Annotated in this window: 54 protein-coding genes, 1 rRNA gene and 1 pseudogene; 29 read left to right on the top strand and 27 right to left on the bottom strand. The window is 49.5% G+C overall.

The features are described 5' to 3' along the window. On the top strand, positions 1-319 hold a 319-nt coding region (locus BLQ88_RS34990), incomplete at its 5' end, for a transposase (RefSeq protein WP_143016939.1). A gap of 61 nt (positions 320-380) precedes the next feature. Here BLQ88_RS34990 and BLQ88_RS34985 read toward each other — a convergent pair. The 3 genes from BLQ88_RS34985 to BLQ88_RS34975 are packed head-to-tail and all read right to left on the bottom strand — an operon-like array spanning position 381 to position 1,856. Beyond that, positions 381-899 (bottom strand): Ig-like domain-containing protein, encoded by a 519-nt coding sequence (locus tag BLQ88_RS34985; RefSeq protein ID WP_176885197.1) that lies wholly within the window; start codon positions 897-899, stop codon positions 381-383. Next, positions 893-1,363: a hypothetical protein gene (locus BLQ88_RS34980; protein WP_090157667.1), complete on the bottom strand. Its 471-nt coding sequence runs from the start codon at positions 1,361-1,363 to the stop codon at positions 893-895. Before BLQ88_RS34980 ends, BLQ88_RS34985 begins: the two co-directional genes overlap by 7 nt. 34 nt (positions 1,364-1,397) lie before the next feature. Next, the gene (locus tag BLQ88_RS34975; protein ID WP_090157666.1) at positions 1,398-1,856 is read right to left on the bottom strand and encodes a hypothetical protein; all 459 of its coding nucleotides are present in this window, start codon (positions 1,854-1,856) and stop codon (positions 1,398-1,400) included. A 453-nt stretch (positions 1,857-2,309) separates the two neighbouring features. Here BLQ88_RS34975 and BLQ88_RS34970 point away from each other — a divergent pair, with 453 nt between their 5' ends. Continuing rightward, positions 2,310-2,687: a pentapeptide repeat-containing protein gene (locus tag BLQ88_RS34970; protein ID WP_090157673.1), complete on the top strand. Its 378-nt coding sequence runs from the start codon at positions 2,310-2,312 to the stop codon at positions 2,685-2,687. Positions 2,688-2,717: 30 nt separating this feature from the next. Here BLQ88_RS34970 and BLQ88_RS34965 read toward each other — a convergent pair whose 3' ends face one another. Beyond that, positions 2,718-5,957, bottom strand: a complete 3,240-nt coding sequence (locus BLQ88_RS34965) for a T9SS type A sorting domain-containing protein (protein WP_143017004.1) — start codon at positions 5,955-5,957, stop codon at positions 2,718-2,720. Positions 5,958-6,119: 162 nt separating this feature from the next. Further along, the gene (locus BLQ88_RS34960) at positions 6,120-6,695 is read right to left on the bottom strand and encodes a hypothetical protein (protein ID WP_090157664.1); all 576 of its coding nucleotides are present in this window, start codon (positions 6,693-6,695) and stop codon (positions 6,120-6,122) included. 147 nt (positions 6,696-6,842) lie between these two features. Between BLQ88_RS34960 and BLQ88_RS34955 the strand changes: the two genes are divergently transcribed. The 4 genes from BLQ88_RS34955 (at position 6,843) to BLQ88_RS34940 (ending at position 10,162) form a co-directional block, all read left to right on the top strand. Beyond that, complete coding sequence (locus BLQ88_RS34955; protein WP_090157663.1) at positions 6,843-7,448, top strand: Crp/Fnr family transcriptional regulator; 606 nt, start codon at positions 6,843-6,845, stop codon at positions 7,446-7,448. 65 nt (positions 7,449-7,513) lie between these two features. Beyond that, positions 7,514-8,182, top strand: a complete 669-nt coding sequence (locus tag BLQ88_RS34950) for a ferredoxin reductase domain-containing protein (protein ID WP_090157662.1) — start codon at positions 7,514-7,516, stop codon at positions 8,180-8,182. A gap of 11 nt (positions 8,183-8,193) precedes the next feature. Next, positions 8,194-8,769 carry a Crp/Fnr family transcriptional regulator gene (locus BLQ88_RS34945; RefSeq protein WP_090157661.1) on the top strand — a complete coding sequence of 192 codons (576 nt, stop codon included), beginning with the start codon at positions 8,194-8,196 and terminating at the stop codon, positions 8,767-8,769. A 118-nt stretch (positions 8,770-8,887) separates the two neighbouring features. Beyond that, complete coding sequence (locus BLQ88_RS34940; protein WP_090157660.1) at positions 8,888-10,162, top strand: NAD(P)/FAD-dependent oxidoreductase; 1,275 nt, start codon at positions 8,888-8,890, stop codon at positions 10,160-10,162. Positions 10,163-10,253: 91 nt separating this feature from the next. On the opposite strand, the gene BLQ88_RS34935 is transcribed toward BLQ88_RS34940, so the two are convergent. Together BLQ88_RS34935 and BLQ88_RS37290 are read right to left on the bottom strand one after the other, a co-directional pair. Next, positions 10,254-10,913, bottom strand: coding sequence for an ATP-binding cassette domain-containing protein (locus BLQ88_RS34935; protein WP_090157672.1), 660 nt, complete (start codon positions 10,911-10,913; stop codon positions 10,254-10,256). Beyond that, entirely contained in the window at positions 10,910-11,209 is a 300-nt protein-coding gene (locus tag BLQ88_RS37290; RefSeq protein WP_374754787.1) for a hypothetical protein, read from the bottom strand. The genes BLQ88_RS34935 and BLQ88_RS37290 overlap by 4 nt, the downstream gene beginning before the upstream one ends. On the opposite strand from BLQ88_RS37290, the pseudogene BLQ88_RS37650 reads away from it, so the two are divergent. From BLQ88_RS37650 to BLQ88_RS34915, 4 genes and pseudogenes are all read left to right on the top strand, one after another. Further along, positions 11,197-11,250 (top strand): annotated as a pseudogene (locus BLQ88_RS37650) (hypothetical protein); the annotation flags it as partial. The gene BLQ88_RS37290 and the pseudogene BLQ88_RS37650 overlap by 13 nt on opposite strands. Positions 11,251-11,415: 165 nt before the next feature. Beyond that, positions 11,416-12,660, top strand: coding sequence for a hypothetical protein (locus tag BLQ88_RS34925; protein ID WP_143017003.1), 1,245 nt, complete (start codon positions 11,416-11,418; stop codon positions 12,658-12,660). Between the two features lie 97 nt (positions 12,661-12,757). Continuing rightward, on the top strand, positions 12,758-13,126 hold the full coding sequence (locus BLQ88_RS34920; RefSeq protein WP_090157657.1) for a BlaI/MecI/CopY family transcriptional regulator: 369 nt from the start codon (positions 12,758-12,760) through the stop codon (positions 13,124-13,126). Positions 13,127-13,131: 5 nt separating this feature from the next. Next, the gene (locus BLQ88_RS34915; protein ID WP_090157656.1) at positions 13,132-14,403 is read left to right on the top strand and encodes a M56 family metallopeptidase; all 1,272 of its coding nucleotides are present in this window, start codon (positions 13,132-13,134) and stop codon (positions 14,401-14,403) included. A gap of 130 nt (positions 14,404-14,533) precedes the next feature. Here BLQ88_RS34915 and BLQ88_RS34910 read toward each other — a convergent pair whose 3' ends face one another. Next, entirely contained in the window at positions 14,534-15,079 is a 546-nt protein-coding gene (locus BLQ88_RS34910) for a CopD family protein (protein ID WP_090157655.1), read from the bottom strand. A gap of 239 nt (positions 15,080-15,318) precedes the next feature. Between BLQ88_RS34910 and msrA the strand changes: the two genes are divergently transcribed. Both msrA and BLQ88_RS34900 read left to right on the top strand, forming a co-directional pair. Then, positions 15,319-15,912: a peptide-methionine (S)-S-oxide reductase MsrA gene (gene msrA, locus BLQ88_RS34905; RefSeq protein ID WP_090157671.1), complete on the top strand. Its 594-nt coding sequence runs from the start codon at positions 15,319-15,321 to the stop codon at positions 15,910-15,912. Positions 15,913-16,053: 141 nt separating this feature from the next. Continuing rightward, on the top strand, positions 16,054-16,584 hold the full coding sequence (locus BLQ88_RS34900) for a hypothetical protein (RefSeq protein ID WP_090157654.1): 531 nt from the start codon (positions 16,054-16,056) through the stop codon (positions 16,582-16,584). Positions 16,585-16,650: 66 nt separating this feature from the next. Here BLQ88_RS34900 and BLQ88_RS34895 read toward each other — a convergent pair whose 3' ends face one another. From BLQ88_RS34895 to BLQ88_RS34860, 8 genes are all read right to left on the bottom strand, one after another. After that, on the bottom strand, positions 16,651-17,451 hold the full coding sequence (locus BLQ88_RS34895) for a hypothetical protein (protein ID WP_090157653.1): 801 nt from the start codon (positions 17,449-17,451) through the stop codon (positions 16,651-16,653). 57 nt (positions 17,452-17,508) lie between these two features. Beyond that, a complete protein-coding gene (locus BLQ88_RS34890) occupies positions 17,509-18,243 on the bottom strand; it encodes a hypothetical protein (protein ID WP_090157652.1) in 735 nt (244 codons plus the stop codon). Positions 18,244-18,316: 73 nt separating this feature from the next. Further along, positions 18,317-19,039, bottom strand: coding sequence for an RluA family pseudouridine synthase (locus BLQ88_RS34885; protein ID WP_090157651.1), 723 nt, complete (start codon positions 19,037-19,039; stop codon positions 18,317-18,319). A 130-nt stretch (positions 19,040-19,169) separates the two neighbouring features. Then, the gene (locus BLQ88_RS34880; protein WP_090157650.1) at positions 19,170-19,880 is read right to left on the bottom strand and encodes an ABC transporter ATP-binding protein; all 711 of its coding nucleotides are present in this window, start codon (positions 19,878-19,880) and stop codon (positions 19,170-19,172) included. 38 nt (positions 19,881-19,918) lie between these two features. After that, on the bottom strand, positions 19,919-20,374 hold the full coding sequence (locus tag BLQ88_RS34875) for a hypothetical protein (protein WP_090157649.1): 456 nt from the start codon (positions 20,372-20,374) through the stop codon (positions 19,919-19,921). Positions 20,375-20,414: 40 nt separating this feature from the next. Then, the gene (locus BLQ88_RS34870; protein ID WP_090157648.1) at positions 20,415-23,075 is read right to left on the bottom strand and encodes a tetratricopeptide repeat protein; all 2,661 of its coding nucleotides are present in this window, start codon (positions 23,073-23,075) and stop codon (positions 20,415-20,417) included. A gap of 26 nt (positions 23,076-23,101) precedes the next feature. After that, positions 23,102-23,434, bottom strand: a complete 333-nt coding sequence (locus tag BLQ88_RS34865) for a DUF5615 family PIN-like protein (protein ID WP_229212991.1) — start codon at positions 23,432-23,434, stop codon at positions 23,102-23,104. Continuing rightward, entirely contained in the window at positions 23,434-23,667 is a 234-nt protein-coding gene (locus BLQ88_RS34860; protein WP_310590166.1) for a DUF433 domain-containing protein, read from the bottom strand. Before BLQ88_RS34860 ends, BLQ88_RS34865 begins: the two co-directional genes overlap by 1 nt. 266 nt (positions 23,668-23,933) lie before the next feature. On the opposite strand from BLQ88_RS34860, the gene atpD reads away from it, so the two are divergent. The 4 genes from atpD to BLQ88_RS34845 all read left to right on the top strand — a co-directional run bounded on the left by atpD (position 23,934) and on the right by BLQ88_RS34845 (position 26,477). Then, a complete protein-coding gene (atpD, locus tag BLQ88_RS34855) occupies positions 23,934-25,448 on the top strand; it encodes a F0F1 ATP synthase subunit beta (RefSeq protein ID WP_090157646.1) in 1,515 nt (504 codons plus the stop codon). Positions 25,449-25,530: 82 nt separating this feature from the next. Continuing rightward, entirely contained in the window at positions 25,531-25,773 is a 243-nt protein-coding gene (atpC, locus tag BLQ88_RS34850; protein WP_090157645.1) for an ATP synthase F1 subunit epsilon, read from the top strand. A gap of 154 nt (positions 25,774-25,927) precedes the next feature. Then, a complete protein-coding gene (locus BLQ88_RS36955) occupies positions 25,928-26,131 on the top strand; it encodes a hypothetical protein (protein ID WP_176885196.1) in 204 nt (67 codons plus the stop codon). After that, entirely contained in the window at positions 26,106-26,477 is a 372-nt protein-coding gene (locus BLQ88_RS34845; protein WP_229212990.1) for a type II toxin-antitoxin system VapC family toxin, read from the top strand. The genes BLQ88_RS36955 and BLQ88_RS34845 overlap by 26 nt, the downstream gene beginning before the upstream one ends. Here the strand turns inward: BLQ88_RS34845 and BLQ88_RS34840 are convergent. The 4 genes from BLQ88_RS34840 to BLQ88_RS34825 all read right to left on the bottom strand — a co-directional run bounded on the left by BLQ88_RS34840 (position 26,468) and on the right by BLQ88_RS34825 (position 30,006). Further along, entirely contained in the window at positions 26,468-27,175 is a 708-nt protein-coding gene (locus tag BLQ88_RS34840; protein WP_090157643.1) for a pirin family protein, read from the bottom strand. The two genes, BLQ88_RS34845 and BLQ88_RS34840, sit on opposite strands and share 10 nt — an antisense overlap. A gap of 176 nt (positions 27,176-27,351) precedes the next feature. Beyond that, entirely contained in the window at positions 27,352-28,077 is a 726-nt protein-coding gene (locus BLQ88_RS34835; protein WP_090157642.1) for a dioxygenase family protein, read from the bottom strand. A 121-nt stretch (positions 28,078-28,198) separates the two neighbouring features. Beyond that, positions 28,199-28,894 carry a LytR/AlgR family response regulator transcription factor gene (locus tag BLQ88_RS34830; protein WP_090157641.1) on the bottom strand — a complete coding sequence of 232 codons (696 nt, stop codon included), beginning with the start codon at positions 28,892-28,894 and terminating at the stop codon, positions 28,199-28,201. Then, a complete protein-coding gene (locus tag BLQ88_RS34825) occupies positions 28,891-30,006 on the bottom strand; it encodes a sensor histidine kinase (RefSeq protein ID WP_176885195.1) in 1,116 nt (371 codons plus the stop codon). Before BLQ88_RS34825 ends, BLQ88_RS34830 begins: the two co-directional genes overlap by 4 nt. 105 nt (positions 30,007-30,111) lie before the next feature. Here BLQ88_RS34825 and BLQ88_RS34820 point away from each other — a divergent pair, with 105 nt between their 5' ends. The 8 genes from BLQ88_RS34820 to BLQ88_RS34785 all read left to right on the top strand — a co-directional run bounded on the left by BLQ88_RS34820 (position 30,112) and on the right by BLQ88_RS34785 (position 40,108). Beyond that, positions 30,112-31,446, top strand: coding sequence for an APC family permease (locus tag BLQ88_RS34820; RefSeq protein WP_090157639.1), 1,335 nt, complete (start codon positions 30,112-30,114; stop codon positions 31,444-31,446). A gap of 58 nt (positions 31,447-31,504) precedes the next feature. Continuing rightward, positions 31,505-33,937: a TonB-dependent receptor plug domain-containing protein gene (locus BLQ88_RS34815; RefSeq protein WP_090157638.1), complete on the top strand. Its 2,433-nt coding sequence runs from the start codon at positions 31,505-31,507 to the stop codon at positions 33,935-33,937. Between the two features lie 182 nt (positions 33,938-34,119). Further along, a complete protein-coding gene (locus tag BLQ88_RS34810) occupies positions 34,120-35,853 on the top strand; it encodes a tetratricopeptide repeat protein (protein WP_229212989.1) in 1,734 nt (577 codons plus the stop codon). Further along, positions 35,843-36,703, top strand: coding sequence for a lipoprotein insertase outer membrane protein LolB1 (lolB1, locus tag BLQ88_RS34805; protein WP_090157636.1), 861 nt, complete (start codon positions 35,843-35,845; stop codon positions 36,701-36,703). The genes BLQ88_RS34810 and lolB1 overlap by 11 nt, the downstream gene beginning before the upstream one ends. Before the next feature lie 65 nt (positions 36,704-36,768). Further along, positions 36,769-38,109 carry a murein hydrolase activator EnvC family protein gene (locus tag BLQ88_RS34800; RefSeq protein WP_090157635.1) on the top strand — a complete coding sequence of 447 codons (1,341 nt, stop codon included), beginning with the start codon at positions 36,769-36,771 and terminating at the stop codon, positions 38,107-38,109. A 91-nt stretch (positions 38,110-38,200) separates the two neighbouring features. Beyond that, complete coding sequence (panB, locus tag BLQ88_RS34795) at positions 38,201-39,019, top strand: 3-methyl-2-oxobutanoate hydroxymethyltransferase (RefSeq protein ID WP_090157634.1); 819 nt, start codon at positions 38,201-38,203, stop codon at positions 39,017-39,019. Between the two features lie 27 nt (positions 39,020-39,046). Continuing rightward, entirely contained in the window at positions 39,047-39,778 is a 732-nt protein-coding gene (locus BLQ88_RS34790; protein WP_090157633.1) for an RluA family pseudouridine synthase, read from the top strand. Positions 39,779-39,784: 6 nt separating this feature from the next. Continuing rightward, on the top strand, positions 39,785-40,108 hold the full coding sequence (locus BLQ88_RS34785) for a DUF6787 family protein (protein ID WP_090157632.1): 324 nt from the start codon (positions 39,785-39,787) through the stop codon (positions 40,106-40,108). A 40-nt stretch (positions 40,109-40,148) separates the two neighbouring features. Here BLQ88_RS34785 and BLQ88_RS34780 read toward each other — a convergent pair whose 3' ends face one another. From BLQ88_RS34780 to BLQ88_RS34770, 3 genes are read right to left on the bottom strand one after another with little or no spacing between them, the layout of a single operon-like run. Further along, entirely contained in the window at positions 40,149-42,476 is a 2,328-nt protein-coding gene (locus BLQ88_RS34780) for a CehA/McbA family metallohydrolase (protein ID WP_229212988.1), read from the bottom strand. 1 nt (position 42,477) lies between these two features. Beyond that, positions 42,478-43,911, bottom strand: coding sequence for a DUF5723 family protein (locus BLQ88_RS34775; RefSeq protein WP_090157631.1), 1,434 nt, complete (start codon positions 43,909-43,911; stop codon positions 42,478-42,480). Further along, positions 43,908-45,827 (bottom strand): RecQ family ATP-dependent DNA helicase, encoded by a 1,920-nt coding sequence (locus BLQ88_RS34770; RefSeq protein ID WP_090157630.1) that lies wholly within the window; start codon positions 45,825-45,827, stop codon positions 43,908-43,910. The genes BLQ88_RS34775 and BLQ88_RS34770 overlap by 4 nt, the downstream gene beginning before the upstream one ends. Before the next feature lie 111 nt (positions 45,828-45,938). Here BLQ88_RS34770 and dacB point away from each other — a divergent pair, with 111 nt between their 5' ends. Further along, entirely contained in the window at positions 45,939-47,213 is a 1,275-nt protein-coding gene (gene dacB / locus BLQ88_RS34765) for a D-alanyl-D-alanine carboxypeptidase/D-alanyl-D-alanine endopeptidase (protein ID WP_090157629.1), read from the top strand. Here dacB and BLQ88_RS34760 read toward each other — a convergent pair whose 3' ends face one another. Both BLQ88_RS34760 and BLQ88_RS34755 read right to left on the bottom strand, forming a co-directional pair. Next, on the bottom strand, positions 47,214-48,908 hold the full coding sequence (locus BLQ88_RS34760; protein ID WP_090157628.1) for a hypothetical protein: 1,695 nt from the start codon (positions 48,906-48,908) through the stop codon (positions 47,214-47,216). 47 nt (positions 48,909-48,955) lie between these two features. Then, complete coding sequence (locus tag BLQ88_RS34755) at positions 48,956-49,972, bottom strand: toxin-antitoxin system YwqK family antitoxin (protein ID WP_090157627.1); 1,017 nt, start codon at positions 49,970-49,972, stop codon at positions 48,956-48,958. Between the two features lie 93 nt (positions 49,973-50,065). Here BLQ88_RS34755 and fcl point away from each other — a divergent pair, with 93 nt between their 5' ends. Then, complete coding sequence (fcl, locus tag BLQ88_RS34750) at positions 50,066-51,007, top strand: GDP-L-fucose synthase (RefSeq protein WP_090157626.1); 942 nt, start codon at positions 50,066-50,068, stop codon at positions 51,005-51,007. 187 nt (positions 51,008-51,194) lie between these two features. After that, complete coding sequence (locus BLQ88_RS34745) at positions 51,195-51,668, top strand: Lrp/AsnC family transcriptional regulator (protein ID WP_015813234.1); 474 nt, start codon at positions 51,195-51,197, stop codon at positions 51,666-51,668. A gap of 188 nt (positions 51,669-51,856) precedes the next feature. Here the strand turns inward: BLQ88_RS34745 and BLQ88_RS34740 are convergent, their stop codons facing one another. Together BLQ88_RS34740 and BLQ88_RS34735 are read right to left on the bottom strand one after the other, a co-directional pair. Next, entirely contained in the window at positions 51,857-53,353 is a 1,497-nt protein-coding gene (locus tag BLQ88_RS34740) for a DUF4301 family protein (RefSeq protein WP_090157625.1), read from the bottom strand. Positions 53,354-53,441: 88 nt separating this feature from the next. Then, entirely contained in the window at positions 53,442-55,742 is a 2,301-nt protein-coding gene (locus tag BLQ88_RS34735; RefSeq protein WP_090157624.1) for an ATP-dependent helicase, read from the bottom strand. A 190-nt stretch (positions 55,743-55,932) separates the two neighbouring features. On the opposite strand from BLQ88_RS34735, the gene BLQ88_RS34730 reads away from it, so the two are divergent. Continuing rightward, positions 55,933-56,277, top strand: coding sequence for a hypothetical protein (locus BLQ88_RS34730; RefSeq protein WP_090157623.1), 345 nt, complete (start codon positions 55,933-55,935; stop codon positions 56,275-56,277). A gap of 269 nt (positions 56,278-56,546) precedes the next feature. Next, positions 56,547-56,697 (top strand): 16S ribosomal RNA (locus tag BLQ88_RS34725); the annotation flags it as partial.

Genomic DNA, 56,697 nt, shown 5'->3' with positions numbered 1-56,697 from the left:
CTTTCCAGACCTTAAAAAGGCATACGAGCTGGCATTGGAGCTCAGTAACATTTTCACGACTACAAAAGAAAAAATATACGGACTGACCAGGCTGGCTAAGTGGCACGAAAAGGTCAGGCAATCCGGCTTCAAATCATTCAATACCGTTGCCCGCTCGATTGAGAATCACTACAAGACCATTGTTAACTATTTTGATAACAGAAGCACCAATGCATCCGCTGAATCTTTCAATGCGAAGATCAAAGCGTTCAGGGCGCAGTTCAGAGGAGTCAGGAATGTAGAATTCTTCCTTTACCGCCTTACCCAGTTATATGCTTAATCCAAGGTGCTCCACAACATTTGGTCTTGATCCGTTTTCAATCTTCCTGCCGCATTCTTTATCACGTAATCGCCCAGCTTGCGCTCGTCACTCCGGTAATGTTGGCAACAACGTCCTGCCCTTCCCCGGTACAGACGTCGGAATCGACATTAATGCTGCTGACAATTGGCTTACCGACGAGCACCGTTTTGGTTCTTGTGAAGTTGCCGCAAGCGTTGTTCAATGTTGCTGTAATAGTGACCTGCCCATTGGCATTTCCCACGCGGCTGGCGGTTCCGGCCGCATTGATCGTCAACAACGAAGCATTACTGGAAGCCCATGAAACAACCGAAGTAGCAGCTTGCAAATTGGCAACGGAATATGACGATGTGGTACAAACAAACCCACTCCCGGCAATATGTGAGAGGCTTATGCTCGGTGTAGTGGTATTGCCAAATCCGGATGGATTAAGCCAGTTGCTTAACCTTGTGGCATTGGTTCCGAGCCCTGTCCAGGAGTTATCGAAGCGGCCGTAAGCGTCTTTGACCAATGCAGGCGGGGCATTACAATACGATGGCCCGCCGGACAATTGCCCTAACAACTTATTCGATTGGTTGAGAAGCAGGCCGCCTGCTCAGAAGTCATCGGGCCGGCTATTGTACCTCTCGAATTATAGACTACCAATTCTCCCGAATTTGGAATTACAAATGAATCAAAATTTAAGCTCATAGATTTTGCTACGGAAGCCACAATCAGTAGCCGTCCATAGGCAATGCTACCCCTTGTCAACCAATTGGCCGCTTGAAGGAAATCGACATCAACCTTCATTGGAGTAGCAAAGCGATACGTTTTAGATCCCATATCAAGGGAATCCTCCCTAATGAGCTGATCTATTCTTTGTGCCGTCGGAACCTCTGATTGAAATGTACTCGCCAAATGATTAACTATGTAAAACCCTCTTTTCGAATTATACACTGAATTTTTTATATTTTCAATCTTTATCTGACCTAGGGCAGTATTCAAAAGACAAACACAAAGTGCTAAGTAAACAATGATATTTTTCATAAAAATTCTTAATTTAAAGTGAAGGTTCTACGATCTATTTAACTCTGTCAAAAATCAATTCGCCTTCGCCATAATTCAGATACAATTCCTTGTACTTAAAGTTCAGCCCTTTCTTTCTAAGTGAAAATGTATTCACAGATCTAATGTTGTCATCAAAATAATACCCCCAATCACTGTCTCCCCTTTTCGAGTATGGCCAGTAATCGAACTTAATTGAATCAGTATCGGCAGTTACATAATCCCCTACAAATGTGTCGTAAAACAATGTCCCTTCTATCTTCCCATCTTTCAGGAATTCGACTTCTACCTCATACAGCCAATGAGACGGGTCCGGCTTCAAAATCGTATTTCCCTGATGAATCACCTTCACCATCTGCCAGCGCCCGATCAGATTCTTCGGATCAGTATCGATGCTATCTACGCAACTTACCGCCGCAAATGCAAATAGTAACGTGCAGGTCAACAATGCATAATTTGGTTTCATGTTTTTCATAGCCTAATTGGTTTACGATTTCAATTGTGGCGAATGTATAAAACAAAAAATCGTCCTTTTGTAGTAGAAAATCCGGAAATGTCCGAACGGCACTGATCAATTAGTAAGGGACAATTATCCCCTCAAAAATCGAGGTGTTTTGTAGAAGTTGACTTGATATTTTGTTGATCAGACTAATAATGAAACTGTTATTGCATTTACTTAACCCGATCCAATAAGAATTGCATTTATGAATAATACGTAACAACCACAAAGAATTTGGAAGAAATGCACGGTGACAGTGCAGGAATAGCGAACGTCCAGTAAAGTGCTCAATTTGTCCTGTTTACACATCAAATCCGTCGCCAATACCCCTGCTAATTGTGTTACGGCTCAGCTATTTTTACAATGCTCACCAGGTCGATTCCTGGTAAGGGCACCTCGCTTATTTTTATCCTAAACAACACAACCACCATGGAAACCATCAAACAAATCAGCCTGGACAGCGAATGCGTGGTCATTAATGCGCATTGCGTCATGCTCACCAATTCGACATTCAATGATGTGAATATGAGCAATATATCCATTACGGATGCTAACCTGAGTGATATCAAAATCGAAGGGGCGCAGCTGGGTGGGGCGGTGTTTCAGAACATCGGGATGTGCCCGCCGGATCATCCGATGTACGACCCGAATGCGGAACAACGGCCGTTGCTTTTTGAGGATTGTGACCTGCACAAAAGCAAATTTGTGAATTGTGACCTTCGCGGGGTGGAGCTGTCGGCGTGTAATATAGAAGGTCTGACTGTCGACGGGGTGCTGATTTCGGAGTTATTAGCTGGCCGGAGCTGATGTAAGGGGCTCCGGCCGGTTTCATTGAAATCAGCGGGTGTAGGCAATTTTAAATTGCCGCCGTGCTCCATCCAGTTCCACTTGAATGGTGTAAATGCCCTCTTCGAACCTTGATTGCTTTAAATCAATGCCTATTTCGCCCTTTTTGACCGTGAATACATTTCTGAGCAAGGTTTTACCGGACGCGTTGACGAGCGTCAATGTTCCGGTTTTGCCTTCGCAGTCGGGCATCGAGATTTTGAAATAATCCGTAACCGGATTAGGATATACGTATGCAACATTGCTACCGTCGAGCTGAACGCTGATGATCTTGCTGTAAGCATAGCTTCCATCCTGATCGAGCATTTTTAAGCGATAGTAAGTGCCTCCGCCAGCATTCGTGCGTGGTTGGTCGTCGGTAATGGTGTAATTTTCGATACCTTTTTCAAAATTGATTTTAGCCAAATATTCAAACCGCTTCGCATCGGGAGCGCGCTCGATTTCGAAATGGCTGAAATTGACAGCATCGGCAATCTGCCAGTTGAGTTTTACGGTTTTTGCTTCTTGTATTGCACTGAATGCAACCAGACGGACCGGCAGCGGCTCGGTGGTAGTTTGTACCACAAATCCACTGAAACCTTCCGTATCGAATGTTATTTCCCACCGTTTCAAAGCGTCATTCCACACGATATCGTTGTCGGCAGGATTGATGATGTTGGAGAAAATGGAGCCGTAGCTACCAGGAAGCCCGGTGCCATCGTTGCTGGTACCGGAGTACTTGCCAATTCTGAGATTAGCCTTGCCGGATGCATCGTTCGCATTTACAGGTAAATTGAGCGTGCTGCGCGGGGCGGCGTTGAAATCGGTGAATTCCTTCTGGGAAAAATAAAGGGTTATACGGCCGGTGGCTGTGGCTGCATTGTTGTCGGGCGTTATTTCGTAATGGCGCGCAACAAATGGGTCTGATCCGAATTGAGGAACGGCGGTTTCTACCCATACTTTCGCATTTACGGGTCCCGTTACGGGGCTGGCGCCGGAAGAAGTGAGTGAGGCAACAATGCGGCATCCTCCCGCATTCATCATGCTAGCTGACTGCCCATTTGCGATGTTTGCGGCGGCATTATCTGCCGTTTTGCCCAGGTATGGGCCACCATAAGGATAGTAAATCGTAAGCAAATTCTCGTCCGGGCGGGGCACCACCATATAATTATTAATCTGGTTGTAAGCGGCGCTCATCGAGCTCCCGCCATTGAAAACTCCGCCGAATACAGAATTGCAATCATTGAATTCACCCGCTGTGCCGGTCGTACCATTCCCCCAGGTTGCCGACCCTACTCTTGTGCCATTAAGATAGGTTCCGGAATTGAGGATAGTGTAGCTGCCATCGGGCGACGTTCCTATGGTTGCCCTGAAAAAGTCATCATTGGGAACGCCTACCAGTGAATTGGACACATTGATTTCCCCTGCGCTGCCGCCGTTGCCGTTACCCCAGGTCACCGCACCGCCTTTGACATTGGGTGAAAGATAGTTGCCACTTTTAACTACATAATTACCGTTAGGAAGTGGAGTCAGCATATTCAGCACAGAAGTGCCGCCGTATGCATTGGAATAAAGTGAATTCGCTTCCGTCACCACGCCGGAGGCCGGTTTGGTCCCGTCCATCCAGGTAACCGCCCCCGCATTGGCCAATGTGCCGGAATCCCAGTTCCTGCTTCCGATAACGTAGTTCCCGTTTGCCAACGGGAACACACCGTCACTGCCGATAGCATCGCCATTCGCACGGCCGACAATCGCAATGGCATCAGTGATAGTGCCGCTGATGCCCGTCGTACCATTGGCCCAAACCACTGCGCCGAGGTTGTCTCCATTGGCATTCACCCATTTAGGATTGACTATCACATAATTACCATTATTTAACGCCACAACAGTACCCAGTCTTTCCGCCGCCACAGTACCGGTCATCGAATTGGCGGCACTTACTTCTCCCACAGTCGGGCCCGATCCGTTGCACCAGGTAATGGCCCCGACTGTCGGAGTGGTACCATTGCCCCAGCTCCAAGACACCACCAGGATATTACCATTGGAAAGGGGTACCGCTCTCCCTCCCACAAAATCGAACTCGTGCGTACCGACAAGCGAATTGGCAGTACTAACGGCACCTGTAATGCCCGTCGAGCCATTGCCCCAGGTAGCCGCACCCGCCATTTGAACCGCCCCGTTTTTCCAGCTACTGCTGCCCACCATGTAATGCCCATTGGTGAGCGCGGTTACGACAGTACCCACCTGGTCGTTGGCCTGCGTGCCTACGAGCGAGTTGGCGGTACTTACCTCGCCGATCAGTCCGGTAGAACCATTCACCCAAGTGGCTGCTCCCGCAGTTGCCGCAGGGCCATTGCGCCAGTTGGGGCTGGAAACTACAAAATTACCATTGGCCAACGGGGTAACACCTCCGTAACCCACCTGGTCATTGGGGTTAGCCCCTACGAGGGAATTGGCAGTGCTAAGGATGCCGGATGTCCCGGTGGCGCCATTACAAAATGTCACCGCTCCGGCATCGCTGATAGGCCCATTGTCCCAGTTTTTAGTCACAACTACATAATTACCGTTGGTAAGCGGCACAATGCTGCCGGGCACCCCCATCAAATCGCCGCCCCAGGCCCCGAAGAGCGAATTAGCGGTGGATACATGACCGACGCGACCCGTGGTACCGTTACACCAGGTGGCGGCGCCAAGCGAGGTGCCCGTCCCGTTCGTCCAGTTATAGCTGCCCACAACGTAGTTGCCGTTGGCCAGCACGGTTACGCCGCCGATGCCCACCTGATCCATATAAGAGCTGCCCATGAGTGAATTAATCGCGCCTACATTACCTGAAAGCCCTGTCACGCCATTCACCCACGTCACAGCGCCTACCCTGAGCATGTTGCCGGAATTACAATATTCGCTGGACGTCACAAAGTTGCCATTCGGAAGGGCGTACACACGTTGTCCGATCTGGTCATTTTCGCGCTGGCCTGTCAACGTACTGATCAGAGCAAGCGTATTCCCGTTGTAGAGCTGCACAATCCCGCAGTTCTTCCGCCCCGGTTCGCTGTGGTTATAGTTGGAATAAACAAAATTTCCGTTGGTCAACACCGTCACCTGTGAACGCTGGGAGTATTCGTATTTACTAACGGGTAATGCAATATCGACGGTTTGCGCATTAGCTTCCCTCAGAGACACACCTGTGAGCAAAACGCTCAAACAGAACATCCATAATTTCCCCGAAAAGCAGTGTGATAATTGTTTTTTCATAGCGTCATGTGTCAAGCGTGAAACAGGAAGACATGTATTTGTAACTCAAAAATACATGTACGAAGATATGAGAAATCACTAACTAATCTTCCTTCCGCAAAACGATCGGTATGATTGGTAATCTACCGGTAACGCTCAACTTCATTGCAGCAAAAATCATACTCAAAATCGCAAGCTCAATCCCGCATTAAATATCCCTTTATAACCATATCCCACTTCCATAAAACACCCGACATCTTTCCCAAATCGCAAGCCAACCGGCGCCAGGTACATTGTTGGCCCTGCATCGGTGTCTTTCTGTGTTTCATAATAGGATCTTTCCCTGAGATAGAACCCTGCACCTGCGGTGGAATAAAAATCAAATCCCGGTCGCTTGGCCCAGTATAATGTTCCTTCCATGGCCGAGGTCATGGTCCGCTGCCGCCAGCCATCCCTGTTGTAGTGGTCCCATGACTTCGAATTGCCATTGAACCCGGTGGTACCGCCCAGCGCGAATCGCTCGGAAATATGGTATTTGTAGGTTACAAAAACCACCGGCTTGCTAACGTGCTGCTCGTCATGAGTGCCAAACAGGTTATCGAGAAACGCCTGAAAAGCAGCGGTCGCAACATCTTCCACCGCATAAAGTCCAACCGCGGCATTCCATTCGCCTTTTCCTTTGTCCTGCCCGCAACCGGGCGAACGGGCGCAGAAAATCAGCACGCAAATGCCGACGGTTTTTAGTAGAGAGAAGTTCATGGCTAATAGATTTTTATCTTATCCAAATTAACTTCCCAGCCATTATTTTATATCTTGTCGGAAGACATCATTTCCAGTTGTCGTACGACAAGATTTTGCATTGTCGCGCGACAAGTGCCGCCACTCTTTATCATTTCAATTGTACAAATGCAGCTCTCCGAAGAAATAAAACCATTGCACCATTTGCTGGAAGCTTCCAAATTCATGGTTTCGGAGGAAATCAGGACGAAATTTCAGCAGAATCTGAAAAGGTTTATGATCCCGAAAGGACGCGTGCTGGTGGATTTGGGGCAGGTAAGCCCGTCATTGTATTTTATTGAAAAAGGGGTTATGCGTACGTATTACCTGCGCGGGTCCGAGGATATTACCTCGCTGCTCGTTTCGGAAGGGGATATTGTTTGCATTGCGGAAAGTTTCTTATTACAAAAGCTCTCGAATGAGGTTTTGGAAACGTTGGAAGACACGACTGTGTACGCGATTTCCTACGATTCGTACCGGAAACTGGTGGAGGAAGATTCGCATATGGGCAAGCTGGCCGTGCGGCTTTTGGAGCAGCACCTCATCAATTTCACAGATAAGGTGAAGGTTTTCAAATACTTGTCGGTAGAGGAGCGCATCGCGCATTATATCAGCCAGCCGTCGTCCCTATTCCGCCGCATTCCCGACCATTACATTGCCACTTACCTCGGCACAACGCCGGCTACATTCAGTCGCTGCCTGAAAACCTTGCAATTCGACAAGAACCGTCCTTGACAGCGCCGCTGCGAGTACGTATTTTGCATAAAGTTTGTATCCACAACGTCCCCAAACCTACCGCCATGGCCGATTATTCCGTCAAACTGCTCGCGAAAAAGCCTGTTACCCACAATGTAAACGCCTATACCATTGAAAAACCGGCGGGTTTCACGTACACGCCCGGCCAGGCGACGGACTTTTCGATCCTGAAAGACAATTGGGCGACGGAAAAGCGGCCGTTTACATTCACGTCGCTGCCCACGGCAGACACGCTCGAATTCACGATCAAATCCTACACCGACCATGAAGGCGTGACCAATGCGTTGACGCATGTTGAGCCGGGCGACCATTTCGAGATCAGCGACGCCTGGGGTGCTATTGAATACAAGGGTGAAGGCATATTCCTGGCGGGAGGAGCCGGTATTACGCCGTTTCTGGCCATTTTCAGGGATTTGTATTCCAAAGGGCAGGTCGGGGCCAACCGGCTTTTTTTCTCCAACCGCACCACCGCTGATATTATCCTCAAAGACGAACTCGAACAAATTCTCGGCGACCATTTTTTCAACCTTATTTCGGGTGAAAATGCGGAAGGTTACTACCACGGCCGCATCGACAAGGATTTCCTGCAAAAGCACATCACCCATTTCGATCAGCCATTCTACGTCTGCGGTCCGGACGCTTTTACGGAATCGATTTTGAAGGCATTGGAGGAACTGGGTGCGAAGGCAGATGCGTTGGTATTTGAAAAGTAATCCTGCTTCCGATGTATCCCGTACTGCTCCATGAATTACATAAAAAAGTCACGCTCAGTGCGGAGCAGGAAGCGGCGATTGTAAGCCAATTTGTTCCCAAAAAGTTAAAAAAACGCCAGTTCCTGCACCAGGAGGGCGATGTTACCCAGCGAATGAGTTTCGTGGAAAAGGGTGCGGTCTACTCTTATTCCACCGATACGCACGGTGCTCAGCACGTTGTACAGTTTGGTTTTGAAGGCTGGTGGATCGGGGATCTTTACAGTTTTTTTACCCAAAAACCTTCCCGCCTGAATATCGAAGTGCTGGAAAGCTGCGAAGTACTGACGCTTACGCTGGAAAGCCACGAACTGCTGCTTAAAACCATCCCGCCCTATGAAACCTACATGCGCCTTCTCTACCAGAATGCTTATGTGGCGCTGCTCAACAGGGTCGAAAACTCGCTGGGGCTGCCCGCGGAGGAAATTTACAGCCGCTTTATGGAGCAATACCCCTTCATTTTCTCGCGCGTTCCCCTGCACCTCATAGCCTCGTACATGGGTATTACTCCCGTAACGCTCAGCCGCATACGCAAGCAGGCGGCGAGCTGATTTCCTTATCATTTGTTAAGGTTTTTTCCTATCAAATGTTGTGGCACTGCTCGTTTGGGCTGGGTTATCTTTGTATTGTCCTAAAAGACATGATAGCTCACCTAATAGACACAACGTCATGGAAAGTGTAAAATCAGAAGCCGGAAAGAAGAAGATAATCGTCATCGGCGGCGGGTTCGCAGGGCTGAACTTCGCGCAGCAGATGTTTAAAAATAAAGATTACCACGTCACATTGGTTGACAAAAATAACTATAACTATTTCACCCCGCTGCTCTACCAGGTAGCCACAAGCTTCCTCGACCCGTCGAGCATTTCTTATCCGTTCCGCAGGCTGCTCCGCGATAAGCGGATCAATTTCCGGATGGCAGAATTGAAGAAGGTAGACCCGGAAAAGCAGGTCATTTACCTCAGCGACGGCGAAATGGAGTATGACCACCTCGTATTTGCGGCAGGTGCGGAGACCAATTTTTATGGTATCGAGAGCATTAAAAAGAATGCGATTTCCCTGAAAGGCATCGACGACGCCCTTCGAATGCGCAATGCATTGCTTAAAACCCTCGAAAACGCTACCCGCATCACCGACCCGGCTGAGCGGGCCAAAGCGCTCAACATCGTGATCGCCGGTGGCGGGCCTACCGGTGTAGAGATCGCGGGTATGCTGGCGGAATTGAAAAAATATGTGATCGCGAAGGACTATCCCGAACTGGCCCAGACACCGGGCGACATTTACATTGTCGACGGCGCGCCTGTGCTGCTAGCCCCTATGAGTGATCAAACGCACGAGGATACTTACCGAACGCTGTCTGATCTGGGCGTGCACATCAAACTGAATGCACAGGTAACCGACTTTTCAAACGGTACAGTCACATTTGCAAACGGCGACATTATCGAAGCTCCGACGCTGATCTGGGCGGCCGGTGTCATTGCCAATGTATTCGACGGCATTCCTGCCAGCAGCCTTGGCGCCGGACGAAGAATGGCTACCGACGTATACAACCGCGTTGCCGGTGTGAACAACATCTGGGCGATCGGCGATATCAGCATTCAAAACACGGATGAGGCATTTCCGAAAGGTCACCCGCAACAGGCGCAGGTAGCGATTCAGCAAGGCCGCCATTTGGCCAAAAACTTCCTCGCGATCGCGAAAGGCAAAGAGTTGAAGCCATTTAAATACTTCGACAAAGGCGAAATGGCGATTATCGGGCGGAATGAGGCGGTAGTCGATCTTTTCAAACACAGGCTGCATTTCAAGGGAATCCTTGCATTGCTCGTCTGGCTTTACATCCACGTCGTATCGCTGGTGAATGTCCACAACAAAGTGCGCACATTGTACAACTGGGCCGTCGCGTACCTTACCCGCGACCAGTCGTTCAGAATGATCTTCCGCTCCTGACGGTCTGGAAAAGTGTTGATTTGTTTTCGAGTGTTTGATTTTTTGAAGTAGTAGTCAAATGCCGTCTGGAATGTCCAGGCGGCATTTTTTATCAGATATAGCCGAATTCTTCCAGCTCGGCAAGGGTGTTTTTTAGCAAAATGCTCCGCCCCACCGGCACGATCAGGTAAGTTTCATCCGCCAGGCCAAGTACCTGTTCGTAGGCGTGATCGGAAATCAGAATGCCTTTCCGGGCCCTTTGCTCGGTGATTACCTTGCTCATTTGTTCGATATTGATAGGCGAAAGCGCTGCAAACGGCTCATCCAGCAATGTAAATGCGACGGGCATCAGCAGTACCAGCAATGTAGCCACGAGCCGGCGGTTACCGGTCGATAAATCGCCGATCCGGGTACGGCCATACTGTTCGAGGCTTTCGAAGTGGCGGCATAACGCTGCAAAATCGACTTCATATAGTTTACAAACATCATTCACGCGCAGGTTCGGAGGCAAAAAGGCCTGCTGAGGCAGGTAGCTGATCAATCGCGGCTGCTGGTAAGGATACGCAAAATAGTCGCCGCTCACCCTCACCGATTGGCTTTGGCCGCGGAGCGTACCGAAAATCATCTGCATCAGGCTGGACTTCCCGGTTCCGTTCCGGCCCAGCAATCCGGTGATATGGCCGGTTTGTAATTTAATGTAAATGTTTTGCAAGATCTTCCGCCCTTCATATTCCAGCCACATGCTGTCCGCTTCGAGAATGCGACTGTTCATTTGATCCATTCGGATGATAACTGGATAGTACACATTGATAAAAAGAACAGAACAAAATCGATGATGAAAGCCGAGAAGAAAAGCTGTCGTCGGGAAAGATTTGCATTGGCATAAAAGAAAAACAAATGCGCGTACCTGCTGCCGAAAATGTAAATGGTAATGCCTTGGAGGAAGAATTTGAAAAGGATCAAGGCGGGTATCAACACATACAGATCACGGCCCGTTGGACGTCCGAATGCGAACCACACGGCCATGGGAATAGCCCAAAGATAAAACCCGAAAGAGCGGTAAAAGATGGCTAACAGATGCAATCTTGTCTTCATTCAGAGCACCTTAACAATTGATATCCGCTAAAATAGCTACCTGCTTTCCAATTAATTCGGGTTTAAGTTTTTTTAACAGCTTCCCAATGGTAGATTTTTGAAATCACCGGCATTGTCATACAACCATTTGAATGAAAAAATGCCTCTTTAAGCGCTGGCCGAATTCTATTTCTTTCTGCATGAAATACCTTCTACTGCTGTTTTGCATTTCACTGAACGCGCTGACTGTCGCTGCACAGGATACCATCCGCGTGACTTACAGCGAAGAGCCCGACACGCTGATCGTCCGTCAGAAGTTTATCGACCGGTACGATAATGTGTTCATGACGCGGGTGCCTACGCAGAATTTGGTCAAGGCTGGTTACAATTCCTCCGATGTGCGGGGTATCGGAATTGCGCTGGGTTACGAATACAAGATCCTGCCTCAGCTGTCCATCGAAGCAAGTTTTTTCATGAAGACCAATAATACCGGCGATGTCATTTATTCGAATACTTTCGCCAAGGAATGGACGCAGAATTGGTGGGTGGGTATGAAAGCCCGGTGGTACTACAACATGGGAAAACGGATCGAAAAAGGTTTGAATGCCAATAATTTCAGCGGTGCCTATGTAGCCGCTTCCGTAGACAGGCGTGTTGGCAACGTCGACTTTTTTTCGCCAATCAACTCCAACCGGCATACCATCGGCATTGCCACGGGCTTTCAAAGCCGGGTTTTCAATCGTGGACATGTCGACTTTTCGCTCGGCGCTTACTACCTTGACCAGAGCCCAAAGAGCTACATCCCTCATTATTATCAGTCATCCAGAGATCCACGGAACAAAAATTTCATTCTATCTACGCAAATGACGGTTGGCATTGCATTTGGCGATTGGGCACAAAAAGTGCCTACTGAAGCATGTGAAGTGTTGCTTTGCGACGAAGAAATTCAGAACCAATGGAAATTGCGTTTCCCCGAAGCGAGTTTAGGACTCGGTCAGCGCTCGCTGCGGTTGGGCATTGCAAGGGAGGCAAAATTCGGGAAGAGCCCGTTTTCCATCGACATCAGTTCAAATGCGGAGTTCTACGACACGGAACTGGCGCGAATAAAGGGATTTTCCATAAAAACCGCTTTGCAGGGCCGCTACTACCTCTTACAGCCCATTCAGATTCGCCGCGGAAAATCGGGCAACAACCTTTCGGGTTTCTATACGGCACTGGAAATAGCCAATTACATGGCGAAACGGAACACATCGGCATCCTACCCGCTTTTCAATGCAAGGTATTGGGGCGCGTCGTTTTCTGCGGGTTTCCAGCAAAGGCTGTTCAGAAATATTTTCATCGATTCGGCCATCAGCGTCAACGAATTTTCCTCAGCGGTGCCCTACGATTATGGTGTCAACTATCGTAGAGTCACCGCGAGGCTCGCGCTCGGCTTTACATTCTAATCTCCTATCATCTCCCCCTTTTTCAGCTTCTACACACATTTTTGAAATTTAACGAAATATAAGTTTGATAACTAAAATTTAGTTATATCTTTGACACATGGAACCGATTACTCATTCAGAAGAGAACATAATGCGCATTCTCTGGGAGCTTGGAGAAGGTGTTGTGCATGACATTATCGAAAAAATCCCAGAACCGAAGCCGCCTTATACGACCGTTTCGTCGATCGTGCGGCTACTGGAAAAAAAGGGGTTTATCGATCACAAGGCTTACGGCAAAACGTACGTGTATTTCCCGGCGATTACCCGCGAGCAATACGCACGACGCTCATTTACGGATCTGATGAAGCACTACTTCCAGGGCTCGCCAAAAAATATCGTTTCGTTCATGATGGAAGAAAATGCCCTGAAACCCGACGAAATCGACGATTTGAAGCAACTGATCGACTCTTACTATCCTAAATCCTGATCGCTATGGCCGGTACCTATCTGCTGGAAGTGAATTTGTGCCTCGCATTTGCAATCCTGCTTTACAAGGTTGCATTTCAAGGACTTACCTTCTTCGTAGCGAACCGGCTATACCTCATTTTCGCCATCCTATTCAGCATTGTAATTCCCCCGCTCAAACTGCCCGTTTTACCCGGCCAATGGGAGGAATCGTCGGTAGCGGTGGCATATTTTATCCCCGGCTATTCGCTGCCCAAAGCCATTGCAGGACATTCGTCACATTGGTATTCGTTCGATCTTTCGCACGTCCTATGGATCATTTACGGCGGCATTACCGCCTGGCATTTGTACAAGTTGTTTGCAGACCTTTTTGCAGTTGTGCGGCTGATCCGGAAATATCCTTCCAAAAAATTGGGTAAGGTGCATTTAGTATTTGTTGGTGATGAAATACCGGCTTCTTCCTTTTTCAACTACATTTTTATCAACCAAAACCTACAAAATAGCGATTCCTTACGCACCTGCATCGCGCACGAGCTCGTGCATTGCAGGCACGCACACACGGGCGACTCGCTACTTGTCCGGCTACTCAGCGCATGCTGCTGGTTCAATCCGCTGATGCGCTTCTGGCGCGAGGCAATCACCGCCAATCATGAATTTACAGCCGATGCACAGGCCGCCCGCAACGCCGGGAGATTTGCCTACACGCATTTGCTCGTACAGTTGGCCTCTTCTACGCAAATCTCAACCCTGCATTACTTTTCATATTATGGTCAAATCAAATCACGGATTATCATGTTACACCAAACTCCATCCAGGGCCGTCAGTCGGCTCCGCTTCCTGGCCACAGTGCCGGTAGCGGCATTAATGCTCTTCCTCTTCTCCTGCGAAAAACCGACGGGCGAAGCGAGCAGCATTTCACAATACCTCAACAAAGACCTCGTGGGCATGTGGGAAAATATGAACCGCATTACGATCAACGACAATGACGGCAAAACGCCGCGCGATTTTCCGGAGCGCTCGGGCGACGTGAAAGTATGTTTGTCCAAACTCGAACTCCGGGCGGACGGTCATTTCGAAATGCGGGATGCCAGCAATGCGAACAAGCTTACGGGCACCTGGCAAAGCAACAGTGCGGGCAATGCGGTTCAACTTTTCTGCGATAATGAGAAAACCGGAACGTCTGTCATTTCCTTGGAGCTCGAAGGCGACGGAAACCGGAGCATGGCCGCCTGGCAACATTATGCCGCGGACGAAAAGCTCTCGGCCGGTCATGTGTACTACGAGTATCAAAAACTCTAAAATTTTTTAGTTGATATAACTAAATTTTCGTTTCAAAACGAAACACTCGTAATGTAGGGTGAGATGAATGCAACAAAAAAGCCCTCCGGACTACAAATCCGAAGGGCCTCTTCATTTATATATAGCACTACTAAACGCCAGCTTTCTTTTCCCGCATTCTCTTCACGATCCGCACGGCAGTCATGATCACGACGGCAAAGGCCAGCAATCCAAGCACGCCCCACAGCCAGTCGACCGTGTTTTTTAATACTACCAAAAACACGATGGAAAAAAGGAATATCGTCGCAACCTCGTTGAAAAGCCGCAACTGGAACGAACTGAACCGGAATTTGCCTTGCCGTAGTTCGAGCAAAATCTTCCGGGTGATGGAATGGTAGGCCAGCAATCCGAGGACAAATACGAGTTTCAGCTTCATCCACCCCTGATCGAGCCAGGCGGGCGTGATGTAGAGCATGGCTGTGCCGCAAAGTAATGCGAGCCAGCAAGCCGGCGTCATGATCGCATTGAAGAGCAATTTCTCCATTTTAGTGAATTGTGCCAGAAGGATTTCGCGCTCCGGGCTGGGCTTGTCGTTGGCTTCGGTGTGGTACACAAACAGCCTCGGCATGTAAAAAAGCCCTGCAAACCAGCTGACTACGAATATGATATGGAGTGCTTTGAAATGTAGATAGGTCATAAACTACCGGAGATTTGATACCGTCGGGATTTCGCCGCTTCCCGATCCGTTGGACTTCAAATTTCGTAAATATTATACGATTACAGTGATAAAACTTTATTGACGCCGTAATCGTTACCCAAACATTGATAACCCGTACTGTTATGATAAGAACCACCATTCCGATTTTCACGTTTATATTTTTGTGCTGTGCGGCACTCGTATCGTGCGCACAGTCTGACAAAAAACACAAGAGCAAAATGGACAAAGAAGCAGCCTCAACCGCCCTCGACGAAAGCAATGTCGACACCGCGAATACCCAAGTCGCGACATTTGGTACGGGATGTTTCTGGTGCACCGAGGCCGTGATGGAATCACTCGAAGGCGTTAAGAAAGTGGTTTCGGGCTACTCGGGCGGGCATGATCCCAATCCCAATTATAAAGCCGTGTGCACAGGTACTACCGGCCACGCCGAATGTGTGGAAGTTACCTACGATCCCAAGGTGATCAGCTACGCCGACCTGCTGGAAGCATTCTTCCGCAGCCACGATCCTACTTCGCTGAACCGCCAGGGAAATGACGTAGGAACGCAATACCGTTCAGTCATTTTTTACCATTCCGACGAGCAGAAACAGCTGGCGGAAACGGCCAAGGCGGAACTGGACAAATCGGGCGCTTACACGAATCCGATTGTCACCGAAATCACTAAATTCCAGAAGTTTTACCCTGCCGAAGACTACCACCAGAATTATTTTGCCAACAATCCCGAGCAGGGCTATTGCGCCTTCGTGATTGCACCAAAACTGGATAAATTTAAAAAGGTCTTTAAGGATAAGCTCCGCAAGCACATCTGATTTTGGATTAAAGAAAGATGCCGAAACCGCTTATAAAGTGGGAATCTCCGGTTAATAACTATAAATGGCACAAGTTTTGAAGCATTGAAATAAAGGCTTTAATTTGTGCCATTATTATTTAACAATAACTAATCTATTACGATGAAAAAGACTCTATTCATGCTTGTTGTTGCCGCTCTTTTCAGCGCAGCTTCGGAGAAGGCGTTTGCCCAATTTGAGAAAGGAGATAAATTATTGAATGCAGGTATCAACCTTGGCGGAACTTATGGCGGCGGCGGCGTCGGAGTAGGTGCTTCGTTCGAAGGTGGTATCCACGACTTCATCAGCGTCGGTGGTCAGGCGGACTTTACTACCTGGAACTACGGCTACGTGGGTTACAAATGGAGATACAACTTCTTCACCATCGCAGCAAGAGGTTCGTATCACTATGGAAAGCACTTCCTGAAACTGGACAACCTTGATTTGTACGCAGGCCCATCACTCGGCTACCGCGTTTCTTCTTTCAGCGATCCGGACGGCTGGTCAGGCGTTTATAATGACGGCTACGGAAGCGGCGTTTTCTTCGGTGTATTTGCCGGCGCACGTTACTACTTCAAGCCTAACATGGGCGTTTTCGCAGAAGTTGGTTACAATGCATCTCCTTTGAAAGCAGGTATCGCATTCAAATTCTAAGAAATTCAAGTCATAAAAAAGCGGGCTCCGAGTCATTCGGAGCCCGCTTTTTATTTAGGCTAAAAATCAGAAATTAATCGCTAATGCCAGACTCCCGGCGCGTTGCGATGGGCTGAAAGATGGCCTGATACTAATGGTAAGAGGCTCTCCGCGGCGGATCAGCTCACGGCGAATGCGGCTGGCTTTGGCGCCGTTCTTACCGCCCTTTACAAACCCGACAGTACCAAATGTAATCGCACCAGCGAAGCCTCCCAGCATCATATAAGCCCCTTTGCGCGCCCTTAGTTCGTCCTGGTAACTTTTGAAATTACCGTTGTCGTCCATTGCCCCGGCCACAATGCCTGTACCAATGGCCGCCACAACAATGCCCACAGAAGTACCCGCAATGCCCATGACCATCCCCGACTTCGAACGCGTCTTGTAGTAAGTGTACATGCTGCGCAAATGGTCGGGCGAAGAGTTCCTGACGTCCTCGGCAAACTGAACGGACGGTTTTACCGGACCATTAGCTGGCTTTCGGGCAGCGGGGCGCTGCTCCTGCGGTCGGGCAGCTGGTGCTGGTTTCGTGGGAGCATAGTAACTCTGCACTTCCAGCGTGGCCTCAAACGTTTCCTCTTCACCGTTCCCGTAGCGAATCGACGCGATATCGGACTTCTTAACGGAAAAAAGCGGCCCTTCCGGGTCGCTTATCTTCTTGTATTTCACAACCTGGTCGTCCACTTCCTGGATGAACACTTCCAGTTTGGACTCGTCGCGCAGCCTGATCACATCCGCCTTGCGCGGCGTTTGAGCATTTGCCTGAACGACAAATAATAGCATTAACATGGCTAAAAGCTGATTTTTCAGCTTGGGTAGAATTACTTTCATGAGGGAAAGGCTTTTTGTAACTGATTTCACCCTATGAAAGTAATCAATTTACCGCAATCAGAACGACAGCCTGAGGCCCAACCTCGCCGACTTACTGAACGGATCGACATGCGGCGTAATGCTGAATGTCGTCAGCGGCTGGTTCCGGCGTTGCAATTCCGTTTTGATCTTATCGGCCCTTTTGCTGTGAATTTTATAGTTTTTAAACCCAATTAATCCAAAAACAACCCCCACAGCCGGGCCAGCGATCGCTAGTGAAGTACCAATCGTCTTGTTATCCGGGCTGTCGCCTGTGCTGGCAACGATTATGCCTGATACCAACGTAGCCACAGCTACCGAGGTGAATACAATCGCACCCGTTTTTCCATCAATCGCGCGGTTATTGTGGTATTCGTATTTATCCCGTAGCTGGTCTGAGTTAGCCATTACCACGCTTTTCTCGAAAGGATCAGTCGGCAGGTTGTTCATATCCGCATATTGACCGACACTGTCGGGTGGAATACGGCCCGGCGGAATGGAATCTTTTACATTGATATTCTTGCCGTTTTTCAGCAACACCCGCGCTACCTGGTCCAAATAAATGTAGGTAGCAGCGCTGTCGGCCTTGCTCAGGTCGCGATAGTTGATTTTTTCATAGCTCATTTGCGTAATGAGCGCTTGAATGCGCGAGCTGTCGCGCTTGATGATCACATCGTTTTTCCGGCCGGTTTGCGCTGAGGCAGTGCCGGCGAGCAGGAAAAACAGGCAAATAAATGGCAGAAAATGGGTATTTCGTAACGTGTGTGCCCGCATAGTTTTAGGTGTTTTGAATGGAAAAAGATGGATAAACGTACACAACTTTTAACATTCAACAAAAACCATGCTATTACACCCCGAATTTATTGAGCTGTTTCACAAGTACTTCGAAATCTTTCGGGTAAGGCGCTTCCACACGTATATCCTCGCCGTTCATCACCGCGAACGAAAGCGATCGCGCATGCAACGCAACCCGCTGAATAAGAGGCTGTTCCTCAGTATCCTTTTTCAGGTTGAACTTTCGTTTCAGGCTTGAAAGAAAAATAGGCTCGCCGCCATACTGCGGGTCATTGACAATCGGCGCTTTGAGGCACGACAAATGCACGCGGATCTGGTGCATGCGCCCGGTAATGGGGATACATTCCACTAATGTGTAACCACGGTACACCTGCAATGTATTAAATATCGTCTCTGCTTCTTTCCCGTCTGCCCGGTCGATCTTCACCGCCGTTCCGTTTTTCAGCGGCAGGATCGGCAGGTACACCGAAATGCCTTCCAGGTCATGGATACCGTTCACTACTGCGTGGTACCGTTTGGTAACTTCGCGGTGCTCGAATTGCATCGCCAAATGCCGGTAAGCCGCAGGATTTTTCGCGAATGCGAGCGCGCCGGAAGTTTCCTTATCCAGGCGGTGGGCTGCCTGCAATTCGGGGTTGTATTCTTTCGCAAGGCGTAGCACACTTCCTCCGCGATCGGCCGTACGCTCATCGAGCGTTGCCAGATGCGGCGGCTTGTTCACCACCAGAAAATCCTCGTCTTCGAATATGATAATGTCTTTGAAATTGATCTTCATAAATATTGCTATAAAAATAATCCGGATGATGCGCCTCGTCGGGCCATTCATCCGGATTCTCTCGGCCACTGGCCTTTATCCGTTACAAAGATAATTATACTATTTGTTTCTGTAAACTTCTTTGCGGTTCTCAAACCAACGCACTCACCTTCGTGGGATTTGGATTAATGGTATCCGACTCGACGAGCCCGTCGCGCAGGCGCACGATACGGTGTGCGTAATGCGCAATGTCCTCTTCGTGCGTGACCATGACAATCGTGTTGCCTTTGCTGTAAAGCTGGTCGAAGAGGTCCATGATTTCATAAGAAGTTTTGGAATCAAGGTTACCGGTCGGCTCATCGGCAAGCAGGATACTCGGGTCGTTCACGAGCGCGCGGGCGATCGCTACGCGCTGCCGCTGACCGCCTGAAAGCTCGTTCGGCTTATGCCCTGCCCTATTTTCGAGGCCTACGTTTTTGAGTGATTGCATGGCCCTTTCTGTCCGGTCGGCCTTGCTTAGTCCCGCGTAAATGAGCGGCAGGGCTACATTATCCAGCGACGACATCCTGGGAAGCAGGTTAAATGTCTGAAACACAAACCCTATCTCTTTGTTTCGGATCTCCGCGAGCTCGTTCTCAGTCATGTCGGAAACGTCTTTGTTATTAAGGACGTACCGCCCGGTCGTAGGCGTGTCGAGGCAGCCGATAATGTTCATCAAAGTCGATTTACCCGAGCCAGACGGCCCCATAAACGCCACATATTCCCCTTTATTCACCGAAATTGTAACGGATTTGAGCGCCTGGATAATCTCGCTGCCCATCACATAACGTTTGGCGATCTCGCTGGTTTCTATGATTTTCATGAATACAATTTTTCAGTTGGGAATGCGCATGTGACGGTTCACGATGCAGCGGATATTTTACGAAAATAAGCTTGTACAAAGAATGACGCCAGGATTACCGGCGGCGGAATATCTTCATTGGTCACACGCCCCTCCCGCTTCCAGAAGCCGGTCGGCTCGAAACTGGCTTCGAAATCACTGTTTCCTACAACCCACTTCCGGCGTGCCCACGAATCGAATTTCCATTTGTATTCTATGCCGTCGTAAGTGATCGCCGCCGTACTGCCGAGCAAGTTGTAATCTATGCCGCCCAGCACGCTGTTACCGTTAATGTCCCTGATTTCGGTATGTCGTATGAAGAACCCTTTGGTTTTGAATGTGAGCATATAACCATCGAGCTCACCGCGGCCATCGTACTTCCAGGAAGATGTTTTCAGGATTCCGGCAATGACTTTACCCCGGAAAATCCGGCATTCCGTTTCATTGAAATTGGATTTCCAGGACAAAGCCGTCATTGGTGAAGTGTAATTTTGAGATGGCTAAAATATTAAATCATCAAAATTCCGCTCTTTGTTTTTCGATAAGTGCCCGCATCGGCTGATAGCGCGTCAGAAATCGCTGATAACCGGCAGGCAATGCATATTGCTTTACCTTCACTTCCCCTTCCGCCGCTTGCGTGAGCAAGCCCTGTTCCAGGCTCAGGAATGCATATTGCTCCCACAATTCGGGCGCGTACTCATTGTAACGCAAGGCGTCCAGCACCAGCTGATAGGCCTGCTTCACCTGCTTTTTGCCCCTGTAATACTCCGATGCCGCCGAAACAATGCGGGCGTCGAAAGGATTCGCGCGCACTGCGTTTTGAATGTTTTGTGCGGACGGTGATTTTGAAACAACCGAAAACAGCGAATCCGATACCGATTTCGGCCTGACGCCAGAGAATAATGTCTGCTTTAATTGCTCCAATGCCGGGCTTTTCTCTTTTTCCTGCGCCTTGTCGAGCAATACCACCGCTACTTCCTTTTTGTCGGATAATGCATTGGCAACAGCCATTCCAAGCGTTCCCTCGATCCCTTCCACCGGCGAAAGCGCCTCGATGGCCTTATCATACAATCCCAGTTGCAGCAGCCAGTGACCCAATATTTTGTGGTACAAATCACTCTTCTCACCCTCCTCTGCCGTCCAGGCTGTGAGCATTTCCAATGCTTTCAATTTATTGCCGCTATAAAATTGCGGGTACAATGCCACGAGCGACAGATCCTGTGAGAGTACCGGATTCTTCACAGCCAGTTTCGGCAGGAAAGTAGCCGGTAATGAGTCGAACGCAGCCTGATTTGTGGCATAATTCAGTAAATAGGCCAATGACGAAACACTCAGAAGCGAGTCGGCAGGAATTGAATTCTTGTTAAAATCCTCTTTTTGGAATTGTTGCCTCATATTCTGGACTGCCAGCCAGTTGGCCTGCCATGAAAGGTAATCGCGCTTTTCGGAGCTTCCGGCAAGCGAATCGAGCAGGCCGGAGTTGGTGTTTTTAGCAAGAATGGCAAGCAGGTTGGTAGCCGGGATTTCCGGGCGTTTTGCATTGGTTTGGGCAAGATCCAGGTAATAGTAAGCCGAGTCCGCCACATTGGTTTTGGAATAAAGCATTCCAAGATTATTCAGCAGCTCTCCATTGGCCGGGAAGCGGCGAAGACCTTCCTGTAAACTGTATACGGCATCAAAAAACAGGCTTTCCTGCACCAGAATACCGCTCAAACCAGCATAGGCTTGCGGTGAAGGGTTTTTCAACAATGCCTGCCTGAAATAGTAGGCAGCCGCATTGCGGTCGCCCTGTTTCAATGCGATGGACGCCAGCGCGTAGTTGGATTTATGGTTTTGAAATTCCTGCTGCAATGCGAGCTTGTAATACTGCTCGGCAAGGGTAAACTCCTCCGTAGTAGCATGCAAATCGCCCAATCCATTGAAATAACCGGCAATGGCCTGGTTCAAAGGCAGCAGTCTTTGCATTGAAAACAGTACTACCAGACCCGCGAAACCAAAGAGCCGCGTTTGCGTCAGTCCGAAGCGGAGGGGTTTATACAAAACCTTGTAAACGGCCAGTCTTTGCTGGAAAACCTCCCAAAAATTGACCAGTATATAAAAAAGGAACAGCAAACCCATCGCCAGCTGACCCTGCACGACGGTGTCTTCCAACGTTTCCAGCACCGGATCGTTTGCCGTACCGGCCATTAAGCCACCAAAAGAAGCCGCAACGATAAATAAACCGATGTATAGCCAGAAACCGGTGCTACGGAACGGGATCACGCCCTGCGTAGAATCTGCCCGCCTTCTGAATCCCCAGATGCCGAGTATACCCGATGCCAATGCGAGGTAAAACGGGCTGACCAAAGTGACGTTCCAGTCTATCTGACGGGTATTTTGGAGGTATATCAATAACAAAAGCAGCAGGTACAGCACACTGATCACGATAAACTGTACAAGCCCGGACCGCCCCTTCCCAGCCTCGCCGCTTGTACTCAGCCAAACCAGGCCGGCCATGATTTCCGTCGCGGAAACGAGCAGGAAAAGCATTGTAGCCACCAGCCAGAGCGGGAAAGAATATACCGCAGCCGTGAGCACCGGCACCGGCGACGACGAGCCGAATGCAACAAGCACAGCCAATACCACCGAAACACCGAGCATACCCGCGATGCGCGTAGCAATGCCCAAATCCGGGCGAAATGCGTGGAAATAATAGGAAAGACCTCCGTATAAAACAGTGGAAATCAGAAACAACAAACGGTTTTCAGCCCCGAAGACACGCAAGGTTTCGAGTCGGGCAAATGCCAGAAACAGGATGAAAAGGATCGTCCCGGCAAGGTACCAGAACCGCGGCATGGTAGTAAGCGCCGCCAGCACCAGCGAGAGACCCGTCAGCGCCCCGATCCAGAACAGATAAACCGTCAGCGCATTGACTTCCATCACCGACGACATGAAATTTTCCGTCACCAGGTGCGTCGGCGTCGAAATGCCGTATTGCCATTGTCCGAGTTGCAGCACATCCACTACGGCCGTCGTTTCCGACAACTCACTCACCACATTCCACCGCACCACATTGCCCAGCGGATCAATGCATTGCCAAACCAGGTAAGCAAGCCCCAAAATCAAAACCAGGAAAGTACCGACAGCCATCCGCCGCTCGGACGGCGACCACACCTTCCAGAAAAGTAAATCGTTCATATAACGCTTTTTAACGCGGAAATCGGTCAGAGACCGGTTATCTCCACCAAGTCATTCGTTTCGAGCAATGTAAGAGCCTGTTGCAAATTTGCCTCGAAAATTTCTTTCAATCTATTTTTGGATGTATTTCCGCAAGTCAGCCAGATTACTTTCGGCGGACTGCCCAAGCGGTTTAGTAACGAAACGAAATCGTCGTCCTTGGTGATAACAATAGCATTTTTTGTTTTCGAAAAAGCAAATATTTCCTCATCCCCCGCATGACGGAGATCCAGAAATTGTGCCGAAAAACATGGAATTTGGAAAGTCTCGGTGATCCAGACGGCGAGCGCCGGAGGCAGTTGGGCGTCCAGTATGATCATCAGGCCGCTTGCAGGACGGGGTGGTTAAGCTTGGCCGCCGCATAGAGTAGGCACGCGGTGATATCTTCCGGTTCGAGATCCGGGAGCTCTTCTGTAACAATCTGTTCGGGTGTAAGTCCGGCAGCCAGCAGCTCAATCACATCCGTCACGCGGATACGCATATTCCGGAGGCAAGGCTTACCGCCGCATTGTTTCGGATTGAATGTAATACGTTCCAGAAGCTGCGTGTTCATCTGCATTTTGACAGTGTTTAATTCAAATTTAGGCGATTTTAACATATATCTCAAACCTGTGAGCGGTTCGGTAAGCGCTCAAAAAGTTCCCGCATTTCCCTTCCTAATCTCACTTTCCGGAAATATTGAACACAGTTTTCAGGAAAAACGGGTGATTTTCTAAAAAATATCCAAATTTTCGCCTCGTCTGCTATTGGTACTGACCAAATTATCTCCTACTTTTGCGGTCTGAAAAAAACCTCATCCGAGATAATCAAAATTATATAATGGCAAACGCAGCAAACGTAGGAAAAATTACGCAGGTAATTGGCCCGGTTGTAGACGTATCATTTGAGGACAGCGGTGCTATCCCCGCGATCCTTGATGCGTTGGAAGTCATCAAACCAAATGGTCAGAAAGTAGTTCTCGAGTGCCAGCAGCACCTTGGTGAAGACCGTATCCGTACTATCGCGATGGATAGTACAGAAGGTATGCAACGTGGTATGCAGGTTAAACCGCTTGGCGCACCTATCAAAATGCCTATCGGCGAAGGTATCAAAGGACGTCTCTTCAACGTAATCGGTGAAGCGATCGACGGACTTGCTCCTTTGGACACGACAAATGGTATTTCTATCCACCGTGCAGCTCCAAAATTCGAAGAGCTGGCAACTGCTACCGAAGTACTTTTCACAGGTATCAAGGTGATCGACCTTCTTGCTCCTTACGTAAAAGGTGGTAAGATCGGTTTGTTTGGTGGTGCGGGTGTAGGTAAAACCGTATTGATCCAGGAACTGATCAACAACATCGCGAAAGCTTATGCCGGTCTTTCGGTATTCGCCGGTGTGGGTGAGCGTACACGTGAAGGTAATGACCTGATGCGTGAGATGATCGAGGCTGGTATCATCAAGTACGGTGAAGAATTCAAACACAGCATGGAAGAAGGCGGCTGGGATATCTCGAAAGTAGATTACAGCACGCTGAAAGATTCGCAGGCGACATTCGTGTTCGGCCAGATGAACGAACCTCCTGGCGCACGTGCTCGTGTGGCTTTGTCAGGTTTGACAATGGCTGAGTATTTCCGTGACGGAGATGGCGAAGGTCAGGGCCGCGATATACTTTTCTTTATCGATAACATTTTCCGTTTCACCCAGGCAGGTTCTGAGGTATCCGCGCTTTTGGGACGTATGCCATCTGCGGTAGGTTACCAGCCTACATTGGCAACTGAAATGGGCCAGATGCAGGAGCGTATCACATCTACAAAACGTGGTTCAATCACTTCCGTACAGGCGGTTTACGTACCTGCGGATGACTTGACTGACCCGGCGCCTGCAACAACATTTGCCCACTTGGATGCTACGACCGTATTGAGCCGTAAAGTATCCGAGAAAGGTATCTACCCTGCTGTGGACCCGCTTGACTCCGCTTCACGTATCTTGAATGCAGAAACCCTGGGTGCTGCTCACTACGACTGCGCACAGCGTGTGAAAAACATTCTTCAGCGTTACAAAGAATTGCAGGATATCATCGCGATCCTTGGTATGGAAGAACTTTCCGAAGAGGACAAACTGGTTGTGTCACGTGCACGTCGCGTAGAGCGTTTCCTTTCCCAGCCATTCTTCGTTGCTGAGCAGTTCACAGGTTTGAAAGGTACTCTGGTTGATATCAACGATACCATCAAAGGCTTCAACCTGATCATGGACGGTGCTTATGACCATCTTCCTGAAATGGCTTTCAACCTCGTTGGAACCATCGAAGACGCTCAGGCCAAAGGAGAAAAAATGCTGGCGGAAGCAAGCCGGTAAGGTGTAGAGTTAATGAGTTTATGAGTCCATGAGTGTAGTCTCATAAACTCTGAACTCATAGACTATAAACTCATAGACTATTATGCATTTAGAAATCATTACCCCAGATAAAAAGGTATTTGCCGGCGAGGCGAATGCCGTAACATTACCGGGTACCGAAGGACAGTTTCAGATTCTGAACCGTCACGCGCCGCTGGTCAGCACGCTGGGCAAAGGTGATGTGGTAGTCGATACCGGCGCTGCAAAGCAAAACTTCGTCATCGACGGTGGTGTTGTAGAAGTGCTGAATAACAAAGTATTGGTTCTCGCCGAAGCAGTTCTTTAAGGAATATACATTGAATGCAAATCGCGGATGCTGTGAAAACGGCATCCGCGATTTTTTTTACCTCATGATAATCCACCACAGTCGGTTGCACATTTGGCCAAAATCCATCGGCTTTTATGCTTATCTTTATTATCAAACAAACCGCCCGTAGATTATGAAATTCGTTTTAAAAGAAGGGCAGATGCTTGAAGACGTTTTCCCGACAGCAGCCAGGGCAAAAATTTTTCCGGTTACCGGATCAACATCAGGAAGTAAAAAACTCGACGCTCGAAAATTTGTAGGAGTAATTAAGCTAACCGACAATGCTCTGGATGCACAGAGACGTATGCGTAATGAGTGGGACGAAAATTCTGATTGACACAAATATTGCTATTAACCTTTTCAAGGGCGATGATCGCCTGGGCACACTCCTACAAGATAGAGAAACGTATGTTTCTTTTATCAGTGAACTGGAACTACTCGGCTATCAGGCGATAACCATAGAAGAGGAGTCCTGGGTTGAAATGTTCCTCGATGAATGTACTATCATCGACATCAACTCGGGCATTAAGGAAATCACCACCTACGTCCGGCGGCAATACAATCTCAAACTTCCCGATGCTATCATTGCTGCTACATCTATTTTCTTGGGTGTTCCGCTATTGTCAACCGACGATCATTTCGATAGAGTTAAAGAGCTGATCTTTATATTCTATCAGCCCTGACCAATATCGATCACCAGCAAAATCGCCCCGTTCGACAACGCCTCGAACTCTACCGTTACTGCATTGCGCAGTGCAAGGGCGTCCCGCCTTTCCAAAAGCCGGTTTTGCACCTCGAATGCCCCTTCGATCACGAAAATGAAGGCACTATGCTCCGCATTCCAGCTGGTAAAAATGCCTTCTTCCCGGCCGTCGTATTGGCCGATGAACAGATGGGCGGAGCTGCCGTTGTAGCCTCTGACCGGGAGAAGAACATTTTTTTCACTTAAATCAAACGGAACGATGATGCCGGATGATGACATCGGGGTGCTTAAAAACGGGTTGTCATTGATCCTGATCTGCAAATAGTTAATTGCCTCGTCAGGATATGGATTGGTAATGGTATAATGCTTTTCCGGCGACACGAGCAGAAACAGCGCTTCCCCGGAATTGACGAATTTCGGCTCCCTACCCTTTTCCTCAACCTCTATCGCCCCGACAATGGGCAGCAGAATGACCTGGCAAAACTGCTCCACACGCAATTCGTGATTGCATTCAGGCAAAAGTGTCTCGTCGTTCAAAACCTCCAATGTTCCGAATGCCTCCCGGTCGTCCGCACGGTATTCTTCAAAATTGAAAGTCCGGAAACTTTGAAAACCCTCCGCCTGAAAATGCCTGCGAAGGCTTTCCAGATATATTTGAGCATTAGTTTGGATAACCATAATATCGAATTTTGGGGTTTACAATGGACCGTGGATTAGGAGGCAATGACCACCGACGGCCGACCGCTGACCGCCGATCGATTGTGTGGTATCATATCAATAAATTGTCAACATGGTCGATCGTCCATGGTCAGGCCGCAGGCCATCGGCGGTCGGCGGTCGGCCGTCGGCGGTCATCACGCACTCACCACAATCGCATGCGTCAGCTCATACCCTGCCGAAGCACTTCCCGTAACAGTCGCCATTTCGGTACTTACGCCATCTCCGAACACATTGTCACGCGAATTGGTCGTATCCGCCTGCCCGTGGCTCGCGTACACGCCCTGCGCATACACGACCTTACTGATCTCTTCGGGAAATGCAATTTGCGTCACCAGTAACGAGTTCCCGCTCGCATTATATATATGTACGTGAATGTGCGGCGCGCGACCGGAGTACCAACCCGGGTAAATGCTGGTAAACGTCACCAGGCCATTGGCATCGGTCGTCTGGCGGCCGCGGAGGAAATGCACGCTCGTGTAATTGGTCGATTGCATTCCCGAACCGCCGTACTCGGAGTAGTTTCCGGCCGCATCGCAGTGCCAGATGTCCACCAATGCCCCTTCGAGGCCTTCACAGCTGTTATTTTTGTTTTGAATGGTGATCTTGACCGTCAGTTTTGTCCCCGGACGGTCTGAGGTGATATCGTTCGAAACCAGGCTGGCCGGTGACTTGGTCGGGAACGGGCCTGCGGTTTCAGAGGCGGTTAATGTGCAACTTCCGGATGTCGAGCCCGACGTTCCGGTGGTGTCAGTTGAAGTTTCTACGGGATCGACGGTATCGTTCGAGCAGCTGATCACGGGAATAATGGCCGCGAAGCCCAATGCCGAAAATCCCCTTTTTAAAAATTCCTTGCGTTCCATAATGCAGCAGTTCTGTGAGTTTAAATACATTATCGTATTCGTTTCAACCTTTGTTGCGGAACAGGCGGAGTGTATCGGTCAACGGCCCGATTTTACCGGTGAATCGACCATTCCCGTAAAATCATGCTTGCCGGTTCTTCCATTTTTCGATAAAATCGAGATAACTGTCGCTTACCGGCAATTCGGTACCAGACAAGAGCTTAACTTTCTTATTCTGAATGGATTTGACTTGTAAATTAGGTACGATATAACTGCGGTGAATTCTGCTGAATGCGCGGTCCGGCAAATTTTCGAGAATGCCTTTCAGCGACATCAGCGTCATGACCGGATGCCGCGAGCTCAGCAGATGAATTTTAATATAGTCCTCCATTCCCTCGATATAGGCAATGTCGCTCAATGCGATCTTGATCGCCCGATACTCTGAACGGACCACAATCGATTCCTCATTTTGACGTGGCTTTTTCAGCTCAAAACGCTCCGCGGCTTTCTGCACAGCCTTTTCGAAACGCTCGATTGTAATGGGTTTTAAAAGGTAATCCACGGCTTCCAGCTCGAATCCCTCATACGCGAATTTCTTGTATGCCGTCGTGAAAATGACCATCGGCCGCGCTTCCAGCTTCGCTACCAGTTCCAGTCCCGTTACATCAGGCATATTGATATCGATAAAAAGCAGATCCACCTCATTCGTTTTCAAAAACCTCCCGCCTTCGATCGCATCGTCGAATTTTCCAACCAGTTCGAGCACCGGAAACGCAGCAATGTAATTTTCCAGAATGCTCAGCGCGAGCGGTTCGTCGTCGATAATCACGCATTTCATCGTCCGGGAAGTTTTAGTTTCACGGTAAAAATCTCCCCGTCGTTATGGATATCGAAATCGTAAAAGCCGCTGTAAAGCAAATCCAGCCTCTTTTGGGTATTCAATATCCCCACACCTGTACGCTCCTCCTCCCTATTACGCTCGATAATGCGGTTCTGACATAAAAATCGAATATCACCTCCTGCTACCTCCACCGCAATCCGTATCACCGATTCCCGATGATTGCTTACGCCGTATTTAAATGCATTCTCCACGAAAGTCATCAGGATCAACGGCGCAATCCGGATACCCTCCGGCTGGCCTTTCACTTCGTAATCCAGGCTGGTTTTGGCATTCAACCGCAGCTTTTGCAGCTCTACATAGTTTTCCAGGCACGCAAGCTCATCTTCCAGCGGAACATAGTTTTCCGTCGCTTCCTCGGTAATGTACCGCATCATTTGCGACAGTTTGAGAATGCTCGGCGCGGTATGCGCGCTGCTGCTGACGGCCAGCGCGTAAATGTTGTTGAGGGTATTAAAAAGAAAATGCGGGTTGATCTGCGCCTTGAAAAACGATAACTCGGCATGCGCTTTCTCCGCCTCCGAAAGGATTGCCCGGCGCTCCGATTGCCGCCATTCCCGCGAAATGCGGATCGCCATTGCCACGGCCCAAACGACAATGAAGAGTGTTAAACTCACGAAATCAACCGCTCTTTCGCCGTTCGGGCGCGGCATCGGCCGGGCATCGCCACCATGCGGCGGACGAGGTGGCCGGCCCTCACGAAATCCCTCCCGCGGCGGCTCAGGTCGCAATTCCCTACCCTGCTCCTGCCGGAAGTTCCTGAATATGAGCCTTTCGAATGGTTTGGAAAAATAAATAGCTACCAGCAATCCGACGAACACCGCCGCATATGCTACATAATGCTGCTTCAAATACAGCTTCGGGACGAGCACCAGCAGATTGCCGTAAAACAATGTTGCATACACCAGAAAAAACGACGAGAACCAGCCCGATTGCAATATCCTCACCGGGAAACCGGCGCTGGGCTCGCGGGAGACGATCGTTAGCGGCAGGCTCATGAACAGCACCCAGCCGAGCAAATGAATGATCCAAAGGTTCTTAACCCTAAACATGGCAGTGCGGGTAGATTGGCCGTCAGGCATGTATTTGATGCCTAAGATAGGAGTTACATTCAGAAAAAGTTTCCTATTTTCGAAAAGCACATTTTCACTCCGCTCATGCAGCAACCTACTACCCGAAACGAACTTTTCAAGATCCTGGGCGTCGGATTCGGCGTCGCGGTGACCGTCGGCGGCACCATAGGCACCGGCATCCTCCGCAAGCCCGGCCCCATTGCCGAGCAACTGGGTGATCCGGGGCTGATCATGGTATTATGGGTTGCTGTGAGCGTTTACGCCTTTCTCGGCACATTGTGCACGATAGAGCTCGGCACTTCGGTCCCGCGGGCGGGTGCGTGGTACGTGTATGCGCAGCGTGCGTTCGGAAATTATGCCGGCTTCGTGGTCGGGATCAACAGCTGGCTCGGCACCTGTTCGGCGCTCGGCTTCGGAGTGTACACGATGAGCGAATACCTTGCATTGCTTATCCCCCGGCTGGTGGGTTTTGAATCTTACGTGGCCGCGGCTATCCTGCTCGCGCTCACGATGATCCACTGGATCGGGCTGGCATTGGCAAGCAGTTTTCAGAATGTGATGAGCCTGTTGAAAGGGATCGGCCTCTTTGCATTTGTGGCGGTTTGCTATGTGTATGGTAATGAGGTCACTACGGAAGAAGCACAGGTAACCACCAGCAAAATCATCGAAACCGGCTCCTGGCTAGCGCCCGTGGTTTTTTCTTTACAAGCCATTTTCTACACCTACGACGGCTGGCATACCGCTGCCTACTTTTCCGAAGAAGACCGCGACCCTTCCAAAAACCTGCCCAAATCGATGATTGGCGGCGTTTTGGTGATCATTGCCATTTACCTGCTGTGCAACCTGGCCATTCTTCACGTACTCCCGATGGACCGGCTCGCGCAGTCGAAACTGGCCGCAGCAGATGCCATTACCTTGATTTTCGGCACAGGTTCAGGGAAGATTGTGACTTTGTTCCTGATGATTTCGATCCTGGGCATTGTGAATGCACAGCTGCTGTTCAACCCCCGGGTGCTCTACTCAATGAGCCGGGACGGGTTATTTCTCAAATCCGGCGTTACCGTAAACCAGGGCGGCACGCCGGCAGTAGCGATGCTCGTTACTTCGGCAGTCGCTATCACATTAATTCTCATCGGAAAAGACGCAACCGAAAAGCTGTCCGACATTGCTACATTCTTTTTTGTACTAGGCTACGCTTCCGGATTTGCGTCGCTGTTGGCGTTACGGAAGAAAGAACCGCATTTACCCAGGCCGTGGAAGGTGCCCGCCTACCCTTTTCTGCCCATCATAATGCTCATTTTATCGATCGCATTCCTGGTGGGCGCCATTGTACAGGACTTACCAAGCAGCCAATACGCATTACTGTTCCTTTTGATAAGTTATCCGGTCTATTTGCTCGTTAGTCAGCTGAATAAGTAGAAATATTTTGCAAGTTTATTTTAGGTAAATTGCATATATAACAAATCTCCTTAACGATATGCCGTGGAAAAAGAACTTCATCAACTATGCATTGCTCGCCGCCGCTGTACTAATTAGCGCATTCCGATGGTCGGAAGAAGATTTTATTCAATTCATTTCCAACAAATTAAATAAATACCGCGGCACATTACCGGTTGAAAAAGCCTACCTGCACTTCGACAAGCCCTATTATGTAACGGGCGACACGCTCTGGTTCAAAGCATACCTCACCGAAGGATCTTTACACCTCGCCGACAGCGCCAGTAACCTCCTCTACGTCGACCTCATCGAGCAACGCACCGGCAGGAATGCAGCATTGAAACGAGTACAAATGAACGGCGGCACCGGCTACGGAGAATTCGTGCTTACCGATTCGCTGGCGCCTGGCGCGTATACAATCCGCGCGTACACGAACTGGATGCGCAATGCTTCCGAAGATTTTTTCTTCCAAAAAAATTTGTATGTATTTAATTATGAAGAAAATACGACCACTAACACTACTACCGGCAAAACCGATCTGCAATTTTTCCCCGAAGGCGGCCAGCTGGTGGCCGACATCAGTACCCGTGTAGCATTCAAAGCCTTAAACGAGGCGGGCCTCGCGCAGGATGTCACGGGATTTGTGCTAGCCCAGAATGGTGATACCGTGGCGTCATTCAAAAGTGAGCATTTAGGAATGGGACGTTTTCAGTTCGCGCCCAAGGCAGGGGAGTCGTACCGCGCATTTTTGAAGGAAAATGACGGAAAAGTGACACCATTCGCATTCCCGAAAGTGCATGACAGCGGCTTTACGATGGTGGTCGACAACCTCTCGAATCCACTCAAAATGAGAGTAATAGCTTATGCCAAAATCCCCGGAAAAGCGGAAATACCGGTCAATGTGGTAGGCCACGCACGGGGAATCGTCGCGTTTGTGGCAAAAGGTAAAATCGGCAGCCGCGGCTTGATGATGCAGCTGCCCACCAACGAATTACCGGACGGCATTACCCATCTCACATTATTCGACGAGGCCAACAAGCCGGTGTGCGAGCGATTGGTATTTGTAGACCATTCGAGGAGCCTGCGGGTAAATATCAAGCCATCGAAAGCCGAGTACAAACCGCGTGAAAAGGTGGACGTGGAAGTGACCGTGACCGACTCGGCGGGCAAACCCGTGGAAGCGAATCTCTCATTGTCGGTCACCGACGCCGGTCAGATTTTACAGCAGCCTTTCGATCAAAATATCGCTTCCTATTTATTGTTATCGTCTGATCTAAAAGGCGTTATAGAACAACCTGCCTACTATTTAGACCCCACAAAATCGGAGCGCAAGATTCACCTCGACTATGTGATGATGACGCACGGCTGGACGCGTTTCAAATGGGAAGACGTGCTCGCCGACTCCATCCCGCAAGCCAAAAGGTATGTCGAGCAAGGCATTACGCTGGAAGGCGACGCGAAGCGGAATAACCGGAAACTGACCGAAAAAACCGCATTATCGCTTTTTGTCAGCAACGATAGCCTCAGCAATTTCATGACGGCGGAAACCGATGAAAACGGCCATTTCACGATTTATAACCTGGCATTCAGCGATTCGCTGCAACTTCGCCTGCAAGGGATGAACAAAAAAGGAAATCAGAATTTATCGTTCACGCTTAATCCATTCGACCCGCCACGCGCTTCGGTTGTCAAAATCCCTTTCAAGCCGGTGACCGTCGATGCGCAGCGCCTGGCCAATCTGCTCAAAAATGCAGCCCAGGAGCAGGACATAGCACGAAAAATCCGTGAAAACCGCGAGCGGATGCTGCGGGAAGTGACTATCAAAGCAAAGAAAGAAACGCCGCGCGATTCGCGGAAACTGTACAGTTCGGCCGACGCAACATTGAAAGTGACGCCGCAACTGGCCTCCGGCTACATGAGCATACTCGATATGCTGCAAGGCCGCGTTGCGGGCGTGTCGGTGATGGGCTCGGGCATGAATGCGACGGTGTCGATACGAGGCAACAGGGGCGAACCTTTGTTCGTACTGGACGGTATGCCGGTGGATAAGCAGCTGATCACGTCGCTGAACGTGTTCGATGTGGAGTCGATCGACGTGCTGAAAGGTCCCTCGGCCGCCATTTATGGCAGCAGGGGCGGAAATGGGGTCATTGCGGTGCTTACCAAGCGTGGAAACGAGAATTACGACTATTCGCAGGACATTGTACCGGGTGTGATGGTCACTAAAATAGCCGGATTTCACACGCCGAAGGCATTTTATTCACCCCAATATGGCCCTACCAGCCCGCCCGCACCGAATCCCGACTTCCGGTCAACGGTTTTCTGGGCACCTATGCTCAAAACCGGTAGCGATGGCAAGGCGCGGGTAAGCTATTACCATACCGATGCCGCAAGCTCGGCGGACATACGCGTGGAGGCGCTCAGCCCGTCCGGATTGCCCGGTTTTGGAAAATCGGCTTACTCAGTGCGGTAACCGCATGGAATGGACCTAATTCCGGCATAAGAATATATATATTTCGACGTTAGTATACTTATTTGCGGAGAGATTTGGGCGGAGCATACTGACAAAATTTGGTAACTTTGTTATTTACACTGAAATAGCCGGTCAAGTCCCACGATCTGATGGCGCACGATTAAAATATGAGGACCGAATATTTGAAAATAACCCTTCTTATTTGCCTCGTATCGGCCTCCTGGCTGATGACGCCGGCCCATGCGCAGCGTCGTAAAGATCGTGACAAGCAGGAAGTTAAGGAAGAAGGCGTCATGACGCGGCTGGAAGGGGAGTCGATGGCGACCGAGGGGATGAAATTCATGATGAAGGACGAGCCCGACCGTGCATTACCTATATTCGAAAAGCTCGCGCTCGTCAGCCCGCAGGATGCCGCCGCGCATTACCTCGTAGCTACGGCGCTCATCAAGCTCGAAAAATACGACGACGCGATCAATGCTTCGAAAAAGGCGCATGATCTCGATAAAGAAAACATTTTTTACTCCCAACAGCTCGCGGAACTCTACGCGAAGCGCCGGAAATACTCCGAAGCGGCCCAGATTTACGAAACGTTGGTGGCCAAAAACCCTGAAAATATCGAATACGGCATAGAATTGGCCGCGGTATACGTGTTTGCCGACCAGTTTGACAAGGCGATCGAGACTTATAACAAGCTCGAAAAGTCGATGGGAGTGACCGAAGAGATCACGCACCAGAAACAGCAGCTCTATCTCCGCCAGAACAACCTCGACAAAGCGCTTGCAGAAGGTAAAAAACTGATTGAAGCCGAGCCGGGAGAAGTAAGTTACCGCGTGGAGCTGGCCGAAATGCTGATTGCCAACGACCGGATCGTGGAAGCGGTGGCACCATTGGAAGAGGCATTGAAAATCAACCCCGATGAAGCGCAGGCGCACGTGTTGCTGGCAGATATTTACCGCCGCAACGGTGACGTGCAGAAATGCAACCAGGAACTGAAACAGGTTTTTGCCAATCCAAATCTCGATGCCGATCCGAAAATCCGCGTGCTTTCGGGTTATCTGACAATGCTGAAAACCGAAAACGAGGTAATTGAGGCCGTTTCGCTCGCCCGCCAGCTCGCGGAGACACACCCGAACGAAGCAAAGGCAACGGTCATTTACGCCGATTTGCTCACACGCCAGGGCAAACTCGCCGAAGCGCGGCAGCTGTACCTGAAAGCCGTGGCCTCCGATCCGAACGTTTTCCAGGTTTGGGGCGCCATTATGCAGCTCGACGGCCAGCTCAACCAGCCCGATAGCATGCTCGTGCATTCGGAAAAAGCATTGGAATTGTTCCCGAACCAGGGAATGTTCTGGTATTTCAACGGAACGGCGCATTTGATGAAGAAAAACTACAAGGAAGCCACTTCATCACTCGAAGAAAGTCTTAAAATGATCGGCGAAAATCCCCAGCTGGTGCCATTAATCCACGCACAACTCGGCGACGCATTCAATGGGATAGGCGAGCACGACAAATCCGACGCCGCCTACGATCTCGCATTGAAAGCCGATCCGGACAACGATCACGTGCTGAACAATTACAGCTATTTTCTTTCTTTGAGGAAGGAAAAACTCGATCTGGCACTCAAAATGTCGGAAAAACTCGTGCAGCAGCATCAGAACAACCCGACTTACCTCGATACATATGCCTGGGTATTATACATTCGTAAAGACTACAAAAAAGCAAAGGAGTTCCTCGAAAAGGCAATGCAGGACAGCAGCGGTGTGAGTGGCACAATTGTTGAGCATTATGGGGACGTCCTGTTCAAACTAGGAGAACGGGACAATGCGGTGGCCCAATGGAAAAAAGCCAAAAGAATGGGAGAAACCACCGAACTTCTTGACAAAAAAATAGCAACAGGTGCATTACATGAGCAGTAAAATTACGGTCGGGCTGGTAACCATGTCACTGATATGGTTCACGGCTTGTCACAAACCACGTTCTTCCAAAAGTACTTCCCAAAGCAAGGATACCGACACAACCCTCATTACCAGGGGACCCGAACCCAAAGATACCATTGCGGCCGACACCATAGCCGTGGTTGCCAATGCGGGGGAACCGATGCCGGAGGTGAAGGTCAATGAAGTCGATTTTGATTATCTGACGGCCAAATCCAAGTTTTCCTTCAAAAGCCCGAAGCAGGATTTTGACAATACGAATGTCAACATCCGCATGAAAAAAGACAGCATTATCTGGCTGTCGGTGACGGGAGTGGGCCTGGAAGTGGCGCGCGGCATTATCACGCGGGATTCCATTGTTTTTATGGACAAAATTCACCGCGACTACTTCGTTTTCAACTACGAACAACTCAGCAAACAATACAATTTCGATCTCAACTTCGATCTCCTACAATCGGTGATCATCGGTAATATGCCGTTTGAAATGCAGGAAAACGGCCGGTTTGTGAAGGAAAATGATTTTTATGTCCTTAAACAGGCGGTCGACAGGCTGGAAGTCGATAATTACATTGCCGAAAAAAACCAGAAACTCTCGCGCCTGAAAGCAACGGAAGTGCCTACGCAGAACACTTTTACCCTCGATTATGAGGATTTCAGGACAGTAGGCAGCTTTTTGTTCCCTTTCATGAGCCACATTAACCTGAATGTGCTTTCCAAGGAACAGCAGAAAGTGGAAACGACCATGCGCCTCAAACACAGCAAGGTGGAATTGGTAAACCAAAGCCCCGGTTTTCCGTTTAATGTTCCTTCGAGCTACAAGCGTAAAAGGTAAAATACAGAAAGTCTGCTTAACTTTGCCCGCCGTGAGATGTATTTTTGGCCGCAAGAATCAATATTATGCCCTTTCGTACCCCTGGTAGCCGTCGTTTTTGGTTAGTGCTTACATTCGTGCTTTGTGCATGCGCAGGTGCCTTCGCACAGAAGACCCGCGAGCAGTTGGAGCTCGAAAAGGCTGAAAACCAGGGCAAAATCAAGGAAATACAAAACATTTTGAAACAGACTTCTTCCCAGAAGAATGTCAACCTCGGCCAACTCAAAGCGCTCAACCAGCAAATCAACACCTATAAAAAGCAGATCGACCTCCTCACCGACGATCTCGAAATCCTCGACCGTGAACTAAAAGTGCTCGAAAAGCGGCGTCAGGCGCTGGATAGCAGCCTTGCGGTGCTGAAAGAGGAGTACGGCCACATGATTTACGAGGCATCGAAACGGAACGCCTATTTCAATCAACTTGTTTTCTTGTTCTCGGCGGGTACTTTCAACCAGTTTGTGCTGAGGTATAAGTATTTGAAACAGTATACCGAGGCACGTCAGGGCCGCGCAAAGGAGATAGATGTATTACAAAAACAGGTAATGGCTGAACGCCAGCGCATTACTTCTAAAAAGAGCCAGCAGAAAAACGTACTCGATACGCGGGTTACCGAGAATACGAAGCTCGAAGGCCTGAAAACAAAACAGAACGAGGTGATCAAGGAGCTTTCGCAGAAGGAAGTGGAGCTGAGAAAGCAAATTGCTGAAAATAAACGTGCTACCGATCTCCTGGAATCGAGTATTCGCCGCATTGCCGAGCGTGAGCGGAGAGAACGCCTTGAAAGAGAGCGCCGTGAGCGGGAAGAACGGGAAGCACGCAGGAAAGCCGAACGGGAAAGAATCGCCCGCGAGAATGCCGAACGAGAGAAGAAAGGCGAGGCTGCCGTAGAAGCGCCGAAAGAAGTGGAAGAGGAGCCGGTTGTTTCGAGCGGTATGAGCGAGGAAGAAACCACATTGGCGTCATCGTTCACGGCTTCGCAGAACCGCCTGCCGTGGCCGGTAAAGGGCTTTGTTTCCAGCCATTTCGGGCAGCGGCCACACGCTGTTTTGAAAGGGGTGATGGTGGATAACCTGGGTGTAGACATTCAGACGACCGCCGGAGAGCCGGTACGGTCGGTTTACGACGGAACGGTGCTCGACGTGACCGAACTGCCCGGAATGGGCAGTGTGGTAGCAATCCAGCACGGTAATTATATGACGATTTATGCTAAAATGACCGGCGTTGCCGTACGGGCAGGACAAAAAGTGAAAGCCCGTGAAAATATCGGCCGGGTAGCCACCGACAGCGACGGCACCTCAGAATTGCAATTCCAGATCTGGAAAAATACCTCGCGACTGAACCCCGAAAACTGGCTGATACACAGGTAATAGCCGGTACACTCGACCACACTTGATGACTTTTGATCGGGCGATGCCCGCTCAGATTCTAAAATTTCGATTACCATTACCGATAACCACCATGTCTGTACATACTGCTGATATCAAGCGCATTACGACCCACGTGATTCAGGAAATGAAGAACCGTGGCGAAAAAATAACCTGTCTTACCGCCTACGATTACTCGATGGCGGGGATCGTGGATGCAGCCGGCGTCGAGCTGATTTTGGTGGGCGATTCTGCTTCCAATGTCATGGCCGGCCACGAAACAACCCTGCCGATCACGATCGATCAGATGATTTACCACGCATCGTCCGTAGTGCGGGCGGTGAAACGTGCATTAGTTGTCGTGGATTTGCCGTTTGGCTCGTACCAGGGCAATTCCCGCGAGGCATTGAATTCCGCAATCCGGATCATGAAAGAATCGGGCGCGCATGCCGTGAAGCTCGAAGGCGGCCTGGAAGTGAAGGATTCTATCACGCGCATATTGAGCGCGGGCGTACCCGTGATGGGCCATTTGGGGCTTACGCCGCAATCCATTTACAAGTTTGGGACTTATACGGTGCGTGCAAAGCAGGAAGCGGAAGCACAAAAATTACTCGAAGACGCCAAAATGCTGGAAGAAGTGGGCTGCTTTTCAATGGTATTGGAAAAAATCCCGTCCAAGTTGACCAAGCAGGTTTCGGAGAGTGTAAATATCCCTACGATCGGAATCGGAGCCGGGCCTCATGCAGATGGCCAGGTGCTCGTAATCCACGATTTGCTGGGCATTAACAAGGCATTCAAACCGCGCTTTTTGCGCCATTATGCCGATTTGAATGGTGTCATGACCGACGCCATCACTAATTATATTTCAGATGTGAAAGGCAAATCGTTTCCGAACGAATCGGAATCATATTGACCTTTTAAAAAGTATTAAATTAATAATATGGCTAAAAAACCTTTTCGGGTTGTTTACGAAGATAATCACCTGATCATCGTCAATAAGGAGCCGGGTATCCTGGTTCAGGCCGATGTTACCGGCGATACGTGCCTGCTCGATATGGTCAAAGACTATATTAAGGAGGAGTATGACAAGCCGGGAGCGGTATTTCTCGGCACCGTACACCGGCTGGACCGCCCCGTGAGCGGGCTCGTGGTATTCGCACGCACCTCCAAGGCGCTCGAACGCATGAACGAGATTTTCCGCAAGCGCGACGTTCAGAAGACCTATTGGGCAGTTGTGAAAAACAAACCCGCCGAAAAGAAGGGCAAACTCGTGCATTGGCTTACCAAAAACGAAGCCCGCAATGTCACTACCGCGCACGACCAGGAAGTACCAGGCTCGCAGCGCGCCGAGCTTTCGTACCGGTGGGTAGGCGAGATCAATAAATTCCATTTGCTAGAAGTGATGCCGGTTACCGGCAGGCCGCACCAGATCCGCGTACAGCTGGCATCGATGAATTGCCCGATTCGCGGGGACGTCAAATACGGGTTTCCCAAAGGCAACCCGGATGGCAGCATCAACCTGCACGCACGGAGGCTGTACTTCGAGCATCCTGTTAAAAAAGAGCCGGTTATCTGCCGCGCAGGTGTTCCGAACGATGCTTTTTGGGAAGAATTCTTAACTTTGGATAAAGAGGTGATCAAGCCCGAACACCTGGATTTCTTTCACGAATAACATCGCATGATCGAAAAACTGAAACAACGCTGGAACGTCCGGAATGGGTGGGATGTACTCATCATTCTGGTCGTTTTTGCATGTACCGGTTTTTCGGTCCTTTATGTCAAACGCTGGCTTTTCGAGCTGATCGGGCTGACGGAAAATTCTCCCGGCTGGCTGCGCTGGACCGTCAATATCCTCATCATATTGCCACTATACCAGGTCATTTTGCTCGCGTGGGGCTGGATCTGGGGCAAGTTCTCGTTTTTCTGGGAGTTCGAAAAACGGATGTTCAGCCGGATAGGAGGGCTATTCCGTTCTAAAAAGGCCGAAACTACGCCTGAGTAGCACTTCAACTGCTCTGAAACGACGCCAGGTTAGCATTTATTTACTTCCCGTTGGCGATCAATTCCCGATAAACTTTCCGTGCTTTTTCGTAAGCTTCCGCAGCCGCGTTTCGCTCCTCGGCGCGGATATTGGGCTGCTTCATTTTCCAGCATTGCTCCAACGCCGCAAGGCACCATTCCGCACTTTGCTTTTCAACAATGGGCTGGTTATTGACCTTCACAAAAACCGGATTGGAATGCGAGCTCGGATAAATGCGCACCGCCAGCCAGCAGGATCTGGAAATTTTAGCCGAAAAATTGACATCGTTTAACTTTCCATTCGCCTGTATTTCAACCGTATCCACGGGAACCCCGTTCAATATCAGCTCCGCACGCACAGTCCGCGATTGCCCGACCCGCGACCGTTCGATATCCCAGTACGGTTTGTCGAGAATGGGTGATTTAGCGATTTTTCCACCGATGCTGTCTTGTTTTTCCGGCAGGTAAGCGGCTAGTTTCGCTGTTACATTTACGGTTCCGGGCGATTTTAAAGCTAGTTCGCTTTCGCCGGTACCAGCCTCCACGTCCTCGACTTTGAAATCCATAATATGTGATTTGCCATCGGAAACGTAGCTTCTGCCGAGCTGGATCGCCTCCACGTAACCGTCGTAATCCATCGCATTTTTAGGTTTAAAGTAGCTTCGCGCCTGGCCTACGCGGGCGTCCGTAATGCAGGGGAAGTCGGTTTCGCCGCTCAAACGCGTTTTAAAGCCGCAATTGAGCGTGTGGTAATACATATTGAGCTCCCAGGGTGCCGGAGTATCACCGGCGCTGAAAAAGTCGATCAGGCCGTCGGTGACGGTTACCACATATTCAACGGCGCCGATGCCGTCCATTTTGGGAGTAATGTAATTCGGCAATTTGCTGGTCGGCTCCATCGGCTCCAATCCCCAGCCCGAATGTGCATAACCGACCACACCGCCCTGCTTTTTGGCCCACGAAAGCACCGGCGCGGTCCAGCTGGGCCATTGCTCAATGGTGGTCGTGCCGGGGTAATCGTCTTCTTTAATCCTCAGCAGAACAATATGCCCTGCGTGCGACGAAGGAAAGCCCGAAACCTCCACGTCGTTCCGCATAATGGTTTTCTTGCCCGAAAGCGGGTGATCCTTGGCTGTGAAGAACGTCTTTTGATGGTACCAACTCGGCCCCCAGGCCAGATTGGCCGCCATATTCAAATCCTCGCCCAGCACCTGCCGGAACATATCTTTCGGATCGACGCCCTCGGTAGGGCTGTCATAGTGGCTGCAACCAGCCGCATGAATGTGGTGATCGGCACTATACCAGCCCAGTTTCGCGAGCTGTATCCAGCGTTTTAGCTGAAATGATACATCCAGAGAGGCCTTACCGTCGGGGACCGTGATTTCTTTTGTCTGCGGGACGTATTCGGGCCCGCGGGTGTAGGTAACCTTGTATTTGCCTGGCGGCAATATCACGTGCTCGCCGCTTTTTCTGTAAATCTGTGGTTGGAAAAAGAAATCGGGGTATTCGTCGAATGCGGCCACGCGGCGCGATGGGAGGGGATAAATGCCTTTGAACTTGCCGGAAGCGTGCGCCTGACCGTCGGTGATCAGGAAGGAAGCCATAGTGGGCGTTCCGTCGTCGTCTTTTACATCAAAACTGACTTTTACCGCAGGTTTTACATCAAATAAAATATGGGTAGAATTCCGGAAACCGACGTCCTGCGAGCCCTGGCCTGCATTGTAAGCGATTTCCGCCTCACGCTTGCCCGCATCCTTGGAAAAGATCTGAACCACCGCATATTCGAGTTTCAAACCGGACAAATTCGCATGCAAAGGCCTTCCGGCATAAATCTGAATGTCGAGAAAACGATTGGCGACCTGCCCCTCGGTAAGCTCGTGCTCCTTTTTGACCCTGTGCTCGAAAGAAGGGGAGTGATAAGGCTTCAACGCATTCGGGCTGGTAGCCTCGAACTTCGCCGTAATGCCCGCTTCGTTGTGGATTTTGACCAAAAAAGCCGTCCAGCCGCCTTGCACCAGCCCCGCTTTCGCTGCGCCCCGGTCCACTTTGACGCGACCTTCGGGATTAATATGCACTACATTCAGGCAATAGGGATCGAGAATGGACTGGATTTGCGCCACGGTCGCTTTCGATAATGCGCCGTTTTCCAATGCTTTCAACTTCGCCGCGTCGGCCGCCTGCAATGCATTTCCGGAGAAGGACAAGGCCTCCTGTAAGCGCATCGCCTGCGCGAGCAAGGGCTGCGGCTCCACGTCCGCCGCAACCGTGTGATTAGCGTGCTGATCATGCTGCCCGAGCAGCATCAGGGGGAAGAGAACTGCTAAAAGGATCAGGGCAGACGATGTTTTCATATCAATCCTTGTCTTTTTTACGAGATGATTTCCACGCGGTAAAGCCGATGTACATCATGCTGCCGCGTGCGCCGCCGCTTTTCATGAGGCCGTTCACATTACTGAAACCGAGAAAAACCGGTCCGAAATGCCCAGCGAGGCCAATGGAAGGCCGGTTATTTCCCTTAATGAACGAGATCGGGAACGAAAGGCCCGAATCCTCATCCTCAAAGCGTGGCGTAACGATAAAAGTATTAGGCACATACATATCTAATGAGTTCGTGCCACCGCTTTTCAAACGGCTGGTCTGTGCGAGGTTCAGGAAGAAGCCATTGAAAACCTGGATATCGGCTTCCAGGTTGAGCGCCTGCGGCAATTTTACCTTTTGAGCGAATGCGGTGCTGGTATCACCCGGAAAAAGGCTCATGAAGCCCTCAGGACCACGGTCACTGATCGTTTCAAGTTCCGTCTGGCGCACAACCACATCGCTATGCGTTCCGCTCACGACCCTTGAATCCGAAGTTTTGTATTTCACCGACCCCACATCCGTCAATGAGCCCGCAATGCGGACGAGGTAATCCGGGCTGTCGTTATAAACTTCCTTGCGACCACTCCAAACCGAGCCGATTTCATAAGAAAAACCAAGGTCATAGCCCCAGCCGGCACCATATTTATCGGAACTGAACAGATTTCCGATCCCTGCCTTCCGGTTCGGCGTGCTGTACCCGCTTTCGTAGGTGAGGTTATCGATTTCCAACTGGCTGATATCCGGGTCGGTGCTGCTTACCGGGTTAATGCTGTAACGGTCCGCATTACCTCTCAAATAGGCCACACGTGCACCGAAAACGCGTTTTACAGTTACGCCTACGCGGAACTTATGCCCTTCGATATCGAGCAATTGTGCGCCGTAGGAAAAGCTGAGGTCCGAAAAGCTTTGCTGAACAAGGCTGAAATCGCCCCAGGCCTCATTGGAAAGCGGCGGCGTGCTGCCGGTATCCAGCCTTTTCATATACAAATTATCGATCGCGGAAGGGATATTGCGCCCCAGCACAAAACCGCGCGTGCGCAGCTGCACCGCCACGCCGTGGTATTTGCCCAATGCAAAAGAAGCCGATGGCCAGCGGATTTCACCCGTTAGAAAAATGGGGTCTTTGTAGGTAAGCGAGCCCATCGTACGCGAACGGCCGTAAAGTTCCTTGGTCGAATGCGGCGCAAGAATGGGGTAGAGGAACGAGTTTTCACCGATGAAGCGGAAATAGCGGTACTTAATGCTCCCTCCGAGCGTGAGGACATTGATCTGAAACTTGTGCCTCGGGCCGCCCAATACCGACGGATTGTAAGTAGCGCGGTACAAGCCGCCGTAATTACTGAATTGCATGCCGGGAATCTGCTGCGCGACAACGCATTGCGCCGTCATCAGCAGGCACAGTACTGTGGTAAGTAATGAGGTTTTCAAAGTTGAGTTTTGTTAGTCGGGGTCAGCATTCCCTGTTCGTTGTAATGGATCGCTTCCTCCTGGATTAATTCTTGCAATGTTTTCAGAAACGCATCGCCGGGCAGGTTTTCAAATGCTCGGCTGAGTTCCGCAGGCAACATCGGGCCCTCACGGTTCAAAAAGTCGGTGATCAGGTCGGCCAAACCGGCTTGATTGATCGCCTCATTCTTTCGGTTTTGAATGCATATGTCGCACACACCGCATTCCTCCGCATCGAATTCGTGAAAATATTCCAACAAAAGCAAAGTCCGGCACCGTTTAGTATGTGACGCGTAACGAATTACAGCCTGCGCCTTTTGAAGGTCCCGGTCTTTCTTTTTTTGTATTTCAAAAACATTCAGCGGAAGTAAAGAAGCATCATAGCGCGGTGTCAGAAATGTGAGCTGGGGCTTGTCTTTCCGGGGTTCGTAGTCGATAATTTCACGTTCGGCCAGGAATTTCAGCTTCCTCAGGACCTCGGGTACGGAGGCAAAATGGATCTGCGCCAGTTCCGTTTCCGAAATGCGCACATACTCCGTAAAAAGCTCGCCGCCATACATCCGCAAGATCAGTTTGATAAACGAATCCAGCTCCTGGTAACGTATCTGAAAGTCGTACAATTGCCGGTTATCAACCAGGAAATGGATTTTCGAAGCATCGCCGAAGCTCTCACTGAGCTGCACAAAACCCTCTTCTTCAAGGAGTTTTAATGCATAATGCGTTTCATTCACCGGCAAGCCGAATATTCCCGCAAAATCCTGAATATCAAAATCGAAGCCAGACAACTCCCCGGCACCGGTCGCTAGTTTGTAGTAATTCGCGAGTGCCTGATACACACGCCGGAGCATTTCCACCGGCGGATATTTCCGCTCGATACTGTCGATAAGTTCTTCGAGATCGATTTTGTTGAAAAGCGCGACGGCGTAAGCCTTTTTTTCGTCCCGTCCCGCGCGTCCAGCTTCCTGGTAATAGGCTTCCAGGTTGTCGGGCAAGTCAAAATGGATTACCGCGCGGACATCCGGCTTATCGATGCCCATTCCGAATGCATTCGTCGCCACGACAATGCGAATCCGGTTCTGGATCCATGCCGTTTGCCGCTCCGAACGGTCTTTGAAAAGCAAGCCTGCATGGTAGCTCGTTGCCGAAATACCCTGGCGGTTCAGCCAGTCGGCGAGGTCTTTTGTACGCTTCCGGGTGCGAACGTATACGATACCCGTTCCCTGCACATTACGTAAAATCTGTATTAATTTCCGCTCCTTGCTTTCTTCCGGAAATGCGGAATAGGATAGGTTAGCGCGCGCGAACGATTGTTTAAACACCCGCGCATTGCGCATTTCGAGCTTATCGAGAATGTCGGCCCGTACTTCTTCGGTGGCGGTGGCGGTGAGCGCCATCACCGGCACTTTGGGTAAAAGCTTCCGGTATTCGGCGATAAGGAGGTAGGAAGGGCGGAAGTCGTAGCCCCATGCCGAAATACAATGCGCCTCGTCGACCGCGAGCAGGCACACCTTCATACGCTTCGTGCGCGCGATCATAATATCCGTACGCAGGCGCTCGGGCGACACGTAAAGGAACTTAGTATTGCCGTGAATGCAATTATCCAGTGTAACGTCGATCTCCGTCTTGCTCATGCCGGAATGGATCGCCGCGGCAGGAATATGCCTGCGTTTGAGCTGCTCCACCTGGTCTTTCATGAGCGCGATAAGCGGGGTTACCACAATGCAAACGCCTTCCGAGGCCATTACCGGCACCTGGAAACAAATGGATTTCCCGCCCCCGGTCGGAAGCAGTACCAGCGTGTCCATACCGTTCAGGACCGCCCGGATGGCATCTTCCTGGAACGGCCTGAATGCGTCGTAACCCCAATATTGTTTCAGGACAGACCGGATATCAGTCATCAGAATTTGGTGTGGTGATCAGTTTTTACAAAGTAATTGCATCTTCACCCACTAATTTGTCAATACAACGAAAATATTATCTTTGTTTAAAGTTCAATTTAACCCGTTTCCATGCGCACGCTGCTCTTCTTTATCAGTATCATTGCATTATCGGGCTGCTCGGCCTCCCATTACCTGAAACGCGAAATCGACCGCTCGGCGGTTCTCAGTCAGCAGCATACCGGCGTTTCTATTGCGCGCATCGGCGATCAGAAGTCGCTGGCCGGTTACCAGGACAATAAGTATTTCATTCCTGCATCCAATACCAAACTTTTCAGCTTCTACGCAGGCTTATCCGCGCTCAGCGACTCCATTCCCGGCCTCGAATACCTCGAATGGGGTGAATTGCTCCTCATCCGCGGCACCGGCGACCCTTCGCTTTTGCACCCGGATTTACCGCACAGCAAGGTTTACGATTTTCTCAAAGGCCGCAAGGACCAGATATTTTTTACGCCGTTTCACTTCGAAAACAAACGTTTCGGCCCTGGCTGGGCATGGAGCGACTATAATGATTACTACCAGCCCGAGGTGACCGCCATGCCGATTTACGGCAATATCGCCCGTTTTAAAAGCTCCCCGGCAGGGAAATACCAGGCCAATCCACGTTTCTGGGATAAATCAATGGTACAGGACACGGCCGTTTCGGGGATCGAGCGGGAGGAATTGCAGAATGTATTTCATTATCCGAAAGCAGCAGGTTCAAAAGCGGTTACGCGCGACGTGCCGGTGCATATGACCGACCAGCTGATGCTGCAACTGCTGAGCGATACATTGAAAAAAGAGATCAAACTGATCAATATCCCGCTGGAAATCGAGTTGCAGACCGTGAACAGCATTCCGTCCGATTCGCTTTACACGCGCATGATGCAGGTAAGCGACAATATGCTGGCCGAGCAACTCATGCTTATTTACGCCACTGCCAACAAGCTGCCATTGAGCTCGGAAAAGGCCATTAAGCACGCCATAGAGCACCATTTGGCCGATTTACCCGATAAACCGATCTGGAAAGACGGCTCCGGACTGAGTCGTTACAATCTCTTCACGCCCCGAACAATGGTAGCATTGCTGCAAAAAATTTACGCGAAGGTGCCGCAGGAAAGGTTGTTCAAAATATTGCCGGCAGGAGGGAAGAGCGGAACCCTGAAGAACCTTTTTAAAGAGGAACCACCATTTATTTTTGCCAAAACAGGCAGCCTGAGTAATGTCTACAACCTGAGCGGTTATTTGATCACGAAAAAAGGCAAAGTACTGGTTTTCAGTTTTATGAATAACAATTTCACCAAACCTACGGCCGATGTCCGCCAGGAAGTAGAACGCATTCTCACCAGCGTACACAACAAATACTGATTACTGCTTTTCCTCCCAGGTTTTGCCGGTGCAGTAAAGGGTGTTCTGCCCATTTTTACGCACAAGAAGGTAAATTTTGTAAATCCCAGGCTCGACATTAGCCGAGTGAAAACTGGCATTGATACCCTTATTGAAATACATCCCGCGCCGAAGCGTCGTTTTCAAAGGCACGGAAGCCTGGTTCGGCTGCGCTGCGTATACATGCTCCGTTGATTTAAGAATCACGTAAGCGCCGTCGGAGTAATCTTTTTCCGCCTTGAAAAAATCCTGGTGAAAACCTATTACGATATGTTCTCCCAGCAACCCGATTTCATCCGGTGGATAAATGCTGTCGCACGAAACTGAATCGGCCCGCGGGTTCCAGTTTTCAGCCAGCGGATCGGCGGAGCGGTAGTAGGAGCGGATCTTTTCATAATGCTGCTGGTCCATGGAAAACATGCGAATACCCAGCCAGTCGGCATTGTAGCGCGCATTGAACTCCTGCGCAATGGCCGCGCGGCGGTTGTTCACGGCCTCGGCGAAGTTGCTGTGTACCAGCAAGAGGTTCATTACAATTGCCGCTACCAGCATTCCGGGCGCGAATTTTCTCCTGGCCGCATTTTGTACAATAGCAAGAAAACCAAAATACAATGCAATGCACCAGAGCGTCGAGTACATGCGGTAACGACCTTTAAACATCCCCTCGAATGTATCCGTGGGAATGCGCTTGTACGTAAGCGCGAGAGCAGTAATGCCTGTGAAAATAGCTATTGCCAGCGCAAAAAGGGCCGTTTGATTGGCATATCGCCCTTTCAGCCAGGTCGAGTTCCAGAGCGGAACGTATTGTTTTCGGTATAACAAAAGCAATCCCGCGATCATCAGCATACCCATTACGGATGCCTTGTATAATCCCGCCGTCGGCGTACCGTATGCGCTAAGCGTCGCCCAGGAGCCGATAAAACCGAAGAAACCAAAGAACCCTTCCTTGACCTGCTGCGGGTTTGAGAAGTCGAGGTTTTGGGTAATGGGGGTAAAATCGATGAAATAAATGACTGCGATGATGAGCGTCGTCGCCAATGTTATAAAAAATTGCTTTCTATAACCGCCCAGCAAAAACAGCAAACCTATTACCGGGAAAACCATCAGGCCGTTGCCGTAGGTAAATGTCGCTGCGACGGCGAAAAGCAGCGAAACAGCAGCCCGCTCAGGCTTGAAAGCCGCAAAATACAGCGCACAAAGCACGAAAAGGATCACCCCGAAATTGCATAGCGAGCTCACGCCCCAGAAGATGTTTTCAAACGACTGGATATTGAACCACAGCCACATGACCGGCACAAAATACCAGACAGAAAGCCGCAAATGCCTGAATGCGCGATAGAAAACCAAAGTGCAAAGCGCCCAGCAAATATTGGCGATGATCATCGGCCAAACCAGGTTGACCGTACCGAATGTATTTTCAAGTAGCAGGATTACCGAGCGGGAGAATACCAGCCGGTGCTCGGGGAAAAGGGTTGTCAGCAGCTTCCATTTGCCTGCCAGATCAGCCTTCGAAAATTCGGGAATAATACCGAGGATCAGAATGTCATCGAATGCTACGTAATTGACATTCAATGCAATAACTTTAAATACCCAAATATAAATGAGAACGGGTATCAGGCACAACAGCCATGCAAGCCAGCTTTTTTCTCTGACAAAACGGAGGAAAGATGAAAACATGCGTGCTAATTAAGCAGGTGAGGCGTGATTTTCAACCATGCACTAGCCTAATTTTCGGTTTCCTCCTCTTCAGCGGAAGCGCGGGGATCTTTGGTATAATCGTAGAGCAGCTTGCCTTTGTCGTCCCACTCACGGAGAATAAAGGGCTCAAAATCCTCCTCCCAGGCCGTTTTGGGATACTGGATTTCTTTCTTGCGCTGGCGGCGGAACTGGTAATATTCCACCCAACGGCCTATTTTCTTACCGGAATCATATTTGCCATTCGCGGCCAGCTGACCCTCCTTGTAAAATTGCAGGAATTCGCCCTCTACCTCGCCAAATGCGACAGGCATTACCTCTTTTACCTGCGTATGCGCAGAATCGTAATACGTAATGCGCGACTCCGCGGGGAAGCCGCGGTTCCAGACGGCCTTATCGATCAGGTTGTATTTCGTATCATACTTCACCCAACGGCCATCTTTCACACCCATATAATAGTACCCTTCCTCGATCAGGTTTTCGCCGCTGTACTTTTTATATGAACCGTGAAGCGGCATTGCCTGTGTTTTGTCCTTGATCAGCGAGGAGCTCAGTCTTCTGGATTTCTTGTCATACCAGCGCGTTTCGGTTGCCCGCACGTACTCGCTCATGGGTTTGAATTCCTTCAAAACATGGAAATTCTCGACCGTGGCACGGTCTCCGCTGCCGTATTTGACCGACATGCTCTGCATCGGAATGCCTTCATATTGTACTTTGGCAAGACGCGCCTTTTCCTTGCGGGCTTTGCGATCTTTCTTTTGGCTCTTGTATTCTTTCACCCGAAGACCGAGATCAGGGATTGTTTCGCCGAACAATGTGGAGATGTTAGTGGACTTGCCTTTACCGCCCGGTACCGAGGTGTTAACCACCGGATCCAGGCCCGAAACGAAGGATTTCAGGTCTTTGGTACGGGTTACCGTGTCCTTTTTCACCTGTTCTTTGGGAAGCCACGAGGGCGTCGAAGTATCCTTCTGACCTTCCTGGGCAAAAGCGGAAACCGAGAGACAGATGGTAAAAAAGCCGCAGAACAGTGCTACTCTTTGCATGTATATAGGATTTTTCTTCAGGGCAAGATTGTTACTTTTGTAACGAATTGGTTTTTTCTATATTGATTTCCAAGACAAATTTAAAAAAACACCGTGGAAAAAAGCGCTAAAATTTATATTGCCGGGCACAGGGGAATGGTTGGATCTGCTATTCTCAGAAAATTGGAACAAGAAGGATTCAACAATATCATCACCAGAACTTCCTCCGAGCTCGACCTCCGCAATCAGGCCGATGTCCGGGCATTTTTCGAAGCGGAACGTCCTGAATATATCTTCCTTGCTGCTGCCAAAGTGGGCGGCATTATGGCAAACAATATTTACCGCGCAGAGTTCCTGAACGATAACCTGCTCATTCAGAATAACGTAATCGACAGCGCATACCGCGCCGACGCAAAAAAACTGATGTTCCTCGGTTCGAGCTGCATTTACCCGAAACTGGCGCCGCAGCCGTTGCAGGAGGATTCTTTGCTGACGGGCCTTTTGGAACCTACCAATGAGCCTTACGCGATTGCGAAAATTGCAGGTATCAAAATGTGCGAGGCCTACCGTTCGCAATATGGCTGCAACTTCATTTCGGTTATGCCGACTAACTTATACGGGCCGAACGATAATTACGATCTGAACAATTCGCACGTTTTGCCGGCCATGATCCGCAAATTCCACGAAGCAAAAGAGGAAGGAAAGCCGTTTGTAGAGCTTTGGGGCACTGGTTCGCCGCTACGCGAGTTCCTGCATGCGGATGATCTTGCTGCCGCCTGCTATTTCTTAATGCAGAATTACAATGAGGCCGGCTTCCTCAATATCGGTGTAGGTTCGGATGTTACTATTAAGCATTTGGCAGAAATGATCCAGCAAGTGGTAGGATATGAAGGCGAAATCAAATGGAACACCGATAAACCGGACGGTACGCCTCGGAAACTGATGGATGTAACCAAGCTGCACGCATTGGGCTGGAAGCACACCATCGACCTTGAAGAAGGCATTACGAAGACTTATCAGGATTTTCTCGAAAAAATAGAAACATATGTTGTGTAACCCAGATCATAACAACAGGTTACAATCGAAATAGCCTAATATTTCAATACTAAAATCATATTTCACCTACTATAATTCTATTTTTAGACAAAATTTCAGTATAATATTACAAGAATCTTCGGGAAACTAATTAGTTTTGCGGCGTCCCCCAAAATGGGCACGTCATATAAACCTTAGTCATAGAGAAATGTCGGCCATAATTAAGTTAGATCAGATAGACCGCAAAGTACTGGAGATTTTACAAACGAACGCGAAAATAACCAACGCTCAATTATCCAAAGAAATAGGCCTTTCACCGGCTCCAACGCTGGAACGCGTGAAAAAGCTCGAACAGTCGGGAATCATCAAAAGCTACCATGCGCAGCTGGAACCTGAAAAGGTAGGATTGGGCGTAAGCACTTTCGTTCAGATTTCGCTCGTAGGGCACCGTAAGGCTGTTACCGAGTCATTTGTTGAGAAGATTCACGCCATCCCGGAAGTCATTGAATGTCACCATATTACCGGAACAGGCGATTTTTTGCTCCGCGTTATTTCCAAAGACATCAGCACATATCAAAAGCTGATGCTCGAAAAAATTAACGAAATCGAAGAAGTGGCCAGCACGCAAACGATGGTCATCCTCTCGACATTCAAAGAAAGCAAAGTGTTACCAATACCTTGACGGTTTTGAGTTCAGAGTTTATGAGTTTATGAGCGGTCAGCCGCAGCGGTTCAAAGCTAAAGAGTTTAAAGTTTAGGAGTCTGGCTCTGATCTGAACGAACTTTAAACCATAAACTCTAAACCTTAAACTCAAATAAAAAATGGTCGGAATTGCTTCCGACCATTTTTTATTTGGTATGCATTGAAAACTATTGGTGCTGCTCGCGAAGGAGGTCATTCACCGTTTTCACCGGGTTGAATGTGATCAATGGTACCTCCACGAAAAGCGTGTTCCAATCGGCCATCGAACCATTCCAGAGGCCGGGCAATTCCTGCGCTTTCAGCTCCTTACCATCTTTGGATTTACCTGTAATAAAGCCTGTTAGCGGATCACGGAATTTCTTCAGGTCGTACAACTCACTTTTTTTATTCTTCACCGCACACACCAGGTCTACCGGATTGAAATGCGTTGAATTCTTGAAAATGCTGTTCTGATCCGCATTATCGACATCCACCTGCGCCGATTCCACGATTTGCAGTGACGATGATCCGTCCGCATTCTCAGCCCAGAACGGGCCGCCGCCCGGCTCTCCCTGGTTCTTCACCATTCCGCACGCACGCAACGGGCGATCCAGCTTTCCTACAAAATATGCCTTCTTCTGATCGTTATTCCACGATACAAAATCCACGGGCGGGATCACGCAAAGTTCATTGCGGAAAAAGCCGTCGAGTTCTGCCAGCAATGCGGTGTCGGCATTTCCGGCGAGTTGATCGAGGTAAGCGAAGATCTTTTTCTGATATCTCAAAACAATGCCTGCGAGCGCCTTTTTATAGGTAATTGTCTCACTCTTAATGCGATCCGGCACGACATTGTCGATATTTTTGATGAAAATAATATCCGCATCGAGTTGAGCAAGGTTTTCCAGCAATGCGCCGTGGCCCGCAGGACGGAACAACAATGAACTGTCTTTTTCGCGGAAAGGCGTATTGTCAAGATTAACGGCAATGGTATCCGTCGAGCTTTTTTGTTCTGAAAAGGATACAATATACCGAACGCCATATTGCGTCTGGTAACTCGGAACCACTTCCACCACGAGTTTTTCGAACTTGTCGCGGTGCTCGGGTGAAACTGTGAAATGGATCTGCACATTGCTGCCCGCATTCGCATATTTCGCACCTTCCACCAAATGCTCTTCCAGCGGCGTGCGCGAGCGTTCTGTATAATTATGGAACTTCAAAAGCCCTTTTGGCAGCTCTCCGTAACCTAAGCCCTTGCTCGTCAGGAAGTAGGAAGCTATGGTTTTTTCGTCGGCAGATTCGATGTCATGACCGTCGACAGCCAGAGATGTTTTCAGATCCTCGTAGAATGCAAAATCTTTCAGTTTTGTAAAGAACTCGTCCACCGACTTGTCCTTCTTATCTTCCTGCAAAAAACTGAAAAGCGATTTGAACATGCGCGTAGCCGCGCCCGAAGCCGGTACAAATTTTAAAAGTGCAATCTCGCCATCAGCAGCACTTTTATCGAACTCACTGATTACCTGCGCGATGTCTTCGTCTGTAAGCCTGATAACGCCGTCGCCTACCGTGGCGGCCTTCGACAATTGCAAAAACGGAAAGCCCTTTTCAAAATAACGGACTTGCTCTTCCACGACGCTTAAATCGCTTCCTCTTTCCTGTATCTGTTGAATATCGTTTTCAATAAACATAATTTATGGTTTTAATCAGTGAAGTTTAGGGTAAGATTTATCACAAAAAAGCCTGGAATTTTAATAACTTCATCAATATTTTCTGCATTTATTTCAGCACGCGCAACTTGGCGAAACTGAGGAGCAGCGTTTTTTCACCCACCAGGTCAAACTTGACGGTCGCTTTTCTATCGGTACCATTGACGTCCATTTTGGTCACCACCCCGAAACCGAATTTCAAATGCTCCACCTTGTCGCCTTCGGCCAGGTCGAATGTATCCGTCGGAACGAAATCGGCTGACGGCACATGGCTTGTAGCTGCCGTCGCAGCCGGCCGGGCTTCGGTTTTCCGTTGAACCAGGTTGCGGGCAAAAGTCGTCACGGGAGGCGTCGTATCACGTTCCAATGCGCTTTGTACCATTCTGTTCACATTCAGGTACTTCTGATCGACTTCCAGCAGGAAGCGGCTCGGCTCGCACATTTTCAGGCGGCCCCATTGGTAGCGGCTTTCGGCATAGGAGAATGACAATTTCTTTTCCGCGCGCGTGATCGCCACATAGAAAAGCCTTCTTTCTTCCTCCAAATCCTGCCGGCTTTCGAGCATCATCTGGCTTGGGAAAAGGTCTTCTTCCAACCCTACAATGAATACATTCCTGAATTCCAGACCTTTCGCCGAGTGAATAGTCATCATCGTAACCCGGTCGTGGTCATTATTATCGTCCGGTTCGTCTGCATTAGTCAGCAGCGACACCGATTGAAGGAACGCGCTCAACGTTTTGTCATCGCTCTCATCGCTATCGACAAATTCCTTGATACCGTTCAGCAATTCCTGCACGTTTTCGTAGCGTGAAAGGCCTTCCACGGTCTTGTCTTCATATAATTCACGCAGAATGCCGGATGCTTTGGCGATGTGGGAAGAAATTTCATAGGCGTCCTTGCCTTCTTCCACCAGGATTTTGAAGCTTTTGATCAGCGTCGCAAACCCTTCGATAGGCGCAATGGTACGTCCCGAACCGAACTGATTGATATTCGCCACCACATCCCAGATCGCGACATTATTCTCGGAAGCAGTTACCGCTATTTTAGCCACAGTCGTATCTCCAATGCCTCTTTTGGGTAAATTAATGATCCGTTTGAAGGCTTCTTCGTCCCGCTGGTTCACTGTAAACCGCAGGTAAGCGAGCAAGTCCTTGATTTCTTTCCTTTGATAAAAAGACTGGCCACCTACAATGCGGTACTTGATACCGAGCTTCCGGAGCGCTTCTTCGAATGAGCGGGACTGTGCATTGGTACGGTATAAAATCGCAAAATTCTCATTACGAAGCGATTTCTGCATTTTTTCCTCAAAAATGGCGGTAGCAATCAACCGGCCTTCCTCGTTATCCGAACCAGCCTTGATCACGTCGATCAGCGAGCCTTCTTCATTGGAAGTAAATGTCTTCTTTTCAAGCTGCGACTTGTTCCGCGCGATCACCGAATTGGCCGCTTCTACAATCGTGGTGGTCGATCGGTAATTTTGTTCCAATTTAATGACCCGAACATCCGGAAAATCCTTCTCGAAGTTGAGAATGTTCTCGATGTTGGCGCCACGGAATGCGTAAATACTCTGCGCATCGTCACCCACGACGACAATATTGCGGTGCACAGCCGACAACTTCCTGGTAATAAGGTACTGGGAAACGTTCGTATCCTGGAACTCATCGACCATCACGTGCTGGAACTTGTGCTGGTACTTATATAATACGTCGGGGAAATCGCGGAAGAGGACATTCGTATTGAAAAGCAGGTCGTCGAAATCCATCGCATTGGCTTGGAAACAGCGCGTCGCGTAGGTTTTGTAAAGCCTTCCGATCTCCTTCATTTTCGCCGCATCGTCGTCCTGCTGGATCACCGGGTTATTAATGTAATCATCCGGCGAAATAAGCCGGTTCTTCGCTCCGGAGATCCGGTTGAAAACTACATTGGCCTTATAAACCTTGTCGTCGAGATTATATTCCTTGATGATACTCCTTAATAATGACTTCGAATCGTCGGTATCATATATAGAGAAATCGCTGGTATAGCCCAGGTAGCGGGCCTCGATGCGGAGGATTTTGGCAAAAACGGAGTGGAAAGTACCCATCCATATATTGCGGGCCTCGGTACCTACGGCTCCTTCGATCCGGCTGCGCATTTCACCGGATGCTTTATTGGTAAATGTCAGGGACAAAATGCGGAAAGGGTCGACACCTGTTTCGATCAGCCGCGCAATGCGGTAGGTCAGTACCCTGGTTTTCCCTGAACCCGCGCCCGCAATGATCATCAAAGGGCCATTTCCGTGCAGCACAGCCTCCCGTTGGGGCTCATTCAAGGTCGAGAGATAATCGTTGTGGTTCAAAGTTGTATGCTTTTCCAATTCCTTATTATACATAGCAAAAGCCAAAGTTAGGAAAAACCGGCAAAAGCATTCGGAATCTCAGGGCTTGTAAGAGAAGGCTATCGCACAAATATTATTCCGCAATCAGAACATAAGGCGTGCATTGTTGGTTAAATAGCAACAATTTGAGATTTCATCATATATATAAGGCATTGCCTACACGCGAACAGGACTAATGAGTACAATGAATATAGAAGACCAACCGCTGGAAGTACAATGGGAACATCTGCTCGGGCAGCTGGAAGAATGGGTAGGTAAAAAACCGGGCGACCTGAATGGCGTGCTTTTCCTGATAGGTGTGCAGGAGCTTGGGCAGGGGGCGAAACGATTTTCGAAAGAGCAGAAGCAGGATTTGATGCATATAGGAATATGCAGGGTCCTAAGTATGTCGTCTTATTACAGTCTTGAATACGTTGATAAGGATGGCTGGCCGCATTACAAGCTGGAAAGAGCGCTTCCTCCGGGCGATCTTTTGAAACAGGAAGCGCTTTTGAAGATGCATGTGATCGAGTATTTCAAAAATCTTTGAAAAAATTACGCATCGGTGGTTTCTGGTTATCAAATGGTTAGTAAAAGTGTGAGAAATTATTTAAAAATATTTGCGACTGGTGCTTGCATGTTAAAAATAAACCTCCCACTTTTGCACTCCCAATCGGGAACAACGGCAGCGAAAACGATCGCCGCCACGAGTTTCGGGAAGTCCGAAGCAACGTTCTTTGACATGATGAAGAGAGCAAAAAGATAGGTTCGTTAGAAACATTGATCTACTTTTTCGGAAGTAAGATTACAACAACATTTACAATGGAGAGTTTGATCCTGGCTCAGGATGAACGCTAGCGGCAGGCTTAATACATGCAAGGCGAAGGGGCAGCAATGTCACTGTCGTACGGGTGCGTAACGCGTATGCAACCTACCTATCACTGGGGGATAGCCCGGGGAAACCCGGATT

The organism is Dyadobacter soli (assembly GCF_900101885.1).
In the GTDB taxonomy this organism is placed as follows: domain Bacteria; phylum Bacteroidota; class Bacteroidia; order Cytophagales; family Spirosomataceae; genus Dyadobacter; species Dyadobacter soli.
The sequence above is the reverse complement of the archived record's forward strand: the minus strand, read 5'-3'. Positions and strand labels throughout refer to the sequence as shown.

What these genes read in the sequence shown, in the direction of transcription:
- BLQ88_RS34980 (WP_090157667.1), bottom strand. Translation starts at nt 1,363, where the DNA reads ATGAAAAATATCATTGTTTACTTAGCACTTTGTGTTTGTCTTTTGAAT.
- BLQ88_RS34975 (WP_090157666.1), bottom strand. Translation starts at nt 1,856, where the DNA reads ATGAAAAACATGAAACCAAATTATGCATTGTTGACCTGCACGTTACTA.
- BLQ88_RS34970 (WP_090157673.1), top strand. Translation starts at nt 2,310, where the DNA reads ATGGAAACCATCAAACAAATCAGCCTGGACAGCGAATGCGTGGTCATT.
- BLQ88_RS34965 (WP_143017004.1), bottom strand. Translation starts at nt 5,957, where the DNA reads ATGAAAAAACAATTATCACACTGCTTTTCGGGGAAATTATGGATGTTC.
- BLQ88_RS34960 (WP_090157664.1), bottom strand. Translation starts at nt 6,695, where the DNA reads ATGAACTTCTCTCTACTAAAAACCGTCGGCATTTGCGTGCTGATTTTC.
- BLQ88_RS34955 (WP_090157663.1), top strand. Translation starts at nt 6,843, where the DNA reads ATGCAGCTCTCCGAAGAAATAAAACCATTGCACCATTTGCTGGAAGCT.
- BLQ88_RS34950 (WP_090157662.1), top strand. Translation starts at nt 7,514, where the DNA reads ATGGCCGATTATTCCGTCAAACTGCTCGCGAAAAAGCCTGTTACCCAC.
- BLQ88_RS34945 (WP_090157661.1), top strand. Translation starts at nt 8,194, where the DNA reads ATGTATCCCGTACTGCTCCATGAATTACATAAAAAAGTCACGCTCAGT.
- BLQ88_RS34940 (WP_090157660.1), top strand. Translation starts at nt 8,888, where the DNA reads ATGGAAAGTGTAAAATCAGAAGCCGGAAAGAAGAAGATAATCGTCATC.
- BLQ88_RS34935 (WP_090157672.1), bottom strand. Translation starts at nt 10,913, where the DNA reads ATGAACAGTCGCATTCTCGAAGCGGACAGCATGTGGCTGGAATATGAA.
- BLQ88_RS34925 (WP_143017003.1), top strand. Translation starts at nt 11,416, where the DNA reads ATGAAATACCTTCTACTGCTGTTTTGCATTTCACTGAACGCGCTGACT.
- BLQ88_RS34920 (WP_090157657.1), top strand. Translation starts at nt 12,758, where the DNA reads ATGGAACCGATTACTCATTCAGAAGAGAACATAATGCGCATTCTCTGG.
- BLQ88_RS34915 (WP_090157656.1), top strand. Translation starts at nt 13,132, where the DNA reads ATGGCCGGTACCTATCTGCTGGAAGTGAATTTGTGCCTCGCATTTGCA.
- BLQ88_RS34910 (WP_090157655.1), bottom strand. Translation starts at nt 15,079, where the DNA reads ATGACCTATCTACATTTCAAAGCACTCCATATCATATTCGTAGTCAGC.
- msrA (WP_090157671.1), top strand. Translation starts at nt 15,319, where the DNA reads ATGGACAAAGAAGCAGCCTCAACCGCCCTCGACGAAAGCAATGTCGAC.
- BLQ88_RS34900 (WP_090157654.1), top strand. Translation starts at nt 16,054, where the DNA reads ATGAAAAAGACTCTATTCATGCTTGTTGTTGCCGCTCTTTTCAGCGCA.
- BLQ88_RS34895 (WP_090157653.1), bottom strand. Translation starts at nt 17,451, where the DNA reads ATGAAAGTAATTCTACCCAAGCTGAAAAATCAGCTTTTAGCCATGTTA.
- BLQ88_RS34890 (WP_090157652.1), bottom strand. Translation starts at nt 18,243, where the DNA reads ATGCGGGCACACACGTTACGAAATACCCATTTTCTGCCATTTATTTGC.
- BLQ88_RS34885 (WP_090157651.1), bottom strand. Translation starts at nt 19,039, where the DNA reads ATGAAGATCAATTTCAAAGACATTATCATATTCGAAGACGAGGATTTT.
- BLQ88_RS34880 (WP_090157650.1), bottom strand. Translation starts at nt 19,880, where the DNA reads ATGAAAATCATAGAAACCAGCGAGATCGCCAAACGTTATGTGATGGGC.
- BLQ88_RS34875 (WP_090157649.1), bottom strand. Translation starts at nt 20,374, where the DNA reads ATGACGGCTTTGTCCTGGAAATCCAATTTCAATGAAACGGAATGCCGG.
- BLQ88_RS34870 (WP_090157648.1), bottom strand. Translation starts at nt 23,075, where the DNA reads ATGAACGATTTACTTTTCTGGAAGGTGTGGTCGCCGTCCGAGCGGCGG.
- BLQ88_RS34865 (WP_229212991.1), bottom strand. Translation starts at nt 23,434, where the DNA reads ATGATCATACTGGACGCCCAACTGCCTCCGGCGCTCGCCGTCTGGATC.
- BLQ88_RS34860 (WP_310590166.1), bottom strand. Translation starts at nt 23,667, where the DNA reads ATGAACACGCAGCTTCTGGAACGTATTACATTCAATCCGAAACAATGC.
- atpD (WP_090157646.1), top strand. Translation starts at nt 23,934, where the DNA reads ATGGCAAACGCAGCAAACGTAGGAAAAATTACGCAGGTAATTGGCCCG.
- atpC (WP_090157645.1), top strand. Translation starts at nt 25,531, where the DNA reads ATGCATTTAGAAATCATTACCCCAGATAAAAAGGTATTTGCCGGCGAG.
- BLQ88_RS36955 (WP_176885196.1), top strand. Translation starts at nt 25,928, where the DNA reads ATGAAATTCGTTTTAAAAGAAGGGCAGATGCTTGAAGACGTTTTCCCG.
- BLQ88_RS34845 (WP_229212990.1), top strand. Translation starts at nt 26,106, where the DNA reads ATGAGTGGGACGAAAATTCTGATTGACACAAATATTGCTATTAACCTT.
- BLQ88_RS34840 (WP_090157643.1), bottom strand. Translation starts at nt 27,175, where the DNA reads ATGGTTATCCAAACTAATGCTCAAATATATCTGGAAAGCCTTCGCAGG.
- BLQ88_RS34835 (WP_090157642.1), bottom strand. Translation starts at nt 28,077, where the DNA reads ATGGAACGCAAGGAATTTTTAAAAAGGGGATTTTCGGCATTGGGCTTC.
- BLQ88_RS34830 (WP_090157641.1), bottom strand. Translation starts at nt 28,894, where the DNA reads ATGAAATGCGTGATTATCGACGACGAACCGCTCGCGCTGAGCATTCTG.
- BLQ88_RS34825 (WP_176885195.1), bottom strand. Translation starts at nt 30,006, where the DNA reads ATGTTTAGGGTTAAGAACCTTTGGATCATTCATTTGCTCGGCTGGGTG.
- BLQ88_RS34820 (WP_090157639.1), top strand. Translation starts at nt 30,112, where the DNA reads ATGCAGCAACCTACTACCCGAAACGAACTTTTCAAGATCCTGGGCGTC.
- BLQ88_RS34815 (WP_090157638.1), top strand. Translation starts at nt 31,505, where the DNA reads ATGCCGTGGAAAAAGAACTTCATCAACTATGCATTGCTCGCCGCCGCT.
- lolB1 (WP_090157636.1), top strand. Translation starts at nt 35,843, where the DNA reads ATGAGCAGTAAAATTACGGTCGGGCTGGTAACCATGTCACTGATATGG.
- BLQ88_RS34800 (WP_090157635.1), top strand. Translation starts at nt 36,769, where the DNA reads ATGCCCTTTCGTACCCCTGGTAGCCGTCGTTTTTGGTTAGTGCTTACA.
- panB (WP_090157634.1), top strand. Translation starts at nt 38,201, where the DNA reads ATGTCTGTACATACTGCTGATATCAAGCGCATTACGACCCACGTGATT.
- BLQ88_RS34790 (WP_090157633.1), top strand. Translation starts at nt 39,047, where the DNA reads ATGGCTAAAAAACCTTTTCGGGTTGTTTACGAAGATAATCACCTGATC.
- BLQ88_RS34785 (WP_090157632.1), top strand. Translation starts at nt 39,785, where the DNA reads ATGATCGAAAAACTGAAACAACGCTGGAACGTCCGGAATGGGTGGGAT.
- BLQ88_RS34780 (WP_229212988.1), bottom strand. Translation starts at nt 42,476, where the DNA reads ATGAAAACATCGTCTGCCCTGATCCTTTTAGCAGTTCTCTTCCCCCTG.
- BLQ88_RS34770 (WP_090157630.1), bottom strand. Translation starts at nt 45,827, where the DNA reads ATGACTGATATCCGGTCTGTCCTGAAACAATATTGGGGTTACGACGCA.
- dacB (WP_090157629.1), top strand. Translation starts at nt 45,939, where the DNA reads ATGCGCACGCTGCTCTTCTTTATCAGTATCATTGCATTATCGGGCTGC.
- BLQ88_RS34760 (WP_090157628.1), bottom strand. Translation starts at nt 48,908, where the DNA reads ATGTTTTCATCTTTCCTCCGTTTTGTCAGAGAAAAAAGCTGGCTTGCA.
- BLQ88_RS34755 (WP_090157627.1), bottom strand. Translation starts at nt 49,972, where the DNA reads ATGCAAAGAGTAGCACTGTTCTGCGGCTTTTTTACCATCTGTCTCTCG.
- BLQ88_RS34745 (WP_015813234.1), top strand. Translation starts at nt 51,195, where the DNA reads ATGTCGGCCATAATTAAGTTAGATCAGATAGACCGCAAAGTACTGGAG.
- BLQ88_RS34740 (WP_090157625.1), bottom strand. Translation starts at nt 53,353, where the DNA reads ATGTTTATTGAAAACGATATTCAACAGATACAGGAAAGAGGAAGCGAT.
- BLQ88_RS34735 (WP_090157624.1), bottom strand. Translation starts at nt 55,742, where the DNA reads ATGTATAATAAGGAATTGGAAAAGCATACAACTTTGAACCACAACGAT.
- BLQ88_RS34730 (WP_090157623.1), top strand. Translation starts at nt 55,933, where the DNA reads ATGAATATAGAAGACCAACCGCTGGAAGTACAATGGGAACATCTGCTC.